Raw genomic sequence first — 49,167 nt, 5'->3', positions numbered from 1 at the left:
GGCGATCCGGAGGGTTCGGTGCCGCCGTTGCCGGGTGTGCCTTCGGGCGATCCGGAGGGTTCGGTGCCGCCGTTGCCGGGTGTGCCGTCCGGCGACCCCGAGGGAACCGTCCCGTCGCAGCCCGGCGTGCCCGGGGCGGGCGAGACCATCCCGGCGCTGCCGACCCTGCCCTGCTGGGGCCCGGCGCCCGGCCATGGCGTGCCGACTCCGTCCCCGGCTCCGGGCGTCCCCGCCCCCGGCATTCCGGTGCCGTCCCCGGCTCCGGGCGTGCCCGCCCCCGGCATCCCGGCTCCCGCCCCGGGCGTGCCCGCGAACGGCTGACGGGAATCCGGGGAGGTAGGTGACGCTCCCCGGTGGCGCGGTGCCGGGAAAGGACGTGGGGGTCCTTCCCGGCACACGTGCGCGCCGAGATCACTCGAAGCGGCTCGTGTCTCCCGCGCCGCGGCGCACGATCTCGGCCTCACCGCTGGAGAAGTCGATGACCGTGGTCGGTTCGGTGCCGCAGTCGCCCGAGTCCAGCACCGCGTCCACCACGTGGTCGAGCCGCTCCTTGATGTCCCAGCCCTGCGTCAGCGGCTCCTCCTCGTCGGGCAGCAGCAGCGTGCTCGACAGCAGCGGCTCACCCAGCTCCGCCAGCAGCGCCTGCGCGGTGACGTGCTCGGGGATGCGGATGCCCACGGTCTTCTTCTTGGGGTGCATCAACCGGCGCGGCACTTCCTTGGTCGCCGGGAGGATGAACGTGTAGCTGCCCGGCGTGCTGGCCTTGATCGCGCGGAACACCGAGTTGTCGATGTGCACGAACTGGCCCAGCTGGGCGAAGTTCTCGCACACCAGGGTGAAGTGGTGCCGGTCGTCGAGCTTGCGGATGGTCTTGATCCGCTCCACGCCGTTCTTGTTGTCCAGCCCGGTGCCCAGGGCGAAGCAGGAGTCCGTCGGATAGACGATCACCCCGTCGGACCGGATGATGTCGACCGCCTGCCCGAGCGTGCGGCGCTGCGGATTGTCCGGGTGCACGTCGTAGTACCTGGCCATCCGCCGAGCCTAGGATCACCCGGCCCTTTCCGACAGAGCGCCCCCTCGGACAGCGGAGCGGCTGACGTCCCGGCAGGCCACCGCGACACGTCATGATCGGAAAGCTCACGGTCCATCTTTCCGGTTTTTGCCGGTGCGAAGGATTCGAGCAGGAATATCGTGCTCGTGGCAGAGGGCGAGGAGGTTCGGTCCGTCGTAGAGCTGGATCGGTTTCCCGTTGGCAAATTCGTAACTGGACGGCCCGAACCCGCTGGTGGTGATGAGAATTCCTTTGGTGGCGCCCTCGTGCTGGACGACGCCGTACAGGTCGCGAACCGCTGTAGGAGGAACGGTTTTGGTGTACAGTTTTACCTGAATAACGTACTTTCCGCCGCGAATGGGTGTGGGGTCATAGGCGACGCAGTCGACTCCGCCGTCGCCGTCAGCCTTGAAGATTTTCGTGTCAAATCCCATGCGGGCGAACAGGTTCTGGATGAAATGTTCGAAGTCTTTTGGTGAGAGATCGAGCAGATTGGGGCGCTGGTCGATGTCGCTCATCACATCGATGGGGTCTACGATCCTGGGGTCGGCCATGTTGAAGCTGAGCAGCGGTGCGACCGGGACGCTTTCTTCGGGGTGCGGGGAGACGTCCGCGGCGAAGTGCTTCTTCACGCATTGAACCGGGTCGACTTCACGCAGGTTGACTTGGTTGAAGTGCTCTCGTGTGGCGCGCAGCGTGATGAGGCACGGTTGGACCCGATGTCCGGTGGCGGGGTCGATCTCCTCGACGATGCCGTTGAGCACGACGGTCGTGACGAGCTCGCTGCTATCGGCTTCGAAGACTGCGCGCAGGGCGCGAAGGGCGATTTGGGAGACGAGGTTTCGGTAGATCGATCGGATCTCCGCTATGCCGCGAGTTTTTGAGATCTCGACGGTATCCTTGGATTTGACGTATCGATATTCCTTTGTCGTGGGTATTGCGGAGATAGGGGGGAGTCGCCATTCGATCGCCAGCAGTGTCGATTCTGGAACGTAGCCTGCGCGGCGCGCTGTGGGAAAATCTTTGAGATCTCCTATGGACTCGATGACTTGCTGGTAGTAGCTGCTCACCGAGTGCCTGTCGCCCTGCCTAAATTTCTTGCGCAGTTCGTCGATCTTCTTGTTGTGCTCGGTCGCGCGCGCTCCGGCCGCTTCCTGCTGTGCTCGGTGCCTGCGACGAGCATCGGTCACTCGTCGTTGCCGGGCGATCTCGTCCTCGCTGTGGCGTTCCTGGGCCGCGTCGAACCCTGTCTCGGCCACCTTCTTCTCCCGTTCATAACGGGATCGTCCTCCCAGCAGCCGACTGATCGCGCCGGGCGGTGCGGGAGCGAATTGTTCCCACCGCGGCGGAGGGAGCGGTTTCGAATCAACGCCCAAGTCCAGGGCGGGAATGGTGGTGCTGCGTTTCATGTCCTCGAAGCGAGGGCGGGGTACCGGACGCCGCAACGCATCGGCCAGCACGTTCTCGATCTCCCGGAGCTGGCGCTCCACCGTCGAGGTCTTGTCGGCGGCGAGGTCTTGTTGTCGCCGGATATGAGCTTCTTTCTGCTCCCGCTCGGCTTCTTTTCGGCGTTTTTCCTGTTCGCGCACTATACGAGCGGCCTCTCGCTGCTGCCATGCCTCGCTGCGCTGGTTGTTGGAGCGTTGCTGCGCCACCAAGCCCCCTCGGTGCCCGATCGTTGATCTTCAGCAAGGCAGGCTAGGGACTGCCCGCTGACAGCAGGGCGCTTACCGGGAAGCGTTCCCTGAATGGGCTAACTGAGTCCGATGTTCTAGTGGTGCACATCCGCGCTCGGTCAAGCGCACGGCCGGGGACGATGTCGGCCCTGTTCGTCCGGGTGGCCCTGATTCGATCGGCGTCCGGTCGAGCCACGAGGCCGAGCTCGGTGAGTCTTCGGGCGAGGGGCGCCATGTCGACGCGGTACGAGCTCGCGATGCGGACCGCCGCGGTGTGGGTGTCCCCGGCTGCGGACGTGTGCTGTTCCCACGCGGCGCGGAGGCACCGAGCGGGCAGCAGCCGCCCTCGACGACCCGTACCTCTGCACGCGAAAGCGGGCCGCCCGAAGGATCGGGCGGCCCGCTTCGACGTGTCTGGTCACCAGCCGCGTTCGCGCCACTCCGCGAGGTGGGGGCGCTGCTCGCCGAGGGTCGAGTCGTCGCCGTGGCCCGGGTAGAACCAGGTGTCGTCCGGGAGTTCGGCGAAGATCCGGTTCTCCACGTCGTCGACCAGCGAGGTGAAGTCCGCCGGCGAGTTCGTCTTGCCGACCCCGCCGGGGAACAGCGAGTCGCCGGTGAACAGGTGCGGGTGGCCCGCCGGGTCCCGGTAGACGAGCGCGATGGAGCCGGGGGTGTGGCCGCGCAGGTGGATCACCTGCAGCTCGACGTCGCCGACGGAGATGGTGTCGCCGTGGTTCACCAGGCGGTCCGGCGGCACCGGCAGCGCCTGCGCGTCCGCCGGGTGCGCCAGCGTGTAGCAGCCGGTCTGACCGGCGACCGCGCCCAGCGCCTGCCAGTGATCACCGTGCTGGTGCGTGGTGACGATGCTGCGCAGCCGGGGCCGGTCGTCGTCGTGGCCCAGCAGGTCGGCGAGCCGTTCCGAATCGTTCGCGGCGTCGATCAGCAGCGCGTCGCCGGTGCCGCGGCAGGTCAGCAGGTACGCGTTGTTGTCCATCGGGCCGACCGACACCTTCGTGATGGTCAGCGCGTCCAGCACCCGCTTGGCGGGGGCGCCGCCGGGTTCGACATGGCCGGTGTACTGCTCGTATGCCTCCACGCCGGGAACCCTATCGCTTCGGCGAGGCCTGGCTCACAGCCACACCGGCAGCTCCGGCGCGTCGCCCTCCAGCTCCTCGCTCCCGGTCCGCCCGAGCAGCCAGCCGAGCATCGCGCCCGGCGTCCCGCGCACCTGGGCGGGCGGGGCGGTGGTCCCGCGCAGCTCCCACGTGCGCAGGTGCCCGTCGGGGAAGTCCACGACGACGGTGATGGCGGGCACGTCGGGCCTGCCGCCGAACGCTTGGACGGTGTCCTCCAGCAGCTGCTCGACGTCCGGTTCGGGGATGTCGGCGAAGCCGAAACCGTGGTCGAGGTCGGCCAGGTGCACCCACACCTCCAGCAGCCGCTTGCGCAGCACGTCGCGCGCGGGCATCGGCTGGCGGCCGACGACCTCGGCGTCCCACGCGGATTCCGGCAGCGTGCGCACCGCGTGCGCGAAGCGGCCGTGCGAGGCCACGAGGTCCTCCAGCAGCAGCCGGTGCCCGCGCACCGAGCCCTCCTGGATGTCGGCGTCCCGGTCGGCGGGGCTGGCGTACATCGGGTGCTCGGCGCCGGTCCTCGCCCAGATCAGCAGGTTCAGCAGCCCGTCGGCGTTGCGCGCCAGGTGGGTGAGCACGTGCGCCCGCGACCAGCCCGGCAGCAGGCTGGGCCGTCGCACGCTCGCGTCGTCGAGCGCCTTGCCGACCTCGAGCAGGCGGTGCGTGCCTGCTTCGATCGCGGACAGGGCGGCGGTGACCTGTTCGGTGGAGTGCTGGGCTCCGGTGGGCACGGGGGTGCCGCCGGCGCCGAGGACGGTGTCAGCCATCGGATTCCTTGAAGTGTGCAGGAAAGTGCTCCGGACGTGGCAGGGGAGTACCCGAGAGTAGGGGCACAGGTGTGTCCCCCGACAGTGCCCAATCCGGGGGAATTTGCGTATGGTCGCGCAAGGGCGTGCTAATGGCTGCGGAATAACGCACCGGTGTGCGCGTTGCACCCTGATACGGCCTGTGACGAGGGACGACGCGGCACTGTCGGGGGTCCGGCATAGCATGGCCGCGCGACGTCCGAACACCGCCGAGCGCGGCAACGCCGACATCCTCGGCTCCGCGCCAGGTCGACCGACCAGGGGCTCCTGCCCCGCCAGGGCCGCCGTCACGGGGAGCCCGGCCGGGTCGTCCACGGGTTGCGGTGGGCGATGCCGCGGCCCGGTGCCGGCGGGCGCGTCCAGCGAACCGGCGAGAACTTCCGAAAGGATCACAGTGGCCGACCGCCTCGTCGTCCGCGGCGCCCGCGAGCACAACCTGCGCGGGATCGACATCGACCTGCCGCGCGACAGCCTGATCGTGTTCACCGGCCTGTCCGGCTCCGGCAAGTCCAGCTTGGCCTTCGACACCATCTTCGCCGAAGGACAACGGCGCTACGTGGAGTCGCTGTCGGCTTACGCGCGGCAGTTCCTCGGCCAGATGGACAAGCCCGACGTGGACTTCATCGAGGGCCTGTCCCCGGCGGTGTCCATCGATCAGAAGTCGACGAGCCGCAACCCGCGCTCCACGGTGGGCACCATCACCGAGGTCTACGACTACCTGCGGCTGCTCTACGCCCGCGCCGGCAAGCCGCACTGCCCGACCTGCGGTGAGGCGATCAGCAAGCAGACCCCGCAGCAGATCGTCGACCAGGTGCTGGCGATGCCGGAGCGCACCAAGTTCCAGGTGCTGGCACCGGTGATCCGCGGTCGCAAGGGCGAGTACGTCGACCTGTTCGAGCAGCTGCAGTCGCAGGGCTACGCGCGCGCTCGGGTGGACGGCGTGGTGCACCAGCTGGAGTCGCCGCCGACGCTGAAGAAGCAGGAGAAGCACGACATCGCCGTGGTCGTGGACCGGCTCACGGTGAAGGCGAACGCGAAGCAGCGGCTCACCGACTCGGTGGAGACCGCGCTGCGGCTCGCCGACGGGCTGGTGCTGCTGGAGTTCGTCGACGTCGACGAGGATTCCCCGGAGCGCGAGCGGAAGTTCTCCGAGCACCTGGCCTGCCCGAACGGGCACCCGCTGGGCGTGGACGAGCTGGAGCCGCGCTCCTTCTCCTTCAACTCGCCCTACGGCGCCTGCCCGGATTGCGCGGGCTTGGGCATCCGCAAGGAGGTCGACCCGGAACTCGTCGTGCCCGACGAGGAGCTCTCGCTGGGCGAGGGCGCCATCGCGCCGTGGGCGGGCGGGCACACCGCCGAGTACTTCATCCGGCTGCTGACCTCGTTGTCCGAATCGGTCGGATTCCGGATGGACACCCCGTGGGACAAGCTGCCGACGAAGGTCAAGAAGGCCGTGCTGCACGGCACCAGCGACCAGGTGCACGTGCGGTACAAGAACCGCTACGGGCGCCAGCGCTCCTACTACGCCTCCTACGAGGGCGTCATCCCGTTCTTGGAGCGGCGCCTCGACCAGACCGAGTCGGACTACGCCCGCGAGAAGTACGAGGGCTACATGCGCGACGTGCCGTGCCCGTCGTGCGACGGGACGCGGCTCAAGCCGGAGATCCTCGCGGTCACGATGGAGAACGCCGAGCACGGCGAGCTGTCCATCGCCGAGGTCAGCGCGCTGAGCGTGCGCGAGTGCGCGGCGTTCCTCAACGCCCTGGTGCTGGGGCACCGGGAGGAGATGATCGCGGGCCGGGTGCTCAAGGAAGTGCAGGCCCGGCTGGGATTCCTGCTCGACGTTGGCTTGGACTACCTGTCGCTGGACCGCGCGGCGGGCACCCTCTCCGGTGGTGAGGCGCAGCGCATCCGGCTGGCCACCCAGATCGGCTCCGGCCTGGTCGGCGTGCTGTACGTGCTCGACGAGCCGTCGATCGGCCTGCACCAGCGGGACAACCACCGGCTGCTGGAGACCCTGAGCAGGCTGCGCGACCTGGGCAACACGCTCATCGTCGTCGAGCACGACGAGGACACCGTGCGCAGCGCCGACTGGGTCGTCGACATCGGTCCGGGCGCGGGCGAGCACGGCGGCAAGGTCGTGCACAGCGGCCCGTACAAGGAGTTGCTGGACAACGAGGATTCGCTGACCGGTGATTACCTGGCCCGGCGCAAGCGGATCCCGATCCCGGAGACCCGGCGCAAGCGGGACCCGAAGCGGCAGCTGACCGTGGTGGGCGCCAAGGAGCACAACCTCGGCAAGATCGACGTGTCGTTCCCGCTGGGCTGCATGGTCTCGGTCACCGGTGTCTCCGGTTCGGGGAAGTCCACGCTGGTCAACGACATCTTGGCGTCGGTGCTGGCGAACAAGCTCAACGGCGCCCGCCAAGTCCCCGGCAGGCACACCCGGATCAAGGGCGTCGACCAGGTCGACAAGCTGGTGCAGGTGGACCAGTCGCCGATCGGCCGCACCCCGCGCTCGAACCCGGCGACGTACACCGGGGTGTTCGACCGCATCCGCAAGCTGTTCGCGGAGACGACGGAGGCGAAGGTCCGCGGTTACCTGCCGGGCCGGTTCTCCTTCAACGTCAAGGGCGGCCGGTGCGAGGCGTGCGCGGGCGACGGCACCCTCAAGATCGAGATGAACTTCCTGCCGGACGTGTACGTGCCGTGCGAGGTGTGCAAGGGCGCTCGCTACAACCGCGAGACGCTGGAAGTGCACTACAAGGGCAAGACGATCGCCGAGGTGCTGGACCTGCCGATCGAGGAGGCCGCGGAGTTCTTCGAGCCGATCAAGGCGATCCACCGCTACCTGAGCACCCTGGTGGACGTCGGCCTCGGGTACGTGCGGCTCGGCCAGCCGGCGCCGACGCTGTCCGGCGGTGAGGCGCAGCGGGTGAAGCTGGCCAGCGAACTGCAGAAGCGCTCCACCGGCCAGACCGTCTACATCCTCGACGAGCCGACGACGGGCCTGCACTTCGAGGACATCCGCAAGCTGCTCGGCGTGGTCAACGGCCTCGTCGACAAGGGCAACACTGTGATCGTGATCGAGCACAACCTGGACGTCATCAAGACCTCCGACTGGCTGCTCGACCTCGGTCCCGAAGGCGGGTCCGGTGGTGGTGAGCTGGTCGCCCAGGGCACGCCTGAGCAGGTCGCCGAGGTCGAGGAGAGCTACACGGGCCGCTACCTGGCCCCGATCCTCGCGGAAGACTGAGCCGCCCCGTGCCACCCGGTGCCGATCCGGGTGGCACGGGCTCGGGCATCAGCCGCCGAGCCAGGTGCAGCCCTCGGGGCGTTGATCCTTGTTGGCCTGGTGGTCGCCGCACACCAACAACGTGCGGCTTTCCTGCGCGCCGCCTTCGATGCGTTCGATGGTGATCGCCTTGTGCACCGGGACCTGGTCGTTCATCAGGTCCTGGTCGCTGCGGTCGTAGACGATCGCGCCGGTGCTGCCGGTCAACATGCTCTTGGTGTGCGACAGCTCGTTCCACACGGTGAGCCCGTTCAGCGGCAGCCCGTTGTACTTGAACTGGTCCACGGCCTGGCCGAGCAGTTTCATCGCGTCGCGGGCCAGCGCGGACCTTCCCTGGCTGGTGCTGCCGGAGTGCTGCAGCTTGTTGAACGACACGTAGTCCAGCCGGAGATCGGTGTGGTCCGGCATCTGGTCGTCGAGCACGAACTTCGTGATGTCGTCACCTGCGATCAACTGCGGTCGTTCGCCGGGGTCGCAGGTCTGGTTGCTCAGGAACTCGTTGAGCCGTTCGGAACGTCCCGCGAAGAACAGCACCGTGTCCCGGCCGCACGACCGCGCGACCGACGCGTTGTCGTCGGTCACGTTGATCTCGGCGATGCCGCGCCCGATTAGTTCGCGGCGCACGTCGTCGGCGAGGTTCTCGCTGTAGGCGTCGTCGTCCTCCTTGTAGATGGTCACTTTCCGGATGGGGACGTCGAGGTGGTCCTGGACATACCGGCCGACCACTGCCGCCTGGTCCTTGTTCGGCGGTGCCACTTGGAAGTACAGCTTGCTGGACCGCCACATCGAATCCGCCGAGGTGGTGATCCCGATGGTGGGCAGCCCGCCGTCGCCCAGGTCGGCGATGGCCTCCTTCGTGATCTCCCTGCTTCCGCCCATGCCCACCACGCCAACCACCGGTGAAGTCGCTTCGCGCGGTGCGCCGGACTGCCGGGCGTCCCCGCGGGCCGCGGCATTCGTGCTGTCGGCTTCCCGTGCGATCGAGTTGATCCGCTCGGCCACGTCGGGGGCGTGCCGCATTCCTTCGCCGCCGTTGGCGATGAGCACCCGCAGCGGCAGCCGGGCCATGCGCGATTCCTCCTGCGCGTCGGCGACACCGCGCAACTCCTCCAGGGCCGCGGTGAGCGCGGTCGAATCGGAGTTGGTGGTCGTCAGGACGCTGAAGTAGATGATCGTGACGTACGGCAGGTCCTTCTGATTCCGGTGCAGCTCGTCGGCTTTCTCGTTGAGCTCGTGGATCCGGGTCTGTGCTTGCGCGAGGGCTTCGCGCGTCTCGTCCCCCTCGCCATCCGGCTGCGAGAACACGTATCCGTCCGAAACGCCGACGCATTCACCGTTGTTGTCCCCGAATCCGTCCGGGTCCGCCCAGATCAGGTCGCCGCCGGCCCACGGCCGCAGTTGTCCGCAGTGCTGCGCCCATTCCTTGACGTACCAGCCGCCCGCCCCGGCCACGACGATCACCGCGAGCAGTGCGGGCATGACCCGCAGGACGCGCGCTCGCTTGGTGCGGATCGGTGCCTGCCCGCGGGGGAAGGCGGGGAGCGGTTCCACGTCCGTCGGCGGGTTCTCCACTCGGAGCGGCAGGTACCAGGCCGTGGGCGAGCGTTTCCGCCTGGCCTCCAGCAGCTGCTTCTGCCAGCCCTCCACCGTCATCGGATCGGCGGGCGCGGTGCCGTGCGGCAGTTCTTCCGGGCCGCTGGCCACGACGAGCAGCGGATCGCGCGCTCCGGTCTCGTTGCGCACGTCGTTGATGAGCCTGATCAGCAGCTCCCCGGTGGTGCCGGGTGTGACGCCTTGCAGGAGCAGCACCGGGTAGTTGTCCCGTCGCATCCAGCGCCACCGCCCTACCCTGCGCGCGTAGGCGTCGGCGAGGTCTTCCAACAGGGCGTGCACGAGGAACTTGCGCACCTGGTTGGCGTTCTCGTGCACCGACGGCCTGCTCAGCAGCCGCTGCGCGAAGCTCGCGAAGTCCGCGGATTCGCGCGGCGACAGGTAGTGCTGGCGCAGGAACCAGCGCGCGGGTCTGCGCAGCACCACGCCGCGTTGGATCGCGGGCGGCAGGGCCCAGGACAGCAGCATCGCGGGCAGCAGCAGGTACCAGGGCAGCCCGAGCGGTTCGACGCGGTGCACGGTCGCGTCGACACGTGCGCCCGCTCCGGCTCCTTCGGTTTCGGCTCGGCGGCTCTTGAGCCCGAAGAGCCGCCCGCGCACGTAGGTACCGAGCAGTTCGCGCGCCTGCCGGTTCGGCACCTCGTCAGGTTCGGGCGGTTCCTCGTTGTGCTGCAGCAGGTAGCTCGCCAAGGCGTAGCGGCGGAAGCGGATCCGCCCCTGCCAGCGCCGCGAATCGTGCCGCCCCAGGCCGAGCGCGACCTTGTCCAGCAGCTGTTCCCGCATCAGCACCGAGCGGTGGAGCTCGTTGTCCGGCAGGGCCTGGTCGGCGCTGAGCAGCACGTGCGGCACCCCGCCGCCGAGGTGCCCGCCGAGTTGCGCGGTCAGGTCATCCGGCCGGTCCTGCCGGACCAGGTGGAAGATCGGCTGCTCACCGGCCGCCGAGAACAGGCCGGTGCGTCGCCAACGCGACCCGATCACCGCGCGCAGTTGTCTGACCGGGATGGTGTTCTCCGGCATCCGGAACCCCCTCGATTCCCCCGAAACGAACCGCTCAGAGTAGCGATTTCACCTGTCCGGGGGGAGGGTGTCGCCGCGCCGGTGCGGGTTCTTCCCGTTGTCCTCGCGGGAATTCGTCCGTTCGGCAGAGCCGCTGATCCGATCCGGGGGCTGTCAGCTCCCGAAGGCGAGCACCACCGCACCGGCGAACGCACCGGATTCCTCGGCGGGCGCGAGCAGACCGGTGCCCGCGTCGCGGGCCAGCCGGGTGATCGTGCCGGAGCGCTGGTTCACCACGTGCAGCGCCGATTCGCCCGGCTCGAACGCGAAGTGCCGCGGCCACTGCCCGCCGGTCGGGGTGCTGCCGAGCCGTTCCAGGCCGTCGTCGCGCACGGCGAACACGGCGATCGTGTCGTCGCCCCGGTTCGAGGCGTACACGTGCGCGCCGTCGCCGGAGACCGCGATCTCAGCGGGGAAGTTCTCGCCGGTCGCGCCTTCGTCGCGGGTGCCGAGGACCTGCCCGGCGGTGAAGGCCGCGCCGTCCCAGTCGAGCACGGTGATCGTCGAGGCGTACTCGGCGAGCAGGTAGGCGCGCCCGCCGTCCGGGTGCCACGCGAGGTGGCGCGGCCCGGTCCCGGTGGGGACGGTGAGCTTCTGGCGCTGCACGAGCTTGCCGTTCTCCAGCGCGTACACGAACACCGCGTCCGCGCCGAGGTCCACGGCCACCGCCAGATCTCCGCCGGGAGCGATGAGCACTTGGTGGGCGTGCGGTTCGGCGGCGTCGTGGCGCACCAGGTCGCTCGCCTCGCCGATGCTGCCGTCGGGCGCGATGGGGTGCGCCGAGACGGTGCCGTCGGTGTAGTTCGCCGTCAGCAGGTAGCCGTCCGGGTGCACGGTGAGGTGCGTCGTGCCGGAACCGCCGGTCGCGGTGCTGCCGAGCACCGCGGGGGCGGCGGGGTCGGCGAGGCTCAGCGCGGTGACCTTGCCCTGCTCCTGCTCGTTGGTGGTGTAGAGGACCCGGCCGTCGGGGGAGAAGGCGAAGAACGACGCGTCCGGCACGCCTTCGACGACCGCCGTGGAGGTCAGCTTCCCGGTCGCGGCGTCGAAGCCGGCCACCTCCAGCCCGAGGCCCGCGGGTTCGGCGGAGGTCAAGCTGCCCACGTACGCCGTCGTCGTCGCGCGAGGCCCGGCCGCCGCGGTCAGCGGGGACAGCAGCGGCAGCGCGCTCGCTCCGGCTAGGACGCCGAGGAAGTGGCGGCGGCGCATCGGGTTCTGGGCGGGACCGGGCACGGTGGTTCTCCTTCGTCGGGTACGTCGGCCGCCAGTCTCGCCGCCGCGCTCGACAATGGACCAGACCAAAATGGCCCAATCTCGTCCGCCCGAGCTCGGCCGGGCGGGAAGCCCGCCCGGCCGAGGCGGTTTCACGGGGCGACGCGCAGCACCTGCTTGCCGCGGACCTCGCCGCTCTGACCGCGGCGGTGCGCTTCGGCCGCCTGCGCCAGCGGGAGCACCTCGTCGATCTCCACGGAGATCGTGCCGTCGTCGATGAGCTCGCCGATCCTGCGCAGCGCGGCCCCGTCCGGCTCGACCAGGTATCCGGTGGCGCGCACGCCGTGGAGCAGGGCCCGCTCCAGCAGTTCGGGGGCGACGCCCGAGGGCACCGCGATCAGCAGCCCGTCCGGCTTGAGCACGTCGAGCGAGTGGGTGCTGGTGTCGTCGACGCCGTCACCGACGAGGTCGAGGACCACGTCGATGTCGCCGGTGACCTCCTCGAAGCGGGTCTCCCGGTAGTCGATCACCTCGTCGGCGCCGAGCCCGCGCACCCAGTCGTGCTTGCCCGCGCTGGCGGTCCCGATCACGTGCGCGCCGAAGTGCTTGGCGATCTGCACCGCGAAGTGCCCCACCCCGCCGGAGGCCGCGTGCACCAGCACCCGCTGCCCTCGGGAGATCCCGGCGAGGTCCACCAGGCTCTGCCACGCGGTCAGCGCCGCCAGCGGCACCCCGGCCGCCTGGTCGTGGTTCAGCGCCTCGGGCTTGCGGGCGAACTGCCGGGCCGGCGCGGTCACGTACTCCGCGTAGGCGCCCGCTTGGCGCGGGAACCACGGCATGCCGTAGACCTCGTCCCCGGCGGTGTGCACGCCGAATCCGGTCTCCTCGACGAAGCCGGAGACGTCCCAGCCGAGGACGAACGGCGGCTCGCCGAGCACGCCTGCCATGCCGCCGCCTTCGCGGGTCTTCCAGTCCACCGGGTTGACCCCGGCGGACACGACGCGCACCAGCACCTCGGTGGGCAGCGGGGACGGTCGCGGCACGGTCGTCTCGTGCAGCACCTCCGGTCCGCCGAGCTCGTCCTGGCCGATGGCCCGCATGGTCGTGTTGGTCATGATCCTTTTTCCTGTCGTCGTGCGCCGAAAGCCGAGGGGCGCCCGCCCCTTCCCGCCGGGAAGCGTCCGGGGGAGCGGGCGCGCTCACGGGATACCCGCCCCCTCCGCGATCAACACGAAGTGCCGGGGCCGGCATTCCGGCCCCGGCGCTCGCGCTACACCAGCAGGCTCAGCAGGGCGGCCATGCCGAAGCCGGTCAGCGACAGGATCGTCTCCAGCACCGTCCAGGTCTTGATCATGTCCTTGACGGAGATCCCGAAGTACCGCGAGATGATCCAGAACCCGCCGTCGTTGACGTGCGAGGCGATGATCGAACCCGCGGCGATGGCCACCGCGATCAGCGCCAGCCGGGGCTGCGAGTAGTCGGCGCCTGCCAGCAGCGGCGCCACGATGCCGCCGGTGGTCACGATCGCCACCGTCGCCGAGCCCTGCGCGATCCGCAGCCCGGAGCTGATCACGTACGCCGACACGATCAGCGGCAGCCCGGAGGCCTGCAGCGACCCGGCGAGCGCGTCGCCCACGCCGGTCTCGGAGAGCACCTTGCCGAAGAACCCGCCCGCGCCGACGACCAGAAGGATCATGCCCAGCGGTCGCAGCGCCGCCGCCGTCAGCGTGGCCAGGTCCGGCCCGGTGAGACCGCGCCGGGTGCCCAGCAGCCAGAACGCGGTCAGCACCGCGATGGTCAGCGCCACCACCGGATTGCCCAGGAACGTCAGCACGTCCAGCGCCGCGCCGGCGGGCAGCGTGATGCTGGCGAAGGTGCCGCCGAGGATCAGCAGCATCGGCAGCCCGATGACGAGCGCGACGACGCCGAGCTTCGGCTCCTCGCCGGACTCCGAGGTGAGCTCGGCGGGCGGCGCGGTGTCCGGCACGTCCACGTGGATGCGCTTGCCGATCCAGGACGGGAACAGCACGCCCGCCACGACGAACGCGGGAATGCCGCAGGCCAGGCCCATCAGGATGATCCAGCCGAGATCCACTCCCAGCAGCCCGGCGGCCACCACGGGCCCGGGGTGCGGCGGCAGGAACGCGTGCGTCATCGACAGGCCCGCGACCAGCGGCAGGCAGTACAGCAGGATCGAGCGCCCGCCTTGCCGGGCGGCGGTGTAGACCAGCGGCGCGAGCACGAAGATGCCGATGTCGAAGAACACCGGGATGCCGAACAGTAGCCCGGACAACCCCATCGCCAGCGGCGCCCGGTTCTCTCCGAAGGCGGCGAGCAGCCTGCGGGTCAGCAGTTGCGCGCCGCCGGAGGCCTCCAGGATCGAGCCGAGGATGGCGCCGAGACCGACGATCGCGGTGATGTGGCCGAGGATGCTGCCGAATCCGCTCTCCAGCAGCGATTCGCTGCTCTTCTGCGCGGAGCCGACGAGGTCGGTGACGGGCACTCCGGCGGCGAGCGCCAGCAGCAACCCGGTGATGATCAGTGCGATGAACGGCTCCACCCGGAACCGGATGATCATCAGCAGCAATGCGGCGATGCCCACCGCGCACAACGTGAGCAGACCTGAGGTCTCCTGCTGCAACCAGTGCACTAAACCATCCACAATGGACTCCTTGGGGGGTCAGGAGGTGCGGCGTACCGCACGACCGGGCAGCGCGTCGGTGCGCCGCCCGGAGTCGAGGACGGGCACCCCGTTGACCAGCACCTGATGCATCCCCGCGGCCGTGCTGCGGGGCTCGTCGAAGGTGGCGGTGTCGGCGATGGCGTCCGGGTCGAACAGCACCAGATCCGCGACCGCGCCCTCCCGCACGCGACCGCGATCGGGCAGCCGCAACCGGTCCGCGGCCCGCGAGGTGAGGTGCCGGACGCATTCCTCCAGGCTCAGCACGCCCAGTTCCCGCACGTAGTGCCCCAGGTAGCGGGGGAAGGTCCCCCACGCGCGCGGGTGCGGCCGGGCACCGACCAGCAGCCCGTCGCTGCCGCCGGTGTGCGCGGGGTGGCGCATGATCGCGCGCACGTTCTCCTCGTGCCCGACGTGCATCAGGCAGGAGGTGCCTAGCCGCTCGGACACCAGCACGTCGAAGAACACCTCGGCGGGTTCCGCGCCGGAAGCCCGGGCGGATTCGGCGATGCTGCGCCCCACCAGGTGCCCGTTGCGCTCGGCGTCGCGCACCCCGTTGATCTCGATGGTCGCCCAGTCGATCGGCACCCCGTGGCAGCCGTCGGAGCCCGCCACCTCCATGGTGTGCCGGATCCGCAGCCGGTCGGCCGGATTCCGCAGCCGCGCCAGCGTCGCCTCGACACCGCCTTCGGCGGCCCAGCTCGGCAGCAGCGCGTGCAGCGAGGTCGCCCCCGGCAGGTACGGGTAGCTGTCCATCGTGATGTCCGCGCCCGCGGCGAGCGCATCGTCGACGAGGGACAGCAGCTCGGGCGCGCGGCCCCGGTTCACCTCGAAGTTCATCGTCGCGTGCGCCAGGTGCAGCGGGCAGCCGGAAGTGCGGCTCACCTCGATCATCTCCGCGTACGCCGTGAGCGCCCCCGCACCGTAGCTGCGGTGGTGCGGGCTGTAGAAGCCGCCGTGCGCGGCCACGACCCGGCACAGCTCGGTCAGCTCCGCGTCCGAGGCGTACATGCCCGGCGTGTAGGTCAGCCCCGACGACATGCCGACGGCGCCTTCGGCGAGCGAGTCCGCGAGCACCTGCCGCATCCGGTCCAGCTCGGCGGCCGTGGCGTCCCGGTCGTCGTGGCCGACGCACAGCATTCGCAGGGTGCCCTGCGGCACCAGGTACGCGGCGTTGACCGCGATCCCGGTGTCCAGCCGCGCGAGGTACTCGCCGACGCCGCGCCAGTTCCAGTCGAAACCGGGCGGGTCGTCGTTCCAGCCCGCGATCTGCGCCCGCACCGCCGCCAGCGTCGCGTCGTCGACCGGCGCGTACGACAGACCGTCCTGGCCCAGCACCTCCAGCGTCACGCCCTGCGAGACCTTCGCCAGGTGGTCCGGCTCGGCGAGGATCTGCAGGTCGGAGTGCGAGTGCATGTCGATGAAACCCGGTGCGAGCACCAGGCCCTCGGCGTCGAGCACCCGCCGCCCGTCGAGCGTGCCCGGCGGGCCGATCTCGGCGATCCGCTCACCGCGGACCGCGACGTCGCCGCGGTAGCGGTCCTGCCCGGAACCGTCGACGATCGTCGCCGCGCGGAACACCCCGTCCATGCCGACCTCCGGTTCTCGCCCGTGCCCTGCGGGTCAGAAGTAGGTGCGCACCAGGTCGACCACGTTCTCCCCGTCGACCACCGGGATCAGCGGCCACTTGTCGAAGACCGTGCACGGGTGCGACAGGCCGAACCCGACCCAGGAGCCGATGCGCGGTTCGTCGCCTTCGACGGCGAGGAACGCGTGCTGATCGGCGAGCGAGGTCACCCGGCACGAACCGGGCGGGAGCTCCCGCGTCACCCCGTCGGCGCCGCGGAACACCTGCGGCTCCGGGAGGTCCTGGTCGAAGGACACGTCGCGGCGCCCCATCGTCGCCAGCGCCAGACCGGGCTCGGGGCGGGAGGTGATCTGCGCCCAGATCCGCATCGCGGGCCGGAACGGCGATTCCTCGCCCGCCAGCCGGTGCGGGCGGCCGAAGGGGGAGTTGCGCCGGTACAGCCCGTCGTCGTGGGTGACGTACGCGCCGCTGCGCAGCACCGGCAGCACCCGCGCGCGCGTCGGCCACGGCGCGGCGAAGGACTCCGCGACCTGGTCGAAGTAGGCGCTGCCGCCGCCGGTGACGATGATCTCGTCGGTCTCGAACAGCTCCGCGCGCTCGATCTCGCCCACCAGCGAACGCATCCTGGCCATGTATTCATCCACAGTGGACAGCGCGGAGTCCGCGGTGCCGTGCGCCGCCGCGCCCTCGTAGCCGCCCACGCCCGCCAAGCGGAGGTTCGGGCTCGCCGCGACCGCCCGCGCCACTTCGAGCGCCTGCTCCACCGACCTCGCGCCGGTCCGGGCGCCGTCCCAGCCCAGCTCCACCAGCACGTCCAGCGGGCGTCGGCCGGTGTGGGCGCGCGTCATCAGCGCCACCCCGTCGACCGAGTCCGCCCAGCAGCTCACCGAGAACTCCGGGTCCGCGTCGAGCTCGGCGCCCAGCCAGCGCAGCCCGGCCGGGTCGAGCAGCTGGTTCGCCAGCAGCACCTGCCGCACGCCGAACGCCCGGTACACCCGCAGCTGCGGGAGGTTCGCCGCGGTGATGCCCCACGCCCCGTGCTCCAGCTGCCGCTCGAACAGCCGCGGCGCCATCGTCGTCTTCCCGTGCGGGGCGAGCAGCACCCCGTGCGCGTCGCACCACCGCGCCATCGTCGTCAGGTTGTGGGTGAGCGCGGCCTCGTCCAGCGTCAGCACCGGGCCGGTGAAACCGGAGCCGAACAGCGTCGGCCCGGAGCCGAGGAATTCCTCGACCGTGCGCCCGAACGCTTCGGCGGGCAGGCCCTTGAACCGCCAGTCGAGGACCTCTTGGCGCAGCAGTGCCACCGCGTGCTGGTCGATGCCGGGTGCTGAGCGGGGCAAGGGGCCTCCAGTGCGATGAGCGCGATCTGATCGGGAGATGATAAGCACTCGGACGGTGCAGTGGTCCAGACGAATCTTCCGGCGTCGCCCCGAGCTCCGCCCAGGCCCGGCCACCCGCACCGAGAAACCGCCGAAGCGCAGGAGGAACCATGCCCAGGACCATCATCACGAGCAGCGACGCCCCGACCCCGCCGCCGCACATCCCGCTCTCGCCCGGCGTGCGCAAGGGCAACGTCGTGCAGGTCTCCGGGCAGACCCCGGTCGACCCCGCCACCGGTGAGCTCGTCGCGGGCGGCGTCCCCGAGCAGACCGAGCGCGCGCTGCGCAACGTCATCGCCGTGCTCGAAGCCGCAGGCGCCGGGCTGGAGGACGTGCTGATGCTGCGCGTGTACCTCACCGACGTCTCGCAGTTCGCGGAGATGAACGAGACCTACGCCCGCGTGGTCGGCGAGCCCTACCCGGCCCGCACCACCGTCTACGTCGGCCTGCCCGCGGGCCTGCTCGTGGAGATCGACGCGCTCGCGGTCCTCGGCGACTGACGCCCGGCGGCCGGTGCCCGTCGTCGCAGGTTGCTCCGTTCCGGGGACCAGTCGCGCTGAAGTCCGGTGCGGTGCGCGGTGGGCCGGTCGCGGCCGGTCGACCGCTCACCGCACCCGACCTTGACAAGCGGGTGCGGTGCTCGGAAGGTGTCGATCAGTCACCCCGGTCCGCCCGGCCCGCCCGGCGCGGCAGCCAAGGAGGGCGTGCATGACCACGTTCGGCGACCTCGACGGCCGGCTCGCGCAAGGCTGGGGCGGACGCAAACCCAACGGATGCCGGGTGATCGTGGTGCTCGCCCGCCGTGGCGGCACCACCGCCGCCGGGCTGCTGACCACGCTCACGGTCCCGACCGAGCGGCTCGCGCCGATCCTGGTCTCGGTCGGCGAGGACCGCGATTCCTGCACGGCGGTGCAGCCGCCGACGTTGCTGGTCGGGCACGAGGTCGCGGCCTCGGGGCGGACCGCGGCGCTGGTCTTCGGGGCGAGCCAGGTCGGCGTCGCGCAAGGCGTGCTGGACTCGGTGGCCGACGGCCTGCTGGAAGCCGACCAGGAGACGATGGTCTTCGTGTCGTTGTGGCTGGACCACGACGCCGACGACGAGACCGCGGTCCGCTTCTCCGCGCGGGAAGCGGTCGGTGAGGCGGTCCGGGACGCCGTCACCGGTCACACCAAGGAACGCGTCCGCGGCCTCGTCGAGGAACGCGACCGGCTCACCCACCCGTACTACGGCGGCGACTGAGCGACCGCGAGCGGCGGGACCGGGTCAGTGCACCGGCCCGGTGTACTTCTCGCCGGGGCCTTGGCCCGGTGCGTCGGGCACGGCGCTCGCTTCGCGGAACGCGCGCTGCAGGCTCTGCAGCCCGTCCCGGATCGGCGCGGCGTGCAGCCCCAGGTACTCCACCGACGCCGTGACCAGGCCGGCGAGCGCGGTGATCAGGCGCCGCGCCTCGTCGAGGTCCCGGCTAGGCGCGTTGTCCGGGTCTTCGTCGCCCAGGCCGAGCTTCTCCGCGGCGGAGGACATCAGCATCACCGCGGCGCGGCTGATCACCTCGACGCTGGGAACATCCACCAGCTCGCGGACGTTGAGATCGGTGTCCGCCTCGGCGGCGAAGCTCGACTTGAACTCCTGCGATCCGTCCGGGATGCCGTCGGAGGGCGGGGTCGACTGCGGTTCGTTCACGGCTGGTACCCTGACATGAGCGACCAGCCCCTGCTTAGTCGGGGGCGGCAAAGTGGAGCCCCGCTCCCACCCGTGCAGCCGACTCTCAGGCCGCCGGGTCCCGGTCACATCGGCGCACCGCGCCGGTGGCATGAGCGGTATTGCGGTACCGGTTCGATCGGTAGGAGTAGGGTCTCGCGCTTCCGGGAATCCGGAATGCGTGGGACTACTGCACGTCCAGGGGCAGAGCTTCACGCGCCGAGGCTTGCAGAAAGACCGAAGCATCGAACCGAGGAGGCCCCATCAGCACGGAGACGCGCATCAACGACCGCATCCGCGTGCCCGAAGTCCGCTTGGTCGGACCGAACGGCGAACAGGTCGGCATCGTCCGCATCGAGGACGCGCTCCGCCTGGCGCAGGAAGCGGATCTGGACCTTGTCGAGGTCGCCCCGCAGGCGCGCCCGCCGGTCTGCAAGCTCATGGACTACGGCAAGTTCAAGTACGAGAGTGCGCAGAAGGCTCGCGAATCGCGCCGCAACCAGCAGCAGACCGTCATCAAGGAGCAGAAGCTCCGGCCGAAGATCGACCCGCACGACTACGAGACGAAGAAGGGTCACGTCACCCGCTTCCTCGGTCAGGGTCACAAGGTCAAGGTGACGATCATGTTCCGCGGTCGTGAGCAGTCGCGTCCCGAGCTGGGCTTTCGTCTGTTGCAGCGGCTGGCCGACGACGTCGCCGAACTGGGGTTCATCGAGGCCAACCCGAAGCAGGACGGCCGTAACATGATCATGGTCCTGGCGCCGCACAAGACGAACAAGACGAAGCCGAAGGCGACCGCGTAAGGCCACCGGAACGCATCGGTAGCCGCCCGGCCACTGCGCCGGGGGCGGCGCCACGATGCGATGGTCGGGCGCCGGCGCCGGTCGGGTGCAAGGCCGACCGGTCGGAGAGCCCGGTCGGGCAACGGGCCGATCAGGTCCGCCGTGGAGTTCCCAGCCGCGGCGGACCCCGTATGAGAAGGATTGAGAGATGCCGAAGAACAAGACCCACAGCGGGACCGCGAAGCGCTTCCGGGTCACCGGCAGTGGCAAGCTGCGTCGCGAGCAGGCGGGCCGTCGCCACATCCTGGAGAAGAAGTCCAGCCGGGTGACCCGTCGCCTGGAGGGCACCGAAGAGGTCGCCAAGAACGACGTCAAGCGCATCAAGAAGCTCCTGGGCCGCTGAGCCGCCGCACCTGCGCGACGCCCCCTCGCGGGCGGACCCGCCGGTGCACGTGCTCCCCAGCGCTCCCAGCCCCCCAGGGCGGTCCCGCCGCCCCCGATGAGATCGACAGGACGGACCCGTGGCACGCGTCAAGCGGGCAGTGAACGCCCAGAAGAAGCGCCGCAGCATTCTCGAGCAGGCCAGCGGTTACCGCGGTCAGCGCTCCCGGCTGTACCGCAAGGCCAAGGAGCAGACGCTCCACTCGAACGTCTACGCCTACCGCGACCGGCGTGCCCGCAAGGGTGACTTCCGGAAGCTGTGGATCACCCGCATCAACGCGGCGACCCGGCAGAACGGTCTGAGCTACAACCGCTTCGTGCAGGGCCTGAAGGCCGCTGAGGTCGAGGTGGACCGCAAGATCCTGGCGGACCTCGCGGTGCGCGACCCGCAGGCCTTCACCGCCCTGGTGGACGTCGCCAAGCAGCACCTGCCGGAAGGTGCGGCCTGATCACCGAGGGCACGCACGAGCCTCAGCGACCCGAGACGCCTCCGTTGACGGAGCGTTCGTCTCGGGTCGTTGTTGCGCGCAAGCTCACTCGCCGCGCCGGGCGGGACCGCGCGGGCGAGTTCCTCGCCGAGGGTTCGCAGGCGGTCGGTGAGGCGCTGGCCGCGCACACCGCGGGCCGGGTGCGGGTGCGGTCGCTGTTCGCCACCGAGGAGCAGGCCGCGAAGCTCGCCGAGGTGGGCGTTCCGGTGCACGTCGTGACGGATCGGGCTGCGGCCTCGCTGTCGGAGACGGTCACCCCGCAGGGCCTGGTGGCGCAGTGCGAACTGCCGGCCACCACGCCCGCCGAGGCGCTAGCATCCCGGCCGCCGCTGGTGGCGGTGCTGCTGGGCGTGGCGGATCCGGGCAACGCGGGCACCGTCGTGCGGGTCGCCGACGCCGCGGGCGCGGGTGCGGTGCTGTTCGCCGGTGACACCGTCGACCCGTACAACGGCAAGGCGGTGCGCGCGTCGACGGGCAGCCTGTTCCACCTGCCGGTGGCGCGGGACCGGGACGCGCTCGGAGTGCTCGCAGCCTGCCGGGAGGCGGGCCTGCGGCTGGTCGGCGCGGACGGCTACGCCTCCGACGACCTCGATTCGGCGTCGGTGCGCGGCGAACTGGCCGGTCCGACGGCGTGGGTGTTCGGCAGCGAAGCCCACGGCCTGCCGGAGGACGTGCTCGCCGAACTGGACGCGACGCTGCGGGTGCCGATCTACGGCGGGGCGGAGAGCCTGAACCTGGCCACCGCCGCCGCGGTCTGCCTGTACGCCTCCGCACGGGCCCAGCGCCATCACGGATAGTCATCGCAGCCGTCCTCGGACCGGTGAACACGCCCAGGAACGCGGCTGCGCGAAAACCGCTCGACCGGGTCGCTTAGACTCGTGTGGCTGCGGCACGCATCCGCAGGTCACCTAGCAGGTGAAGGCCCATCGGGAGCCCGGTGGGTGCGCTGGACGAGAAGGTCATGCCGGGCGGGTCACGCCGTACTTGTCATGCCTGACAAGTGTCGCCTGACGAATGACGGGAGTCATGCAGTAACGATGTCTGGAGCCAACGACTCGTACGACCCCAAAGAGGTCGCCGCACTCGCGCCGGAGACGCTCGACCGCGCCGTTGTCGAAGCCCGCAAGGGGTTCGAGGAGGCCGCCGATCTCGACGAGCTGGCCGCCGTGAAGCCCGCGCACCTGGGGGAACGTTCGCCGTTGCTGACCGCGCGCCGCGAGATCGGGGCGCTGCCGCCGAAGGCGCGGTCGGAGGCGGGCAAACGCGTCAACGAGGCGCGGCAGGCGATCCAAGGCGCGTTCGACGAGCGCCGCGCCGTGTTGCAGGCCGAGCGCGACGAGAAGGTGCTGCGCGAGGAATCCGTGGACGTGACCTTGCCCTCGGGCCGGGTTCCCGCGGGCGCCCGGCACCCGATCACGCAGCTCACCGAGCAGATCAGCGACGTGTTCGTGGGGATGGGCTGGGAGGTCGCCGACGGCCCGGAGCTGGAGGCCGAGTGGTTCAACTTCGACGCGTTGAACTTCGGCAAGGACCACCCGGCGCGCACCATGCAGGACACGTTCCACGTGGCGCCGGAGGACTCGGGCCTGGTGCTGCGCACCCACACCTCCCCGGTGCAGGTCCGCTCGCTGCTGAGCCGCGAGCTGCCGGTGTACCTGGTGTGCCCGGGGCGCACGTTCCGCACCGACGAGCTCGACGCCACGCACACACCGGTCTTCCACCAGGTGGAGGGCTTGGCGGTCGACGAGGGCCTGACGATGGCGCACCTGAAGGGCACGCTCGACGCGTTCGCCCGTGCCATGTTCGGCCCGGAGTCGGCGATCCGGCTGCGCCCGAGCTTCTTCCCGTTCACCGAGCCGTCGGCGGAGCTCGACGTGTGGTTCCCGCAGAAGAAGGGCGGCGCCGGCTGGGTCGAGTGGGGCGGCTGCGGCATGGTCGACCCGAACGTGCTGCGCGCCTGCGGAATCGACCCGGCGGTGCACACCGGGTTCGCGTTCGGCATGGGCTTGGAGCGCACCCTGCAGTTCCGCAACGGCATTCCTGACATGCGTGACATGACCGAGGGCGATGTGCGGTTCACCGAACCGTTCGGCATCGACTCGTGATCCCCGTCCCGCTGCGAGAGAGAAGGACCTGAGCAAGTGCGGATTCCGGTTTCCTGGCTGGCCGAGCATCTGGAGCTGCCCGCGGACACCACTGCCGACACGCTGGCGGAGGCCTTCGTCCGGATCGGGCTGGAGGTCGAGGAGGTCGCCCACCTGTCGCAGGTGAGCGGCCCGCTGGTGGTCGGTCGTGTGGCCGAGATCGAAGAGCTGACGGGGTTCAAGAAGCCCATCCGGTTCTGCCGGGTGGAGGTCGGCGACGCCGAGGACGGCGAGCGGCCCACGCAGGGCATCGTGTGCGGGGCGACGAACTTCTCCGAGGGCAACCTGGTCGTCGTGGCGCTGCCCGGCACGGTGCTGCCCGGTGGTTTCGAGATCGCCTCGCGCAAGACCTACGGCCGCGTCAGCGAGGGCATGATCTGCTCGGCCAAGGAGCTGGGCATCGGCGAGGACCACGACGGCATCCTGGTGCTGCCCGCGGGTGTGGCCGATCCGGGTTCGGACGCCACCGAGCTGGTCGGCCTGGACGATTCGGTCATCGAGCTGGCGATCACGCCGGACCGCGGTTACTGCTTCTCCGTGCGCGGCCTGGCCCGCGAGCTGTCCAACGCCCTGGAAGTGCCGTTCGGCGACCCGGCCGCGATGCACGTCCCGGAGGACGAGCGGGCGTCGCGCGCGGTGCGCATCGACGATGAGTCGGCGTGCTCGCGGTTCGTGTTCCGCCGCGTGACCGGGGTCGACCCGACGGCGCCGACGCCGTGGTGGATGCGGCGCAGGCTGGCGCTGGCGGGCATCCGGTCGATCTCGCTGTCGGTGGACGTCACGAACTACGTGATGCTGGAGCTGGGACAGCCGCTGCACGCGTGGGACGCCTCGAAGCTCACCGGTGACGTGGTGGTCCGCCGCGCAGCGGAGGGCGAGAAGCTCACCACCCTCGACGACGTGCAGCGCGAGCTGGACCCGGACGACGTCGTGATCTGCGACGAGTCCGGCCCGGTCAGCTTGGCGGGCGTGATGGGCGGCGCGAGCACCGAGATCGGCGCGGAGACCCACGACGTGCTGCTGGAGGCGGCGAACTGGGATCCGGCGAGCATCGCGCGCACCATCCGCAGGCACAAGCTGCCCAGCGAGGCAGGCAAGCGCTTCGAGCGCACGGTGGACCCGGCGGTCGCGCCGGTGGCGGCGGAGCTCGCGGCGAAGCTGCTGGTGCGCTACGGCGAGGGCCGCATCGCGCAGGGCCGCACGGACGTCGGTTCGCCGTTGGCTCCGGCTCCGGTGACGATGCCGCTGGCCCTGCCGGACAAGATCGCGGGCGTGTCCTACGAGCGCGGGATCACCGCGCGCCGGTTGTCGCAGATCGGTTGCCGCATCGAGGTCGGCACCTCGGACGAGGGCGTGGGCCTGGTCACCGCGCACCCGCCGACGTGGCGCCCGGACCTGAAGCAGGCCGCGGACCTCGTGGAGGAGGTGCTGCGCCTGGAGGGCTACCACACGATTCCGTCGGTGCTGCCCGCCGCGCCTCCCGGCCGGGGCCTCACGGCCGCGCAGCGCCGCCGCCGCGCCGTGTCGCGGGCGCTGGCCGCGGACGGCCACGTCGAGGTGCTGCCGTTCCCGTTCACCAGCGACGAGGTGCTGGCCAAGCTCGGCATCGGCGAGGAAGATCCGCGTCGCCGCGCGCTGTCGCTGTTCAACGCGCTGGAGTCGGACCGGTCGCAGCTGGCGACCACCCTGCTGCCCGGCCTGCTGGATTCGTTGCAGCGCAACGTGTCCCGCGGCCAGCGCGACCTGGCGCTGTTCCACATCGGACAGGTCGTGCTGCCCGCCGAGCAGCCGCCCGCGATGCCGGAGGTCGGGGTCGCGCAGCGGCCCACGGACGCGGAGATCGCCGCGCTGCAGGCCGCGCTGCCCGCGCAGCCGACGCACGCCGCGGTGGTGTTGGCCGGCAAGCGCGAGCGCCAAGGCTGGTGGGGGCCGGGCCGCGACGCGGGCTGGGCCGACGCCGTCGAGGCGGCTCGCACGGTGGCTCGGGCCGCCGGGGTGGAGCTGACGGTGACCGCGGGCGATCTGCTGCCGTGGCACCCGGGCCGTTGCGCCGAGCTGAAGGTCGGCGATGTCGTCGTCGGCCACGCGGGTGAGCTGCACCCGAAGGTCGTCGAGGAACTGGGCCTGCCGAAGCGCGCCTGCGCGATGGAGATCGACCTGGACGCGCTGCCGCTGGAGGAGTCCCGCCCGGCGCCGTCGATCTCGTCGTACCCGCCGGTGCTGCTGGACGTGGCGCTGGTCGTGGACAAGGCCGTGCCTGCGGCGGAGCTCGTCGAGGTGGTGCGTTCCGGTGGCGGCGAGCTGCTGGAGGACGTGCGGCTGTTCGACGTCTACTCCGGCGAGCAGCTCGCCGACGGCAAGAAGTCGCTGGCGCTGGCGCTCCGGTTCCGCGCCGCGGACCGCACCCTCAAGCAGGAGGAGGCGACCGAGGCCCGCGATTCCGCGCTGCAGGCCGCCGAATCCCGCTTCGGAGCGGCACTGCGCGCCTGACATCGCGACGACCGACCGGGGCGTTCTTCCTGAGTGGAAGAACGCCCCGGTTTTTTCTTTTGCACTCCCGAGGTGAGCGGTGGCCGCCGATCGTGCGAATGCGGGATCGAATGGGGCGTTCCGCGTCGAATTCCTTCGCTGATCGATGCTCGTTCGGCCGAACGCATCGCTTGTTCGGGCCATGCGGAGTAGTCGTCCGAGTGAATTCGCATTCCCCACCCCTGTGCCCGCGGGCGCCTCCGGACCTGGCAAAGTCGATCGTGACGTGATCGCAGTGGAATGTGTGGAGGAGTCGTGTCATGAGCGCTCAGGATCGACTGGTCGCCGGGCGGTACCGGGTGGAGTCGAGGCTGGGCAGTGGCGCGATGGGCGTGGTCTGGAAGGCCTCCGACGAGCGCCTCAACCGCACGGTCGCGGTGAAGGAACTGCACTTGCGCCAGTCGCTCAACGACGCGGACGTGCAAACGGCGAAGCGGCGCGCGATTCGTGAAGGCCGGATCACCGCGAGGTTGATGCACCGGCACGCGATCGCCGTTTACGACGTGGTCGAGGAGGACGGCCGCCCCTGCTTGATCATGGAGTTCCTGGAGTCGCGGAGCATGGAGGCGGTGCTCGCCGACCGCGGCACGATGCCGGTCGCCGAGGTCGCGAAGCTCGGCGCCGACGTGGCGTCCGCACTGGCCGCCGCGCACGACGCGGGGATCGTGCACCGGGACGTGAAGCCGGGCAACATCCTCGTCGCCGACGACATCACCAAGATCACCGATTTCGGGATCTCCCGCGCGCTCGGTGACGCGAGCACGACCGGTGTGCTCGCGGGAACTCCCGCTTACCTGGCCCCGGAGGTCGCGCAAGGCGGCAAGGCGGATTTCCACACCGACGTCTTCTCGCTGGGCTCCACGATCTACGCCGCGCTGGAGGGACGCCCGCCGTTCGGCCTGGGGGACAACTCGATCGCGCTGCTGCACCGGGTCGCCGCGGGTGACTTCGACGTTCCGGAGCACGCGGAGGCGCTCACACCGGTGCTGCTGCGGATGCTGGCGACCGAACCGGCGCAGCGCCCGACGATGCACGAGGCGCAGCGCGCGCTGGCCGCGGTCAGCGATGGGAAGGAACTGCCGGAGTCGTTCACCGCGGTGCCGGTGCCTGCTCCCGCGAAGCCCGCGCGACCGGAGGCCCCACCTCCGCCGGAACCGGTGCCGGAGCCGTCGGGCAACCGCGGCCGGTACGGGCTGATCCTCGTCGGCGCGCTGCTCGTCGTCGGTGCAGGCGTCATCGCGGCTGTGCTGACGGGCAACCTCACCGGTGATCCCACGGCGTCTGGACCCGCGGCCTCGCAGCCTCTGCAGCCCCGGCCCGAGCCGAGCCCGGTGGCGCCCGCACCGGAGGAACCATCGGCCTCGGAGGCACCGGCGCAGCCGCAGACCCCGGACGCTGTGGTGTCGGAGTACTACGCGGCGATGCCGGGGAACCTGTCCGTCGCCTGGCAGCAGCTCACGCCGGATTACCAGACGAACCACGCGGGCGGGTACGAGGCGTTCAGCGAGTTCTGGGAACCGGTGCGCGGCGTGCAGGCCTCCGGGGTGTCCACGGAGGGCCCGAACACGGCGCTGGCCACGATCACCTACGACTTCGACGACGGCCGCACCGTGGCGGAGAAGACCCGCTACACCCTGGTCCGCGACGGCGAGAGCTGGAAGATCGCCGCGACCACGGTGCTCAGTAGCGACACCCGCTGAACGGGCGCGCCCGCACCGACGAGATCGGGTTGTCGGTGCCCTCCGGCACGCTCGCGCCGGCTTGCCAGTTCCGTCACGCTTGACTTCGCGCCCACCTCGCGTACCACCGAGACGACCCGGAATCAGACGACCTCTCCCGAACGACCCGGGTGCCCTCCGGGGGCGACGGCGGTGCGGATGTCCGGTCCCACCGACGAATCGGGATGCGGCAAGAAAGCACCGCGTCACCCGAGGATGAGCGGTACCCGTCTGGCGAGGGCTCCCACGGCGGTTCGTTCGGCGTCGGTCGGTTCGCGTCGTCCGGTACCGATCAGCAGCGCGTCGCGGTGCGAGAACGACGTGGGGAACGTGGCTCCGGCGATGCGCGCCAGCAGCGCGCGGGAGGCGGCGAGGCTCGCGGTGGGCGGGTCCGCGGCACCGGGCAGGTGCGCGATCAGGTCTAGGTGGAGTCCACTCGAGGACGTACGCGGACAGGTAGTCGGCCGTGGTGAGCACCCCGCCGCGGGTGCTGACGCGGCGTGCGGGACGAGTGCGGCGGCGCGGTCCGCGGCGGAGCCGACGTCGTCCAGGTGGAACTGGAGCAGCCACGGCTCCTGGTAGGCGGCGGCTAGCCGGACGGTCAGCGCGTCCAGCGGGTCGTCTCCGGTCGGCGGCGAATCGGAGGCGTCCCAATAGGTCGCCGCATCCCGCGTCGCTGCCTCGTCCACGGGTGCCGCGAGGGTGATCAAGACGTCCTGCGCGTCGATGACCAGGTGGCACGCCAGGTCCCGCACGAGCCAGCCGGTGCAGCCTGAGGGCCGCGCGAAGTCCTCGTCGGCGAGTTCGGCGACGGCCGTGCGCAACGCCGTCCAGGTGAGTGAGAACAGCTCCACCCCGGCAACCTAGTGCGCCGCCGAAACGCCGGGCGAACGCTTCCGGCTCCGCCGTGATCGGGATTGTCGGTGCGCCGGTGCATACTCGCGCCATGTTGATCAACCGATCCGAGCAGGACGAGTTCGACGCGCTGGTCGTGCGCGTGGATTTCTCCGACGACACCGCGTGGACCGAGGTCGTGGGGCTGCTCGACATCCCTTGGGGCGACGGCGAATTCGATTCGAGCAACCAGTTCGTCGACGATCCCGCGTTCATCGGCGCGGGCCCGGACGACGTGCTGGCGGCGGTGCAGGGGGAGAACAAGCCCGCCGTCGTCTTCTTGGCCGACGCCGAGACGATGCGCGGTGAGCACCCGTTGCTGGCGGTGTCGACGTTGACCCGCGAGGACGCCGAGGACGAGGACGACTACGAGGAGGAGATGTCCTACGGCCGCGAGTTCCGCCTCGTGCCGGAGGCGGTCAGCGAGATGCACACGAACCTGGAGATCGCGAACATGGACTTCACCGACTTCGCCCGCTCCGCGTCCACCGACGCGCAGCGCGTCCACCGCGGTTTCTGCTGACGTCCGGTCACACCGCGGCTTCGGTGGGGGCGCGGCGGAGGATGTCCTCGACCGTCTCCTCCGGGGTCTGCTCGGAGGTGTCGAGCCAGAGGCCGAGTCGCGGGGTGTCTTCGCGCAGCACCGCGTCGAGGGCGTGCACGGTCCACTCGTCGTAGGCCGCCTTGTCCCGCTCCGCTTCGCGCTCGGCGATGGCGGCGGTCTGCGGCGCGAGCACGACGACGTAGAGCGGGCGGGTGCGGATCTCCCGCGCGATCTCGCTGAGGTGTTCGCCGAGCACCACGTCCTGGGCGATCACGGTGAATCCGGCGGCGGTGTACTGCTCGCAGCTCTGCGCGGTGAGCCGGTGGCGCAACCGGAGCTGGCCGGTCGCCGCGTCGGTCGGGTCCGGTGTCATGTCCTGCCGACCGTTCACGATCATGCGGCGGAACAGATCGCCGCGCAGGTGCACCGAGTTCGGCAGCCGTTCCGCGAGCAGCTGCGCCACGGTCGACTTGCCCGCGGCCTGGATGCCGGTGATGAGCACGACCCCGGCGGCGAACGCGTCCGGCGTCGGCGCGGGCGCGCTCGCCGGGTCGGTGCGAGGTGATGAGGCGGAGCCCATGGAGCACCTTTCCGAGGAGATCGAGCGCGGTGGTGTTCGACCACCCTAGCGCTTCCGGTATTCGTCCCGTTCGACCTTTTCGGTGCTGGCCGGCACCGCGAACCCGCGATCGTGAGAACCTGCCGGGGTGCCACGCCACCTCCGCTCCGCCTCCGGGATTCGCTGATGGTCAAACTCGATCGGCTGATCAACGTCCTCGGCGGCTACGGCGCGAGGTTGTGCATCGCGCCGCGCGGGCGGGACGTGGAGCTGCGCGGTGTCGCGCTGCACGATCCCGCGGGTGCCGAGGAGGTGCTGCTGGCCGTCGGCATCGAGTCCATCGGAGCGGTGCTCGCCGAGACCCCGGCCGCGGTCGTGCTGCTGCGCGAAGTGGACGAGCAGGAGCTGGCCGTGGCTCGCGAGCGCGGTGTCGCGGTGGTGCGGATCGACCCCGACGTGTCCTGGGGGCAGCTGGCGGCGGTGGTGTACGGGCTGGTGCTCGAAGGTCGCGAGACTGAGGCGGGGCGGGGGCCGACCGACCTGTTCGCGCTGGCCGACGCGTTGGCGGCGTCCGTCGGCGGCCCCGTCACGATCGAAGATCAGCATGCTGGCGTGCTGGCGTACTCGAGCAGGCAGGAGTCCGCCGACCGCGCCCGGCTCGCCACGATCCTGGGCAGGCGGGTGCCCGCGGACATCCGCGCCGAGCTCACCGCGCGCGGCGTGTACGCGCACCTGGCCTCCTCCGGTGAACCGTTCTTCGCCGAGCCGATGCCCGAGCAGGAGTTCCACGGCCGCGCGCTCATCGCGGTCCGCGCGGGGCGGGAACTACTCGGGTCGATCTGGGTCGAGGTGACGGAGCCGCTGGACGAGGAGCGCTCGGCGGCGTTGCGCGCGGGCGCTCGCACGGCGTCGCTGCACCTGCTGCGGGCGCGGGCCAGCGCCGACCTGGAGCGCCAGATCGAATCGGACCTGGTGATCGGCCTGCTGGAGGGGCAGGCCGACGCGCCCGCGGTGCTGAGCAGGCTCGGGTTGCGCGGGAGCGGTTTCCGGGTGGTCGCGATGCAGGCCGAGGAGGCGCAGGACGCGGCCGTGCTGATCGCGTTCGAGCGCGCCACCGCAGGTTTCGGCTGGGCGCGGCCGGGGCGCAGCGCGCTGTTCGCGAACACCGTCTACACCGTGCTGCCCGATGGCGAAACGGGTGAGCGGTGGTTCCGGGGTCTGCTGCGGAACATGCCCGCCGACGTGCGGCTGCGGGCCGGGGTGGGCGGTGTGGCCGAGCCGTTGGAGCTGCCGCTGAGCAGGCAGGAAGCCGATGAGTGCCTCGCCGTGGAGGGCGGTCGGGAGATCGTCGGCTACGAGCAGGCGTGGCACGAGATCCTGCTGCGCCGGGTCCGCAACGCGGCTTCCAGCGGTCGCGTCCCGTCCCGCGGCCCGGTGTGGGACCTGCGCCGCCACGACGCCGAGAACGGCACCCGCTACGCCGCCACGCTGCGGGAATGGTTGCGCTGCCAAGGAGATCCGGGGGCGGCGGCGAACCGGCTGGGCGTGCACGCGAACACCGTGCGGTACCGGATGCGCAAGATGGCCGAGGTGACCCGCCTCGACCTGGACGATCCGGACGAACGTCTCGCCCTCATCATCGCGCTGCTCATCGACTAGTGCGGATCCGCCAATCGTCGGTGGCGAGATTGTGCCGAACCGACAATCGTCGAGCGGTCACTGGCCGTCACACTCGGACCCAACCGATCTGAGGAGGGCGAAGATGGCCGGCAACGACCAGACCCCGCGGCACGTGGTGGTCGCCGGGGCGGGCGCCGTCGGGTTGTCCACGGCGTGGTTCCTGCAGGAGCACGGTGTGCAGGTCACCGTCGTCGACCGCGACGGCGTGGCCGCCGGTTCGTCCTGGGGCAACGCGGGCTACCTGGCCCCCGCGTTCTCCATCCCGCTGCCCGAGCCGAGCGTGCTGCGCTACGGCCTGCGCTCGCTGCTGGACCGCAACGCCCCGCTGTACGTGCCCGCCCGCGTGGACCCGCAGCTGTGGGCGTTCCTGGCGAAGTTCGCCGCGCACTGCAACATGCGGTCGTGGCGCCGGTCGATGCAGCCGTTCGTGCCGATGAACAACGAGTGCCTGGACGCGTTCGACGCGCTCACCGCCGGTGGGGTGGAGGCGCCGACCAAGGCCGCCCCGATCACCGCCGCGTTCGAGAAGGCCGAGCAGGTCGCCGACCTGCGCCGCGAGTTCGACCTGATCCGCGAGTCCGGTCAGGACGTGCGGGTCGTGGACTCCTCGGTCGCCGAGGCGGGCGTGCCGCAGCTGTCCTCCCACATCGAGGCGGTGCTGCGCATCGAAGGCCAGCGCTACGTCGATCCCGGCGAATTCGTCCGCTCCTTGGCGCGGTCCGTCGAGGCGCGCGGCGGCGTCATCCGCAGCGGCTTCACCGTCGACGAGGTGACGCGCGAGCAGGGCCGCACGGTCGTGCGCTCCGGCGACGAGCGCGTGACGGCCGATTCGGTCGTGCTCGCCACCGGCGCGTGGCTGAGCTCGCTCGCGAAGCCGCTGGGCGTGCGCACCGCCGTGCGCGCGGGCCGCGGATATTCGTTCACCGTCCCCACCGAGGAACCGGTGCCCGGCCCCATCTACCTGCCCGCCGTGCGCGTCGCCTGCACCCCGTACCAGGGCGGACTGCGCGTGGCCGGGACGATGGAGTTCCGCTCCCCGGACGCCAAGCTCTACCCGGAGCGCATCGCCGCGATCGAACGCTCCGCGAAGCCGCTGCTGCGCGGCGTGTCCTGGGAGGACCGCCGGGACGACTGGGTCGGCGGCCGTCCCGTCACCCCCGACGGCCTGCCCCTGATCGGCGCCACCGGCATGCCCGACGTGTTCGTCGCGGGTGGGCACGGAATGTGGGGCCTCACCCTCGGGCCGCTCACCGGGCAGCTGCTGTCGGAGCAGATCGTCACCGGCAAGCAGCCCGACCAGCTCCGCCCGTTCAACCCGCTCCGCTGACCACCCCCGAACCGCTCCGCTGACCAACCCGAAGGGCAGGCGTCGCCGCACCACCGCGGCGGCGCCTGCTCGTTTTACTGAGGCTGCTGGGCGAGCTTGTCCTTCTCGGCCTGGGGGAGGTGGCAGCCGGTGGAGCCGGAGAGGACGGTGCGCTTGGCGGTGCCGAAGCGGTAACCGGCGCCGTAGCGGTCGCTTCCGACGACTTGGTGGTCGGAAGGGCGGCTGACGACGGTTTCCGGTGGTGTGAAGCCGTATTCGGCACTGACCTGGGCGACGATCTGCTCGGCGCGGGGCCACTCGGGGTCGGGGATGTTGCCTTCGGCGCGCCAGACGCCGAGGGTTTTGCTCTCGCCGGTGTCGGTGAAGGCGTCGAAATCGGAGCATCCGGCGCGATGGAGCTCGCGGCTCTGTTCCCATTGGATCCAGGGGAAGGCCGCGCCGAGCTCATCGCGGATGCGGTCTTGCATCTCCAGGTAGCGAGCGCTGGCTTCCTCCATGCTGGGCCTGCTCATGAGTTCGGCGCGCTGCTCTTCCATGCTTCCTCCGTACTCCGGCCCCAACTCGCCGCCGCCGCATCCGGTGAGGCTCAGGGTGAGCGCCGCCAGGATTGCGAAGCGCTTCATGGTCGGTCCCCGCTCTCGGTCGGTCATCCCCAGCTGTTCACCGCGCGGTCCGGAATCCCGGCCGCGATGACGCTGGCGTTGTACTGGCTGGTGTTTCCTCTGGTGAGGTAGCCGGTCGGCCCACCTGTGCCGTGCCCGCTCGACTCCTTGAGACGTTGCCCGTCCGGCGCGACGGCGTCCTCGGTCGACAGGTCGTCGATCCCCGGTTTCCACGACGGATCACCGCCGAAGCGTCCGAAGTCGGCGACAGCGTCTCCGCCCGATTCGAGGTTGTAGAACCGGTCTTCGGGCACGTTGATCTGGTTGACCGACGGCGTTCCCACCCCGGGAGACCCCAGGGTGAGCGCAGCGTCGACTCCGGTTCCCTCCTCTTGCAGCGCGTATCCCGTGGTGGTGGATCCGTAAGAGTGGCCCATCGCTACCAGGTTCGGGTCGTCGGTCCGGGATTCGTTGATGCCCCGGTAGAAATCGGCTAGATCTTCGGCACCGCGCTTGGCGGGCGCGGAGCTCGCCACCGAATCATTCGGATCGAGGGTTTCGGACAACTGAGGCGCTTCGTAGCCGAGCCAGGTCACCGTCGCGACCTCACCACCGTCGCCGTACTGGTCGGACTGCGACTGCGCATCCTGGGCCAGCATGTCCATGGTCCGGTCGTAGTCGCCCAGGCTTCCGCCTTCGACGCTGCTGTCCATCCCCGGCGTGAACACGCTGACGTGATCGGCGGTGTCGACGTCTCCGATACCGACGGCCGCCTTGGTGCGCTCGCCGGAGGTGTCGAGCACCAGGAGTTGCCGATCTCCTCGCTCCAGGACCGTCTCCACCTTGTCCAACGAGGTCAGCTTGGCGTTGACCTGATCCAGTTCGCGCTGGTACTTGCTCTGGACCACGTCGCCACCGGGGCCGGGGTACCGCTTGTTCGCCTTGCCCTGCAACCGCGCAGCCTCCGCTTGCAGCGTGCTGCGTTCGTCGTCGATGCGGTTGACGTTGGCGGTGTTGCGGACGGTCGCGGGAATGCCGTCCATACCGCCGAGCCAGGCCGGGGGAGCGGCGGCGAGTGCGGATTTCGTCTCTGCGGGCAGGGACTTCCACCAGTCGGCGTTCTTCGCCGGGTCACCGGGAGGCGGCGGTTCGATCGTTTCGCCGAGACCGCGCGCGTCACCGAGAGCTGCGGCGTCGGCGAGGTTTTTGGCACCGCGCGTGTCCATCAGGTCCTTGTCGGCGTCGCCGAGGACCTTGGCCAGTTCGGCATCGGCGTCCGCCGCCCGCTTCAGGATCTGCTGGACGCGTTCGACCAGGTCGGGACGGATCCGGCGGTAGCGGTTCTCGTCAACGCTGCTGACCTCGTCGGCGGGGGTGTCCGGGGGAGTGCCGAGGTCTTCCACCTTCCCGTCGTCGCCGATGCGGAAGTTGTACGCCCGCGCCAGGCCGTCGAGTTCGGTGAGCTGGTCCTGCACCGCCCGGATCTCGTCGACGGTGGGGATGGCCGCGCTGCGCACCGTGGACACCTCGACGACGAGTTCCCGCATGCGTTCGCCGAGCTCGCTGTGCTCGGCGGTCGCGGAGTCGGCGGCCTTGCCGTGCCACTCCTTCGGCCTGCCGGAACTCGCCAGCTCGTCGTCCAAGCGGACCAGCCGATCCTGCTCCCGCTTCAAGTCGTCGATCGCGTCGTCGAGGAGGTCGGGGTTCCAGCGGCGGAGGTCGCCGATGCTCACCATCAGGAGCCACCGCCCTGGGAGGCGTTGAGCTCGGCGGCGGCGTCGCCTTCTTGCGCGGCGTAGTCCGAGGCGCTCTTGTCCAGCGAGTCCGCGTAGTGCTCGGTGTCGCGGTTCCACGTGTCGAGCGTGCCGCGCCAGCTGTTCCCGGTTCGTCCGGCGGCGGGCGCCGAGGTCGAGCCGGGCAGCGCTTGGGTGATCTTGTCGGTGGCGGCTTGGAGCCGCACCGACCTGGCTTGTTCGGCAGCGGCCCGCGCGGCTTTCGCCGACGTCTCCAGCTCCCTGGTCACGACCTCGTACCCCACTGTGCCCCCTCCTCGCGGGGAGGGACCCTAGCAGCGCGAAGTGACCGGCAGTCCTCGTTTCGGACGATCCTCGCGAAGGGTCACATGCGCCCGGATTTGACCGCCCGCAGGAACGACTCGAAGGTGCCGCGCCCGACGGCGAGCATCGGGCCGTCGCAGTCCTTCGAGTCGCGTAACCCGACGATGGAGGGCTGCACGGCGACCTCGATGCACTGGCCGCCACTAGAGCTGCTTTGGCTGGACTTCTGCCACACGGCATCAGACGGGGCGAACGCCACCTCGATGCATGCACCACCATTGGAGCCGCTGCGGCTGGACTTGCGCCAAAGTGCTGTGGAGAAGTCTGGGTAAGACATGCCGCCTCTTCTGACCGCTCAGATGTGTGCAGATCTCACCTTAGCGATCAGGTCCCGAGATTCTTCGATCGGAAGTGCAGCTGCCTGCAATCGGTCGAGCGTCATGCTGTAACGGGTGTACTCGTCCGGCTCCCAAAGGTAGGTCGCACCGAGTACGTCTTCTAGGTACACCGACGAGAGTTGTTGCGCGCCAAGGTGAAGCAGGATGAACGATGACAGCACAGTGATCCGGTTCGGTGCGGTGAACGGCAGCACCCGGATCGCCACGCTCGGGCGCTCCGACAGTTCGAGCAAGTGAGACAGCTGAGCTTGCATGATCTCGCTACTGCCTTGCACGCGGCGCAGTGCTGCCTCACTGAGAACGACGTCGAGCGAGCGCAACCGACTCTTGCTCTTGAGCACGACTTGGCGCTGCATGCGAGTCCGGACTTGCTGTTCGATCAGGCGCGGATCAGCGGCAGGTTCCCAAGCCTGGATCGTCGAGCGCGCGTAATCCGCCGTCTGGAGCAGGCCGGTGATGGTCTCCATCTCGTACAGCCGGATCTCCGTAGCCGCGCTCTCCAGCGCCAGGAACCGCTGGAACCAGTCGGGTACGGCGTCGCGGTGGTACTTCTTCGGCCGGTTGCGCTTGGCGGCTTGCTCGGCGACATCAGCGAGGTACCGTCGCTGCTTCGCGGGCGCGCCGTAGAAGTCCAGCAGCTGCACCACTTCCTCGGGTTTGATGCCCTGGCTGCCGCCTTCGATCTTGCTCATCTTCGGTTGCTTGCAGCCCAGCACATCGGCCGCTTCGAACGTGCTGCGGTCGGCTTCCTCTCGTAGGCGACGCAGTTCGATTCCGAGCTGGATGCGGAGCATGCGCGGGTCAGCGGTCGTCGGCATGCGGATCATCGTCACAGCTCGGGCGGCATTTGTGGATCACCTGGTCGTGTAAATGACGATCAGAATCATTCCTAATAGCTTCACCGGTACAGAACCCCGGGCGAACGGAGCGGTGATGCACGGCGATGGCGAGGCGGAGTTGTTGCGGGAGCTGGCCGAAGGCGTGTGCCCGCGCCCGTTCGCGCTCTACGAACTGATCCACGAGGACGGCGAGGTCGTGGACGCCGAGGTGTGCGTGTGGGGCCTGGACTTCACCGCCCAGCGCGTTCCCGGCAGCGACGATCCGGGTGCGGTGTTCGCTAGCCCGCACGGCATGCTCGGCAACGCGGACTCCGCCGAGTCGACTTTGGAGATGTTCGCGCTGATTCGCGACGTCCGGCTGGTGTGGCTCTGACCGGACTTGGTCCAGCTCTGCCAGCTCTCAGCCGATTTGGTCCAGCGGAACTCGCTGACCCGCGGCAGACGCCTTTTCCGGAGGAGCGGTCTCCCGCTCATTGCCGAGAGGGCCGGGTGACGGCCCAGGCCGCCTCGATCATCCGGAAGATCTCGTCCACCGCGGCCTCCGGATCGGCCGCCTCACGGGCCAGCGAATGGGCGTCGATCGCGAACTTCGCGATCGTCCGGCAGGCCGTCGTGGCCGGTGGCAGGTCGAGGTCGGCGGCGATGGCCGTTGCCAGCGACTCCGCGTGGCGCAGCCTCATCGACTCCTCGTACTCCCGCAGGGCAGCTGATTCGTCGACCATGCGCCAGATCGGGGCGGCGCCCTCCGCCGTGCAATGCCGCACCAGGGCCAGGATTTCGCGGCGCAGCGCGGGGATGAGCGGCTCGTGCGCCGCCCGGCCGGTGACCGCCTGCGTGAGCCGTTGCTCGAAGTCTTCGTCCTGCTCGAACACCAAGGCCTCTTTCGAGGCGAAGTGGGAGAAGAGCGTGGTGACGGCCACGTCGGCCTCGGCGGCCACGTCCCGGATGCCCACCGCGCCGTATCCGCGTTCCAGGAAGAGCCGCAGAGCGGCGTCGGCGATCTTCTGGCGGGTCGCGGCCTTCTTGCGCTCGCGGCGTCCGGGCGGGGCGGTCATCCGCTGATGCTATCAGGCACAAAACACTAACTGTTGTTTAATCCTAACCGTTAGGGTTATATTCGACTGGATGAAGGACGAAGGGAACGAACGATGCACACGGTGATCGTCGGAGCGGGTTTGGTCGGACTGACAACCGCGGCCTCGTTGCGGCTGATCGGGCACGAAGTCACCGTGCTGGAACACGCGCCGGAGGTGCGAGCCGCCGGGGCAGGCATCGGTCTGTGGCCCAACGCGCTGCGGGAGTTCGACACCCTCGGCATCGGGGACGCCGTGCGCGGCCCGGGCGCGCCCGTCGACGCCTGGTTCTACGACCCGACAGGACGCCCGATCCGCGCGGCCGGCTACGACGCGGCCGTCTACCAGTTCCTGATGGTGCCGCGGCCGGAACTGAACAACCTGCTCGCCGACACCGTCGGCCGGGATCGGATCTGCCTGGGGGCACACGTCACCGGCTTCACCGAACACGACACCCATGTGGCGGTGCACCTCGCTGACGCCGAGCCGTTGCGGGCGGACCTGCTGATCGGCGCGGACGGGGTGTACTCCGACGTGCGCGCCGCCTTGGTGCCAGGCAGCGCGGCGGTCGAGCACATCGGCAACTACGCCTGGCGGGCGGTGCTGCCCGCCGGCGACGAGCGACCGGAGGGCACGATGGTCACGATCGGCCCCGAGCGGACCCGAGGTGGGTACACCCGGGTCGCCCACGACCAGACCATGTGGTGGGTCGGCCAGTTCGACGCGGGCGAACTCGTTGGCGGCAAACGAGAACGGGCACTGCGGCGGGCCCGCAACGTGGCCGGGCCCGACTGGCACGACGAGCTGCTGGAGATGATCGCCGCCACTCCGGAGGAGTCGATCCTCGAGAACCAGATCATGCGCGCCCCCGAGCTGTCGCACTGGACCACGGCCCGGGTCGCTCTGATCGGCGACGCCGCACACGGCCTGTCCCCGCACATCGCGGCGGGCGGCACTCTCGGCATCGAGGACGCCGGAGTGCTGCGCGCTGAACTCGCCGACGAGTCCGACACCGCCAAGGCCCTCGCCCGCTACGAAAGCGCCCGTCGTGCCCGGTTCGAGAAGGTGTACGAGCACTCCGACGCGGTCGAAAACGCCAACGGCGCCGCCGAGTCCGCTGAACGCTACGCCGCCTTCAGCCACTGGATGCTCACCACCGCACCCGCCACCTGAACCAGTCGCGTGCCCTCAACCGCGGCAGTCAGCCAAGGGAAACAACAAGCACACGCTCACCCACAGCCGTGAGCATGGAGGACGACAGCATGAAGAAGGTCATCTTCGCCGAGTTCGGCGGCCCCGAAGTACTGCAGCTCCTGGACACCGAGGAACCTCATGCGGGACCAGGTGAGGTACGCATCGCCGTCCGAGCGGCAGGGGTGAACCCTGTCGACTGGCGAGTCCGGGAAGGCCAGATCCTCGGCGCGCACCCGATCGGGTTGCCCTCCGGTGTCGGGCTGGACGCCGCCGGGGTGGTGGACGAGGTCGGCGAGGGCGTCGGAGGGGTCGAGGTGGGCGACCACGTGTTCGGCGAAGGCGCGAACACCTACGCCGAATTCGCGGTGCTGTCGGCTTGGGCCCGCTTGCCCGAGGGGCTGACGTTCGAGGAGGCGGCCGGGTATCCCTCGGTGGTGGAGACCGCGCTGCGCATCATCCGCCAGGTCGGTGTGCGGTCCGGGCAGACGCTGCTGGTCAGTGGCGCGTCCGGGGGAGTCGGATCGGCGGTGCTGCAGATCGCCCGTGACCGCGGCATCGCGGTGATCGGCACGGCCGGGGTCGCCAACCAGGACTACCTGCGCAGTCTGGGTGCCGTCGCCGAGACGTACGGCGAGGGCTGGGTCGAGCGGGTGCGGCGGCTCGGCCGTGTCGACGCGGCTCTCGATCTGGCCGGCTCTGGGGTGATCCGCGAGCTCGTCGAGTTGACCGGGGACCCGCACAAGGTGATCTCCATCGCCGATCTCGGTGCGCCGGAGCACGGTGTCCGGTTCTCCGGCGTGGCCGGGAGCGTGCCGGAAGCGCTCGCCGAAGCGGTCGACCTCATCTCGCGGGGAAAGCTCCACATCCCGGTCGAGAAGTCGTACGCGCTCGCCGAGGCCGCGGCGGCGCACATCGACAGCCGTGCCGGTCACGCGCGCGGGCGCCGCGTCGTGGTCGTCTGATATCCGGCTGCGCGCAAAGCTTCTTCTCGGGCCGGCGCCGGCACCGGTCCTTGATTGATGTTGCACGAGAATGCATAATCATCCGCATGACGATTCGGGTGGCAGTGGCGGGTGCGAGCGGCTACGCGGGCGGAGAACTCCTCCGCCTGCTGCTGTCGCACCCCGAGGTCGAGATCGGAACGTTGACCGCCGGTGGCAACGCGGGCACCAAGCTGGGCGCGCACCACCCGAACCTGCTGCCGCTGGCCGACCGCGAACTCACCGAGACCAACGCGGCCGAGCTCTCCGGCCACGACGTCGTCTTCCTCGCGCTGCCGCACGGGCACTCCGCCGCGCTCGCCGCCGAACTCGGCGACGACACCACGGTCATCGACTGCGGCGCCGACCACCGGCTCAACGACCCCGAGGCGTGGACCCGCTGGTACGGCGGCGACCACCCCGGCACCTGGCCCTACGGCATCCCGGAACTCCCCGGTGGGCGGGAGGAGCTGCTGTCCGCCAGCCGGATCGCCGTGCCGGGCTGCTTCCCGACGGTCTCCTCGCTGGCCTTGGCGCCCGCGTTCGCGGCGGGCCTGGTCGAACCGGACGCCGTCGTCGTCGCCGTGACCGGCACCTCCGGGGCGGGCCGCGCGCTCAAGCCGCACCTGCTCTCCGCCGAGGTCATGGGCTCGGCCAGCGCCTACGGAGTAGGCGGTGCGCACCGGCACACCCCGGAGATGGTGCAGAACCTCAGCGCCGTCGCGGGCGAACCCGTGACGGTGTCGTTCACGCCCGTGCTCGCGCCCATGTCGCGCGGCATCCTCGCCACCTGCAGCGCCCCGCTGCGCGGCGACCTCGACGTCCCCGCCGCTCGCAAGGTCTACCTGGACGCCTACGGCGACGAGCCGTTCGTGCACGTGCTGCCCGAAGGCTCCTGGCCGCAGACCTCCGCGACGCTCGGCGCGAACACGGTGCACCTCCAAGTCGCCATCGACTCCGACGCGAACCGCCTCGTGGTCGTCGGCGCCGAGGACAACCTCACCAAGGGCACCGCAGGCGGCGCCGTGCAGTGCATGAACCTGGCCAAGGGCCTGCCCGAGACCGCCGGACTGCCGCTCGCGGGCATCGCCCCGTGATCACATCGATCAACGCAGGCCACACCACGGAGGAACTCGCATGAGCGTCACAGCCCCCGCCGGATTCCGGGCGGCCGGTGTGCCCGCCGGGATCAAGGCGAGCGGTGCCCAGGACCTCGCCCTGATCGTCAACGACGGCCCGCGGCACACCGCGGCCGGAGTCTTCACCACCAACAAGGTCAAAGCGGCCCCGGTGCTGTGGTCCCAGCAGGTCCTGCAGGAACGCAGCCTGCGCGCCGTGGTGCTCAACTCCGGCGGCGCGAACGCCTGCACCGGGCCGGAAGGCTTCCAGGACACCCACGCCACCGCCGAGAAGGTCGCCGAAGTCCTCGGCGTCGGCGCGATCGACGTCGCTGTGTGCTCCACGGGGCTGATCGGCGAACGGCTCCCGATGCCCGCGGTCGTGTCCGGAGTGGACAGAGCGGCGGCGGCGCTGGCCGGCACCGAAGCCGCCGGAACCGACGCGGCGACGGCGGTGCTGACCACCGACAGCAAGGCCAAGCAGGCCCTCGCCACCGGCAGCGGTTGGAGCATCGGCGGATTCGCCAAGGGCGCGGGCATGCTGGCCCCGAACATGGCGACCATGCTCAGCGTCCTCACCACCGACGCCGTCGTCGCGCCCGAGACGCTCGACGCCGCGCTGCGCGCCGCCACCCGCATCACCTTCGACCGGCTCGACGTCGACGGCGGCACCTCCACCAACGACACCGTCCTGGTGCTGGCTTCGGGAGCCTCCGGCGTCGAACCGACCGCGGAAGAACTGACCGACGTCCTCACCGCCGTGAGCACCGACCTCGTCCGCCAGCTCCAAGGAGACGCCGAAGGCGCCACCAAGGCCGTCGACATCACCGTGCGCGGCGCGCGCACCGAGGACGACGCGGTCCACATCGGGCGGATCATCGCCGAGGACAACCTGGTCAAGACCGCGCTGTTCGGCTCCGACCCCAACTGGGGCCGGATCGCGATGGCGCTCGGCCGGGCCAAGGCAGAGATCGACGTGAACCGCGTCGAGATCATCACCAACGACGTCTCGCTGTTCGCGGGCGGACTGCCCAACCGCGACCGCGGCGAAGCCGACCTCACCGGCCGCGACATCCGGATCGTCGTGGACCTGCACCTCGGCGACCAGGAGGCCACCATCCTGTCCACCGACCTGTCGCACGACTACGTCGAAGAGAACAGCGCGTACTCCTCATGACACGGACCCCGGCCGACCGGCTCGCCACCGCCGCCGAGAAGGCCAGCGTGCTCGTCGAAGCACTGCCCTGGCTGGAGCGCTTCCACGGCGCCACCGTCGTCATCAAGTACGGCGGCAACGCCATGGTCGACGACGAGCTCAAAGCCGCGTTCGCGCAGGACATGGTGTTCCTGCGGCTCGCGGGCCTGCACCCCGTCATCGTGCACGGCGGCGGACCGCAGATCACCTCGATGCTCGACCGGCTCGGCATGACCGGCGAATTCCGAGGCGGTCTGCGCGTCACCACGCCCGAAACGCTCGACGTGGTGCGGATGGTGCTCGTCGGCCAGGTCGGGCGCGAACTCGTCGGCCTCATCAACAAGCACGGCCCGCACGCCGTGGGCATGTCCGGTGAGGACGCGCAGCTGTTCACCGCCGCGCGCCGCACCGCGACCGTCGACGGCGAACCCGTGGACGTCGGCCTCGTCGGCGACGTCGTCGCCGTCAACCCGGATGCGGTGCTCGACCTGATCAGCGCCGGGCGCATCCCCGTCGTGTCCACCGTCGCGCCCGACGCCGACGGCGTGGTGCACAACGTCAACGCCGACACCGCCGCCGGAGCGCTCGCCGTGGCGCTCGGCGCGGAGAAGCTCGTCGTGCTCACCGACGTCGAAGGCCTCTACACCGACTGGCCCGACCGCTCCTCGCTGGTGTCCCGGCTCGACGCCGACCAGCTCGAAGAGCTGCTGCCCGGACTGGCCTCCGGGATGGTGCCGAAGATGGAGGCGTGCCTGCGCGCCGTGCGCGGCGGCGTGCCGCGAGCGCACGTCATCGACGGCAGGCTCGCGCACTCGGTGCTGCTCGAAGTGTTCACCAGCGCCGGCGTCGGAACGATGGTGCTGCCGGGGAAGGAAGACGAGAACGCATGACCACCAACACCACCGGGGCGCAGCGCTGGCAGGCGTCCATGATGGGCAACTACGGCACCCCGAAGCTCACCTTGACCAGCGGCTCCGGCTGCGAGGTCACCGACGCCGACGGCAAGACCTACCTCGACTTCGTCGGCGGCATCGCCGTCAACGCCCTCGGCCACGCCCATCCGGCCGTGGTCGAGGCGGTGACCGAGCAGATCGGCACCCTCGGGCACGTCTCCAACTTCTACGCCCACGACCCGGGCCTGAAGCTGGCCGAGCGGCTGCTCGACCTCTCCGGGTTCACCGGGCGCGGACGCGTGCTGTTCTGCAACTCCGGTGCCGAGGCCAACGAGGCCGCGTTCAAGATCGCCCGGCGGACCGGGCGGCTCAAGATCGTCGCCACCGAAGGCGGCTTCCACGGCCGGACCATGGGTGCGCTGGCGCTCACCGGCCAGCCCGCGAAGCAGGAACCGTTCGCCCCGATGCCCGCCGGAGTCGAGCACGTCGCCTACGGCGACGTGGCCGCGCTCGAGTCCGTCGTGGACGACTCCACGGCGGCGCTCGTGCTCGAACCCGTGCAAGGCGAGAACGGCGTCATCGTCCCGCCCGAGGGCTACCTGAGGGCCGCCCGCGAGATCACCAGCAGGCACGGCGCGCTGCTGGTCATCGATGAGGTGCAGACCGGCATCGGCCGCACCGGGCACTGGTTCGCCTTCCAGCGCGACGGCATCGAACCCGACGTCATCACCCTCGCCAAGGGACTCGGCGGCGGTCTCTCCCTCGGTGCCTGCATCGGCATCGGCGATGCGGGCGAACTGCTGCAACCCGGCCAGCACGGCACCACCTTCGGCGGTAACCCCGTCGCGTGCGCAGCCTCGCTCGCCGTCCTCGACACCATCGCGGCCGACGGATTGCTCGACCACGTCGAGGCGGTCGGCGAACTGATCGCCGACGGCCTCCGCGACCTCGGGCACCCGCTGATCGCCGAAGTGCGCGGCCAAGGACTGCTGCTGGCGATCCGCCTCACCGAACCTGTCGCCGCCGCCACCGCCGCGGCGGCCCAGGACGCCGGATACCTCATCAACGCCGTGCAACCGGACGTGCTCCGGCTCAGCCCGGCGCTGGTGCTCACCACCGACCAGGCCCGCCGGTTGCTGACCGACCTGCCCGCCCTGCTCGGCTGACCCGAACCCGCCCCACCACCACGAAGCCACGGAGGTGACCCCGTGACACTCCGGCATTTTCTGCGCGACGACGACCTGAGCCCGCAGGAGCAGACCGAGATCCTGGACCTCGCAGCCCGGTTCAAGACCGACCGGCTCGCGGACCGCTCCCTCGAAGGCCGCTCCATCGCGGTGATCTTCGAGAAGAACTCCACCCGCACCCGGCTGTCCTTCGAAGTCGGCATCCACCAGCTCGGCGGTCAGCCGATCGTGGTCGACGGCCGCATGATGCAGCTCGGCCGCGAGGAGACCATCGAGGACACCTCGCGCGTGCTGTCCCGCTACGTCGACGCCGTCGTCTGGCGCACCTTCGCCCAAGCCCGCATCGAGGCGATGGCCGGCGTCTCCGCGGTGCCCGTCGTCAACGCGCTCACCGACGAGTTCCACCCCTGCCAGGTCCTCGCCGACCTGCAGACCGTCCGGGAACGCCACGGCGAACTGCCCGGCCGCACCCTCACCTACCTCGGCGACGGCGCGAACAACATGGCCCACTCGCTGCTCATCGGCGGCGTCACCGCCGGGATGCACGTCCGCGTCGGCGCCCCCGAAGGCTTCGCCCCGGCGCCGTGGGTGCTCGAAGCGGCGGGCAAGCGGGCAGCCGAGACCGGCGGCTCCGTCCGGGTGCACCACGACGCCCGCGCCGCCGTCGACGGAGCCGACGTGCTCGTCACCGACTCCTGGACCTCCATGGGCCAGGAGAACGACGGCAAGGACCGCGTCAGCCCGTTCCGCCCGTTCCAGATCAACACCGAGCTGCTCGCCGCGACCGGCGTCGACACCAGCGTGCTGCACTGCCTGCCCGCGCACCGCGGCTGGGAGGTCACCGACGAGGTGCTCGACGGTCCAGCCAGCGCCGTGTTCGACGAGGCCGAGAACCGGCTGCACGCGCAGAAGGCCCTGCTCGCCTGGCTGGTGCAGCGGTCATGACCACCAGGGCGGCCCGGCAGGCGCGCATCGTCGAGCTCGTCTCGACGATGGGCATCCGCAGCCAGACCGAGCTCGCGAAGCTGCTGGCGGGCGACGGCATCGACGTCACCCAGGCCACGCTGTCGCGCGACCTCGACGAACTGGGCGCGGTGAAGCTGCGCGGACCCGACGGGGGAGCGGCGGTCTACGTCATCCCCGAAGACGGCAGCCCCGTCCGCGGGGTGCAAGGTGGCACGACGAGACTGAGCCGGTTGCTGGCCGAACTGCTCGTCTCGGCCGACGGCTCGGGCAACCTCACCGTGCTGCGCACCCCGCCGGGCGCGGCGCAGTTCCTGGCCAGCGCGATCGACCGCGCCGCCCTCCTGGAAGCGGTCGGCTCCATCGCGGGCGACGACACCGTCATGGTCCTCGCCAGGGAACCGCTCACCGGCCTCGACCTGGCCGAGCGGTTCACCAACATGGCCTCCGGCGAGCGGATGCCACCGCCGGACGGCATCGAGAACCCCGACGACGGCGACGCCGCGAACCGGCGGGACCCGAACACCACCACCTGACGACGCAAGATGAGGAAGACATCGTGACCCAGCAAGGCAGCGAGCCCACCAAACTGTGGGGCGGCCGCTTCGCCTCCGGCCCGGCCGAGGCCATGGCCGCGCTCAGCCTGTCCACCCACTTCGACTGGCGGCTGGCGCCCTACGACATCGCCGGTTCCCGCGCCCACGCCCGCGTGCTGCACCAGGCGGGCCTGCTCACCGCCGACGAGCTCGACCGGATGCACCAGGGCCTCGACGTGCTGGCCGCCGACGTCGAATCCGGCGCGTTCCAGCCCGTCGTCGAAGACGAGGACGTGCACACCGCGCTCGAACGCGGCCTGCTGGAGCGGGTCGGCACCGACCTCGGCGGCAAGCTGCGCGCGGGCCGCTCCCGCAACGACCAGGTCGCGACCCTGTTCCGGATGTGGCTGCGCGACGCCACCCGCCGCGTCGCCGCCGGTGTGCTCGACGTCGTCGACGCGCTCGCCGGCCAGGCCCAGGCGCACCCGGACGCGGTGCTGCCCGGCCGCACCCACCTGCAGCACGCCCAGCCGGTGCTGCTCGGCCACCACCTGCTCGCGCACTGCCAGGCGCTGCTGCGCGACGTGAGCCGGTTGCGCGACTGGGACGCGCGCACCGCGTTCTCCCCGTACGGCTCGGGCGCGCTCGCCGGATCCTCGCTGGGCCTCGACCCGCAGGCGGTGGCCGCGGAGCTCGGCTTCGACGGCGGTGCGGTGGACAACTCCATCGACGGCACCGCCTCCCGCGACTTCGCCGCGGAATCCGCGTTCTGCCTGGCCATGCTCGCGGTGAACCTCTCCCGCGTCGCCGAAGAGGTCATCATCTGGAACACCGCCGAGTTCCGCTACGTCACGCTCGACGACGCCTGGGCCACCGGCAGCTCGATCATGCCGCAGAAGAAGAACCCGGACGTCGCCGAACTCGCCCGCGGCAAGTCGGGACGGCTGATCGGCAACCTCACCGGCCTGCTCGCGACCCTCAAGGCGCAGCCCCTGGCCTACAACCGGGACCTTCAGGAGGACAAGGAGCCGGTGTTCGACTCCGTCGAGCAGCTCGACCTCCTGCTCCCGGCGATGGCCGGAATGCTGGGCACGCTCACCTTCCACACCGAGCGGCTCGCCGAACTCGCCCCAGCAGGCTTCACCCTGGCCACCGACATCGCCGAGTGGCTGGTGCGCCAAGGCGTCCCGTTCCGCGTGGCGCACGAGGCGTCGGGGGAGTGCGTGCGCACCGCCGAGTCCCGCGACGTCGGCCTCGACGACCTCACCGACGAGGAACTCGCCGCCGCGCACCCGGCGCTCACCCCCGCGGTCCGCGAGGTGCTGACCGTGCCCGGCTCCATCGCCTCTCGGGACTCCCACGGCGGAACCGCACCCGATCGTGTGAACGAGCAGCGTGACCGGGTGTTCGAGGCGATCCGCGATCATCGTGCCTGGCTGACGGCGTGAGGACGTCTCGCGGTCGGTCGGTACTGTTCCGCCCGTGAGCCAGCTCAAGCGCGAGGACCTCGCACACGACCCCCTCTGGGTGGCCCGCCGCCTGCTCGGCTGCGAGCTGCGGTCGAGCCACCCGGAGGGCGACGTGCGGGTCAAGCTCGTCGAGGTCGAGGCCTACCGAGGCGGCGACGACCCCGCCTCGCACTGCTACCGCGGCATGACCCAGCGCAACGCCGTGATGTTCGGTCCGGCGGGCCACCTCTACGTCTACTTCGTCTACGGCATGCACTTCTGCATCAACGTGGTGTGCACCGAAGACGGCACCCCGGGCGCGGTGCTGCTGCGCGGGGGCGAAGTCCTCGAAGGGACCGAGCTGGCCAGGCGGCGCCGTCCCGCCGTGCGCAAGGACGCGCAGCTGGCCAGCGGTCCGGCGCGCTTAGCAGGCGTGCTGGGCATCACCGGTGAGGACAACGGCATCGACCTCACCGCCGCCGACTCGCCGGTCCGCTTGTTCGCCGGCACCGATGTCGACGAGGACGACGTCCGGACCGGCCCGCGGGTCGGCGTCGCCACGGCCGTCGATCTGCCGTGGCGATCCTGGATCGACGGTTCCCCCTCGGTCAGTCCGTACCGGAGAGGCGGTCGCCGCCGGAGCCGGGACCAGGCATAAAACCGGTTGCAGGGATGCGCCAGACTGTTCGCGTGAGCGAGCACATCCTTGACGAGCTGTCCTGGCGCGGCCTGATCGCGCAATCCACCGACCTAGACGCGCTGCGTTCAGACCTGGATTCCGGCCCGCTCACTCTCTACGCGGGCTTCGACCCGACCGCGCCGAGCCTGCACGCCGGGCACCTGATCCCGCTGCTGACGCTGCGGCGCTTCCAGCTCGCCGGCCACCGCCCGGTGGTGCTCTCCGGCGGCGCGACCGGTCTGATCGGCGACCCGCGCGACACCGGAGAGCGGAACCTGCACGACGTCGACACCGTGCGGGAGTGGACAGGGCGCATCGGGCACCAGCTCGCGAAGTTCGTGGACTTCGTCCCCGACGGCGCTCCGGAATCCTCGACGGGCGCGCTGGTGGCCGACAACGCGGACTGGACCGCGCAGCTCCCGGTCACCGAGTTCCTCCGCGAAGTCGGCAAGCACTTCTCCATCAACACGATGCTGTCCAGGGAGACGGTCAAGCGCCGCCTGGAGGGCGACGGCCTGTCGTACACCGAGTTCAGCTACATGCTGTTGCAGGCCAACGACTTCGTGCAGCTCTACCGCAGGCACGGCACCCGGTTGCAGCTCGGCGGCTCCGATCAGTGGGGCAACATCGTCGCCGGCGTGGACCTGCTGCGCCGCCAGGAGAACGCCACCGGCCACGCCCTCACCCTCCCCCTTGTCACCGACGCGGAGGGTCGCAAGTTCGGCAAGTCCACCGGCGGCGGCAACGTGTGGCTCGATCCCGAGCTGACCTCGCCCTACGCCTGGTACCAGTACTTCGTGAACTCCTCTGACGCCGACGTGGGCAAGTACCTGCGCCTGTTCACGTTCCTCGGCCACGAGGAGATCGAGGAGCTGGAACGCACCACCGCCGAGCGCCCGCAGCAGCGCGCCGGCCAGCGCAAGCTCGCCGAGGAGCTCACGACCCTGGTCCACGGGCAGGAGCAGACCGATCAGGTCATCGCCGCCAGCCAGGCCCTGTTCGGCCGCGGCGACTTCGCCGAGCTGGACCAGACGACGCTGGACGCCGTGATGGCCGAGGTCCCCACCGGCGAAGTGCGCCTGTCCGACGAGCCGACCATCGTCGACCTGCTCGTCGAAGCAGGTCTCGCGCAGGGCCGCGGGGCCGCTAGGCGCACCGTCAACGAGGGTGGCGCCTACGTCAACAACACCAAAATCGCAGATGAGACGTGGTCCGTGTCGAAGGAGGACCTGTTGCACGGCCGCTGGGCGGTCATTCGACGTGGCAAGCGTCACACTGCAGGGATCAAGGTGCTGTACTAGCCTGTTCGTAGGGCCGGAAACGGCGGGTGACCTGCTGGTTTACCTCCTTCCGGTCCTACTGGAGGCTGACTTGACTTTGAGTCGGTCGGCGCGTAACTTATTCCAAGTCAGCGCGGAACGGGCCGAAAACAAACGGACCGGGCGCGGCGGGGTCACGAACCAAGCTCCCAGTTAGTCCTGGTAGAGTGGGTGACTCGAATGCAAAACTCTAAATGTAGGTCGGTTTTTGACTGGTTGGGGTGTGGGTGACCGTGAGGTTGGCCCCCCTGGAGCGGTCGAAATTCGGTTCTGTTAGGGTTTGGATTGACAAACTCTAAAAGAGCCGGGGTGCTGGCTGTTCCGGGGTGCGGGTGACCGCGAGGTTGACCCCCCTGAAACGGCCGAAAATCGGGCCTGCTAGAGTTTGAAACATCGCA

General features: G+C 70.3%; 44 protein-coding genes and 1 pseudogene. 26 read left to right on the top strand and 19 right to left on the bottom strand.

Features of this window, described 5'->3' with window-relative positions; all coding sequences use genetic code 11:
- A pseudogene (locus OOZ19_RS05565) lies at nucleotides 1-321 on the top strand (hypothetical protein); the annotation flags it as partial.
- A 90-nt stretch (nucleotides 322-411) separates the two neighbouring features.
- Here the strand turns inward: OOZ19_RS05565 and OOZ19_RS05560 are convergent.
- The 4 genes from OOZ19_RS05560 to OOZ19_RS05545 all read right to left on the bottom strand — a co-directional run bounded on the left by OOZ19_RS05560 (nucleotide 412) and on the right by OOZ19_RS05545 (nucleotide 4,627).
- Nucleotides 412-1,032, bottom strand: a complete 621-nt coding sequence (locus OOZ19_RS05560; RefSeq protein WP_184480627.1) for an L-threonylcarbamoyladenylate synthase — start codon at nucleotides 1,030-1,032, stop codon at nucleotides 412-414.
- Between the two features lie 105 nt (nucleotides 1,033-1,137).
- Nucleotides 1,138-2,706, bottom strand: coding sequence for a restriction endonuclease (locus tag OOZ19_RS05555; RefSeq protein WP_266088910.1), 1,569 nt, complete (start codon nucleotides 2,704-2,706; stop codon nucleotides 1,138-1,140).
- Between the two features lie 439 nt (nucleotides 2,707-3,145).
- Entirely contained in the window at nucleotides 3,146-3,823 is a 678-nt protein-coding gene (locus tag OOZ19_RS05550; protein WP_266088909.1) for an MBL fold metallo-hydrolase, read from the bottom strand.
- A 33-nt stretch (nucleotides 3,824-3,856) separates the two neighbouring features.
- Nucleotides 3,857-4,627 carry a maleylpyruvate isomerase family mycothiol-dependent enzyme gene (locus OOZ19_RS05545; RefSeq protein WP_266088908.1) on the bottom strand — a complete coding sequence of 257 codons (771 nt, stop codon included), beginning with the start codon at nucleotides 4,625-4,627 and terminating at the stop codon, nucleotides 3,857-3,859.
- Nucleotides 4,628-5,060: 433 nt separating this feature from the next.
- On the opposite strand from OOZ19_RS05545, the gene uvrA reads away from it, so the two are divergent.
- The gene (gene uvrA, locus OOZ19_RS05540) at nucleotides 5,061-7,922 is read left to right on the top strand and encodes an excinuclease ABC subunit UvrA (RefSeq protein ID WP_266088907.1); all 2,862 of its coding nucleotides are present in this window, start codon (nucleotides 5,061-5,063) and stop codon (nucleotides 7,920-7,922) included.
- 48 nt (nucleotides 7,923-7,970) lie between these two features.
- Here uvrA and OOZ19_RS05535 read toward each other — a convergent pair whose 3' ends face one another.
- The 6 genes from OOZ19_RS05535 to OOZ19_RS05510 all read right to left on the bottom strand — a co-directional run bounded on the left by OOZ19_RS05535 (nucleotide 7,971) and on the right by OOZ19_RS05510 (nucleotide 17,445).
- Nucleotides 7,971-10,589, bottom strand: coding sequence for an ABC transporter substrate-binding protein (locus tag OOZ19_RS05535; protein ID WP_266088906.1), 2,619 nt, complete (start codon nucleotides 10,587-10,589; stop codon nucleotides 7,971-7,973).
- 153 nt (nucleotides 10,590-10,742) lie between these two features.
- The gene (locus tag OOZ19_RS05530) at nucleotides 10,743-11,858 is read right to left on the bottom strand and encodes a lactonase family protein (RefSeq protein WP_266088905.1); all 1,116 of its coding nucleotides are present in this window, start codon (nucleotides 11,856-11,858) and stop codon (nucleotides 10,743-10,745) included.
- A gap of 131 nt (nucleotides 11,859-11,989) precedes the next feature.
- Nucleotides 11,990-12,937: an NADP-dependent oxidoreductase gene (locus OOZ19_RS05525; RefSeq protein WP_266089141.1), complete on the bottom strand. Its 948-nt coding sequence runs from the start codon at nucleotides 12,935-12,937 to the stop codon at nucleotides 11,990-11,992.
- A gap of 170 nt (nucleotides 12,938-13,107) precedes the next feature.
- A complete protein-coding gene (locus tag OOZ19_RS05520) occupies nucleotides 13,108-14,499 on the bottom strand; it encodes a GntP family permease (protein WP_266088904.1) in 1,392 nt (463 codons plus the stop codon).
- A gap of 18 nt (nucleotides 14,500-14,517) precedes the next feature.
- Nucleotides 14,518-16,107 carry an N-acyl-D-amino-acid deacylase family protein gene (locus OOZ19_RS05515; RefSeq protein WP_266088903.1) on the bottom strand — a complete coding sequence of 530 codons (1,590 nt, stop codon included), beginning with the start codon at nucleotides 16,105-16,107 and terminating at the stop codon, nucleotides 14,518-14,520.
- Between the two features lie 33 nt (nucleotides 16,108-16,140).
- Nucleotides 16,141-17,445, bottom strand: coding sequence for an amino acid deaminase (locus OOZ19_RS05510; RefSeq protein ID WP_266088902.1), 1,305 nt, complete (start codon nucleotides 17,443-17,445; stop codon nucleotides 16,141-16,143).
- Nucleotides 17,446-17,594: 149 nt separating this feature from the next.
- Between OOZ19_RS05510 and OOZ19_RS05505 the strand changes: the two genes are divergently transcribed.
- Together OOZ19_RS05505 and OOZ19_RS05500 are read left to right on the top strand one after the other, a co-directional pair.
- Nucleotides 17,595-17,984: a RidA family protein gene (locus tag OOZ19_RS05505; RefSeq protein WP_266088901.1), complete on the top strand. Its 390-nt coding sequence runs from the start codon at nucleotides 17,595-17,597 to the stop codon at nucleotides 17,982-17,984.
- Between the two features lie 208 nt (nucleotides 17,985-18,192).
- Nucleotides 18,193-18,723, top strand: a complete 531-nt coding sequence (locus OOZ19_RS05500) for a formaldehyde-activating enzyme (RefSeq protein ID WP_266088900.1) — start codon at nucleotides 18,193-18,195, stop codon at nucleotides 18,721-18,723.
- Nucleotides 18,724-18,747: 24 nt separating this feature from the next.
- Here the strand turns inward: OOZ19_RS05500 and OOZ19_RS05495 are convergent, their stop codons facing one another.
- Nucleotides 18,748-19,128, bottom strand: coding sequence for a DUF1844 domain-containing protein (locus tag OOZ19_RS05495; RefSeq protein WP_416309401.1), 381 nt, complete (start codon nucleotides 19,126-19,128; stop codon nucleotides 18,748-18,750).
- 317 nt (nucleotides 19,129-19,445) lie between these two features.
- Between OOZ19_RS05495 and infC the strand changes: the two genes are divergently transcribed.
- The 7 genes from infC (at nucleotide 19,446) to OOZ19_RS05460 (ending at nucleotide 27,266) form a co-directional block, all read left to right on the top strand.
- Entirely contained in the window at nucleotides 19,446-19,985 is a 540-nt protein-coding gene (gene infC, locus OOZ19_RS05490; RefSeq protein ID WP_184485502.1) for a translation initiation factor IF-3, read from the top strand.
- Between the two features lie 187 nt (nucleotides 19,986-20,172).
- Nucleotides 20,173-20,367: a 50S ribosomal protein L35 gene (gene rpmI / locus OOZ19_RS05485; RefSeq protein ID WP_266088899.1), complete on the top strand. Its 195-nt coding sequence runs from the start codon at nucleotides 20,173-20,175 to the stop codon at nucleotides 20,365-20,367.
- A gap of 118 nt (nucleotides 20,368-20,485) precedes the next feature.
- Nucleotides 20,486-20,854: a 50S ribosomal protein L20 gene (rplT, locus tag OOZ19_RS05480; RefSeq protein ID WP_184480601.1), complete on the top strand. Its 369-nt coding sequence runs from the start codon at nucleotides 20,486-20,488 to the stop codon at nucleotides 20,852-20,854.
- A gap of 44 nt (nucleotides 20,855-20,898) precedes the next feature.
- Entirely contained in the window at nucleotides 20,899-21,690 is a 792-nt protein-coding gene (locus OOZ19_RS05475) for a TrmH family RNA methyltransferase (RefSeq protein ID WP_266088898.1), read from the top strand.
- 240 nt (nucleotides 21,691-21,930) lie between these two features.
- Complete coding sequence (gene pheS, locus OOZ19_RS05470; protein WP_266088897.1) at nucleotides 21,931-22,998, top strand: phenylalanine--tRNA ligase subunit alpha; 1,068 nt, start codon at nucleotides 21,931-21,933, stop codon at nucleotides 22,996-22,998.
- 36 nt (nucleotides 22,999-23,034) lie between these two features.
- Nucleotides 23,035-25,527 carry a phenylalanine--tRNA ligase subunit beta gene (pheT, locus tag OOZ19_RS05465; protein ID WP_266088896.1) on the top strand — a complete coding sequence of 831 codons (2,493 nt, stop codon included), beginning with the start codon at nucleotides 23,035-23,037 and terminating at the stop codon, nucleotides 25,525-25,527.
- Between the two features lie 299 nt (nucleotides 25,528-25,826).
- Entirely contained in the window at nucleotides 25,827-27,266 is a 1,440-nt protein-coding gene (locus OOZ19_RS05460) for a protein kinase domain-containing protein (protein WP_266088895.1), read from the top strand.
- A gap of 224 nt (nucleotides 27,267-27,490) precedes the next feature.
- Here OOZ19_RS05460 and OOZ19_RS05455 read toward each other — a convergent pair whose 3' ends face one another.
- On the bottom strand, nucleotides 27,491-28,138 hold the full coding sequence (locus OOZ19_RS05455) for a maleylpyruvate isomerase N-terminal domain-containing protein (protein WP_266088894.1): 648 nt from the start codon (nucleotides 28,136-28,138) through the stop codon (nucleotides 27,491-27,493).
- Nucleotides 28,139-28,230: 92 nt separating this feature from the next.
- On the opposite strand from OOZ19_RS05455, the gene OOZ19_RS05450 reads away from it, so the two are divergent.
- The gene (locus tag OOZ19_RS05450; RefSeq protein ID WP_266088893.1) at nucleotides 28,231-28,701 is read left to right on the top strand and encodes a DUF6924 domain-containing protein; all 471 of its coding nucleotides are present in this window, start codon (nucleotides 28,231-28,233) and stop codon (nucleotides 28,699-28,701) included.
- A 7-nt stretch (nucleotides 28,702-28,708) separates the two neighbouring features.
- Here OOZ19_RS05450 and OOZ19_RS05445 read toward each other — a convergent pair whose 3' ends face one another.
- Complete coding sequence (locus OOZ19_RS05445; protein WP_266088892.1) at nucleotides 28,709-29,302, bottom strand: AAA family ATPase; 594 nt, start codon at nucleotides 29,300-29,302, stop codon at nucleotides 28,709-28,711.
- A 165-nt stretch (nucleotides 29,303-29,467) separates the two neighbouring features.
- On the opposite strand from OOZ19_RS05445, the gene OOZ19_RS05440 reads away from it, so the two are divergent.
- Nucleotides 29,468-30,940 (top strand): PucR family transcriptional regulator, encoded by a 1,473-nt coding sequence (locus OOZ19_RS05440; protein WP_266088891.1) that lies wholly within the window; start codon nucleotides 29,468-29,470, stop codon nucleotides 30,938-30,940.
- Between the two features lie 103 nt (nucleotides 30,941-31,043).
- Nucleotides 31,044-32,288, top strand: a complete 1,245-nt coding sequence (locus OOZ19_RS05435) for an NAD(P)/FAD-dependent oxidoreductase (RefSeq protein ID WP_266088890.1) — start codon at nucleotides 31,044-31,046, stop codon at nucleotides 32,286-32,288.
- Nucleotides 32,289-32,362: 74 nt separating this feature from the next.
- Here the strand turns inward: OOZ19_RS05435 and OOZ19_RS05430 are convergent, their stop codons facing one another.
- From OOZ19_RS05430 to OOZ19_RS05410, 5 genes are all read right to left on the bottom strand, one after another.
- The gene (locus OOZ19_RS05430) at nucleotides 32,363-32,911 is read right to left on the bottom strand and encodes an LppA family lipoprotein (protein ID WP_266088889.1); all 549 of its coding nucleotides are present in this window, start codon (nucleotides 32,909-32,911) and stop codon (nucleotides 32,363-32,365) included.
- Between the two features lie 23 nt (nucleotides 32,912-32,934).
- On the bottom strand, nucleotides 32,935-34,626 hold the full coding sequence (locus tag OOZ19_RS05425) for an alpha/beta hydrolase (RefSeq protein WP_266088888.1): 1,692 nt from the start codon (nucleotides 34,624-34,626) through the stop codon (nucleotides 32,935-32,937).
- Nucleotides 34,626-34,928, bottom strand: a complete 303-nt coding sequence (locus OOZ19_RS05420) for a hypothetical protein (protein ID WP_266088887.1) — start codon at nucleotides 34,926-34,928, stop codon at nucleotides 34,626-34,628. Before OOZ19_RS05420 ends, OOZ19_RS05425 begins: the two co-directional genes overlap by 1 nt.
- An 80-nt stretch (nucleotides 34,929-35,008) precedes the next feature.
- The gene (locus OOZ19_RS05415; protein WP_266088886.1) at nucleotides 35,009-35,284 is read right to left on the bottom strand and encodes a DUF397 domain-containing protein; all 276 of its coding nucleotides are present in this window, start codon (nucleotides 35,282-35,284) and stop codon (nucleotides 35,009-35,011) included.
- A gap of 18 nt (nucleotides 35,285-35,302) precedes the next feature.
- Nucleotides 35,303-36,163, bottom strand: coding sequence for a helix-turn-helix domain-containing protein (locus OOZ19_RS05410; RefSeq protein WP_266088885.1), 861 nt, complete (start codon nucleotides 36,161-36,163; stop codon nucleotides 35,303-35,305).
- Between the two features lie 115 nt (nucleotides 36,164-36,278).
- Between OOZ19_RS05410 and OOZ19_RS05405 the strand changes: the two genes are divergently transcribed.
- Nucleotides 36,279-36,557, top strand: coding sequence for a hypothetical protein (locus tag OOZ19_RS05405; RefSeq protein WP_266088884.1), 279 nt, complete (start codon nucleotides 36,279-36,281; stop codon nucleotides 36,555-36,557).
- 97 nt (nucleotides 36,558-36,654) lie between these two features.
- Here OOZ19_RS05405 and OOZ19_RS05400 read toward each other — a convergent pair whose 3' ends face one another.
- Nucleotides 36,655-37,239, bottom strand: a complete 585-nt coding sequence (locus OOZ19_RS05400; protein WP_266088883.1) for a TetR/AcrR family transcriptional regulator — start codon at nucleotides 37,237-37,239, stop codon at nucleotides 36,655-36,657.
- Nucleotides 37,240-37,332: 93 nt separating this feature from the next.
- On the opposite strand from OOZ19_RS05400, the gene OOZ19_RS05395 reads away from it, so the two are divergent.
- From OOZ19_RS05395 to tyrS, 11 genes are all read left to right on the top strand, one after another.
- A complete protein-coding gene (locus OOZ19_RS05395; protein WP_266088882.1) occupies nucleotides 37,333-38,430 on the top strand; it encodes an FAD-dependent monooxygenase in 1,098 nt (365 codons plus the stop codon).
- A gap of 89 nt (nucleotides 38,431-38,519) precedes the next feature.
- A complete protein-coding gene (locus OOZ19_RS05390; protein ID WP_266088881.1) occupies nucleotides 38,520-39,413 on the top strand; it encodes an NADP-dependent oxidoreductase in 894 nt (297 codons plus the stop codon).
- An 86-nt stretch (nucleotides 39,414-39,499) separates the two neighbouring features.
- The gene (gene argC / locus OOZ19_RS05385; protein ID WP_266088880.1) at nucleotides 39,500-40,528 is read left to right on the top strand and encodes an N-acetyl-gamma-glutamyl-phosphate reductase; all 1,029 of its coding nucleotides are present in this window, start codon (nucleotides 39,500-39,502) and stop codon (nucleotides 40,526-40,528) included.
- A gap of 40 nt (nucleotides 40,529-40,568) precedes the next feature.
- Nucleotides 40,569-41,726, top strand: a complete 1,158-nt coding sequence (gene argJ / locus OOZ19_RS05380; RefSeq protein ID WP_266088879.1) for a bifunctional glutamate N-acetyltransferase/amino-acid acetyltransferase ArgJ — start codon at nucleotides 40,569-40,571, stop codon at nucleotides 41,724-41,726.
- Nucleotides 41,723-42,634, top strand: coding sequence for an acetylglutamate kinase (gene argB / locus OOZ19_RS05375; RefSeq protein ID WP_266088878.1), 912 nt, complete (start codon nucleotides 41,723-41,725; stop codon nucleotides 42,632-42,634). The genes argJ and argB overlap by 4 nt, the downstream gene beginning before the upstream one ends.
- Nucleotides 42,631-43,803, top strand: coding sequence for an acetylornithine transaminase (locus OOZ19_RS05370; RefSeq protein ID WP_266088877.1), 1,173 nt, complete (start codon nucleotides 42,631-42,633; stop codon nucleotides 43,801-43,803). Before argB ends, OOZ19_RS05370 begins: the two co-directional genes overlap by 4 nt.
- A 42-nt stretch (nucleotides 43,804-43,845) precedes the next feature.
- A complete protein-coding gene (gene argF, locus OOZ19_RS05365) occupies nucleotides 43,846-44,769 on the top strand; it encodes an ornithine carbamoyltransferase (RefSeq protein WP_266088876.1) in 924 nt (307 codons plus the stop codon).
- Complete coding sequence (locus OOZ19_RS05360; protein ID WP_266088875.1) at nucleotides 44,766-45,323, top strand: arginine repressor; 558 nt, start codon at nucleotides 44,766-44,768, stop codon at nucleotides 45,321-45,323. The genes argF and OOZ19_RS05360 overlap by 4 nt, the downstream gene beginning before the upstream one ends.
- Before the next feature lie 23 nt (nucleotides 45,324-45,346).
- Nucleotides 45,347-46,771 (top strand): argininosuccinate lyase, encoded by a 1,425-nt coding sequence (gene argH, locus OOZ19_RS05355; RefSeq protein ID WP_266088874.1) that lies wholly within the window; start codon nucleotides 45,347-45,349, stop codon nucleotides 46,769-46,771.
- Between the two features lie 34 nt (nucleotides 46,772-46,805).
- Entirely contained in the window at nucleotides 46,806-47,429 is a 624-nt protein-coding gene (locus tag OOZ19_RS05350) for a DNA-3-methyladenine glycosylase (RefSeq protein WP_266088873.1), read from the top strand.
- A 32-nt stretch (nucleotides 47,430-47,461) separates the two neighbouring features.
- Entirely contained in the window at nucleotides 47,462-48,751 is a 1,290-nt protein-coding gene (gene tyrS, locus OOZ19_RS05345) for a tyrosine--tRNA ligase (protein WP_266088872.1), read from the top strand.
- Nucleotides 48,752-49,167 lie beyond the last annotated feature (416 nt).

Source organism: Saccharopolyspora sp. NFXS83 (assembly GCF_026241095.1).
Lineage (GTDB): Bacteria > Actinomycetota > Actinomycetes > Mycobacteriales > Pseudonocardiaceae > Saccharopolyspora_C.
Note: the sequence above shows the minus strand (reverse complement) of the source record. Positions and strands in the feature narration are given on the sequence as shown.

Bases quoted from the DNA above. Each gene is read 5' to 3' on its own strand.
- OOZ19_RS05425 (WP_266088888.1), bottom strand. From the start codon at position 34,626: ATGGTGAGCATCGGCGACCTCCGCCGCTGGAACCCCGACCTCCTCGAC.
- OOZ19_RS05395 (WP_266088882.1), top strand. From the start codon at position 37,333: ATGCACACGGTGATCGTCGGAGCGGGTTTGGTCGGACTGACAACCGCG.
- OOZ19_RS05500 (WP_266088900.1), top strand. From the start codon at position 18,193: ATGACCACGTTCGGCGACCTCGACGGCCGGCTCGCGCAAGGCTGGGGC.
- OOZ19_RS05390 (WP_266088881.1), top strand. From the start codon at position 38,520: ATGAAGAAGGTCATCTTCGCCGAGTTCGGCGGCCCCGAAGTACTGCAG.
- argC (WP_266088880.1), top strand. From the start codon at position 39,500: ATGACGATTCGGGTGGCAGTGGCGGGTGCGAGCGGCTACGCGGGCGGA.
- OOZ19_RS05410 (WP_266088885.1), bottom strand. From the start codon at position 36,163: ATGCCGACGACCGCTGACCCGCGCATGCTCCGCATCCAGCTCGGAATC.
- OOZ19_RS05535 (WP_266088906.1), bottom strand. From the start codon at position 10,589: ATGCCGGAGAACACCATCCCGGTCAGACAACTGCGCGCGGTGATCGGG.
- OOZ19_RS05560 (WP_184480627.1), bottom strand. From the start codon at position 1,032: ATGGCCAGGTACTACGACGTGCACCCGGACAATCCGCAGCGCCGCACG.
- argJ (WP_266088879.1), top strand. From the start codon at position 40,569: ATGAGCGTCACAGCCCCCGCCGGATTCCGGGCGGCCGGTGTGCCCGCC.
- OOZ19_RS05445 (WP_266088892.1), bottom strand. From the start codon at position 29,302: ATGGGCTCCGCCTCATCACCTCGCACCGACCCGGCGAGCGCGCCCGCG.
- OOZ19_RS05415 (WP_266088886.1), bottom strand. From the start codon at position 35,284: ATGTCTTACCCAGACTTCTCCACAGCACTTTGGCGCAAGTCCAGCCGC.
- OOZ19_RS05430 (WP_266088889.1), bottom strand. From the start codon at position 32,911: ATGAAGCGCTTCGCAATCCTGGCGGCGCTCACCCTGAGCCTCACCGGA.
- OOZ19_RS05450 (WP_266088893.1), top strand. From the start codon at position 28,231: ATGTTGATCAACCGATCCGAGCAGGACGAGTTCGACGCGCTGGTCGTG.
- OOZ19_RS05460 (WP_266088895.1), top strand. From the start codon at position 25,827: ATGAGCGCTCAGGATCGACTGGTCGCCGGGCGGTACCGGGTGGAGTCG.
- OOZ19_RS05515 (WP_266088903.1), bottom strand. From the start codon at position 16,107: ATGGACGGGGTGTTCCGCGCGGCGACGATCGTCGACGGTTCCGGGCAG.
- OOZ19_RS05525 (WP_266089141.1), bottom strand. From the start codon at position 12,937: ATGCGGGCCATCGGCCAGGACGAGCTCGGCGGACCGGAGGTGCTGCAC.
- OOZ19_RS05545 (WP_266088908.1), bottom strand. From the start codon at position 4,627: ATGGCTGACACCGTCCTCGGCGCCGGCGGCACCCCCGTGCCCACCGGA.
- OOZ19_RS05400 (WP_266088883.1), bottom strand. From the start codon at position 37,239: ATGACCGCCCCGCCCGGACGCCGCGAGCGCAAGAAGGCCGCGACCCGC.
- OOZ19_RS05370 (WP_266088877.1), top strand. From the start codon at position 42,631: ATGACCACCAACACCACCGGGGCGCAGCGCTGGCAGGCGTCCATGATG.
- OOZ19_RS05405 (WP_266088884.1), top strand. From the start codon at position 36,279: ATGCACGGCGATGGCGAGGCGGAGTTGTTGCGGGAGCTGGCCGAAGGC.
- OOZ19_RS05505 (WP_266088901.1), top strand. From the start codon at position 17,595: ATGCCCAGGACCATCATCACGAGCAGCGACGCCCCGACCCCGCCGCCG.
- argB (WP_266088878.1), top strand. From the start codon at position 41,723: ATGACACGGACCCCGGCCGACCGGCTCGCCACCGCCGCCGAGAAGGCC.
- OOZ19_RS05360 (WP_266088875.1), top strand. From the start codon at position 44,766: ATGACCACCAGGGCGGCCCGGCAGGCGCGCATCGTCGAGCTCGTCTCG.
- rpmI (WP_266088899.1), top strand. From the start codon at position 20,173: ATGCCGAAGAACAAGACCCACAGCGGGACCGCGAAGCGCTTCCGGGTC.
- OOZ19_RS05435 (WP_266088890.1), top strand. From the start codon at position 31,044: ATGGCCGGCAACGACCAGACCCCGCGGCACGTGGTGGTCGCCGGGGCG.
- pheS (WP_266088897.1), top strand. From the start codon at position 21,931: ATGTCTGGAGCCAACGACTCGTACGACCCCAAAGAGGTCGCCGCACTC.
- OOZ19_RS05440 (WP_266088891.1), top strand. From the start codon at position 29,468: ATGGTCAAACTCGATCGGCTGATCAACGTCCTCGGCGGCTACGGCGCG.